Origin of the sequence: Aquabacterium soli, from assembly GCF_003933735.1 — a bacterium.
In the GTDB taxonomy this organism is placed as follows: domain Bacteria; phylum Pseudomonadota; class Gammaproteobacteria; order Burkholderiales; family Burkholderiaceae_C; genus Aquabacterium; species Aquabacterium soli.
The window spans coordinates 1-56,796 of sequence record NZ_RSED01000025.1 but is presented as its reverse complement, the minus strand read 5'-3'; the positions used below and the strand labels follow the sequence as shown (position 1 = coordinate 56,796).

Sequence of the window (56,796 nt, the reverse complement as noted above, 5' to 3'; positions counted from 1 at the left end):
ATTGAAAAGACGGGCCTTGCCGGATGATCGGATCCAAGGTGAGACCCCGTCTCCGTCCTCGCCCAGAACCTCCAAAGCCAGTTCACCATGTTCGTCGCCATCGGTTACATCGTCTGCCTCGGATGCATCTTCGGGGCGTACGCCATTCACGGCGGGAATATGGCGGTGATCATCCACGCCATTCCCACTGAAATGATGGCCATCGGCGGGGGCGCCATCGGCGCCTTCCTGGTCAACAACCAGCCCAAGACGGTCAAGGCCGTGCTGAAATCGTTTGGCCCGCTGTTCAAGGGCTCCAAGTACTCGAAAGAGCGCTACATGGAGCTGATGGCCATGCTCTACGAGGTGCTGCAGAAGATCCGCAAGGAAGGCCTGATGGCCATCGAAAAGGACGTCGAGGATCCGCACAACTCCGCCCTCTTCAGCAAGTACGCCACCGTGGGTCACGACCACCATGTGATCGAGTTCGTGACCGACTACCTGCGCATGATGGTCTCGGGCAACCTCAACGCCCACGAGATCGAATCCCTGATGGACAACGAGATCGACACCCATCACCACGAGGGCCACGGCGCCGTGGCGGCGGTGGCCCGGCTGGCCGGCGCCCTGCCCGCCTTCGGCATCGTGGCGGCTGTGCTGGGTGTGGTCAACACCATGGGCTCGGTGGGCCAGCCCCCGGCCGTGCTGGGCGGCATGATCGGCTCGGCCCTGGTGGGTACCTTTCTCGGCATTCTGCTGGCCTACGGCGTGGTGGAGCCCCTGGGCGGCCTGATGGAGCAAAAGCTCGACGAGAACACCAAGGAATTCCAGGTGATCAAGACCACGCTGCTGGCCAGCATGCAGGGCTATGCGCCGCAGGTGGCCGTCGAGTTCGGACGCAAGGTGCTGTACTCGACAGAGCGCCCCACCTTCGCCGAGCTGGAAAGCCACGTCAAGGGCAAGAAGTAAGCGAAGGGCTGAGCCATGGCCGGCGATTCCAAAAAAGTCCAGCCCATCATCATCAAGCGCATCAAGAAGGGCGGCCATGCCGCCCATGGTGGCGCCTGGAAGATCGCCTACGCCGACTTCGTGACGGCCATGATGGCCTTCTTCCTGCTGATGTGGCTGCTGGGCTCGACCACCGAGGGTGACAAAAAAGGCATTGCCGACTACTTCAACTCGCCGCTGAAGGTGGCGATGTTCGGCGGCAGCGGCTCGGGCGATTCGTCCAGTGTGATCAAGGGCGGCGGCACCGACCTGAGCAACACCTCAGGACAGGTCAAGCGCGGCCAGGTCGAGGCACCCAAGCGCACCTTCAACCTGCAGGCATTGAAAGCCATGCGCGAGCAACAGGCCCAGGCCGAAGCGGCACGCCTGAAGGTGCTCAAGGAGAAGGTGGAAGAGGTCATCGCCAACGACAGCCGCCTGGCACAGTACAAATCGCAGATCAGGCTGGACCTGACGGCCGAGGGCCTGCGCATCCAGATCGTGGACAACCAGAACCGTCCCATGTTCGACAGCGGCAACGCCGATGTCAAAGGCTACATCCAGGACATCCTCAGGGCCATCGGCGGCGTGTTGCGCGAAGTGCCCAACAAGCTCACCATTGAAGGCCATACCGATTCGAAACCCTTCAGCAGCGGCGACCGGGGCTACAGCAACTGGGAGCTGTCGGCCGACCGTGCCAACGCCTCGCGGCGCGAGTTGATCGCCGGCGGCCTGCCCGGCGACAAGGTGCTGCGCGTGCAGGGCCTGGCCGCCAGCATGCTGTACGAGAAGGACGCCCCCGAAAGCCCCCTGAACCGGCGCATCAGCATCATCGTGATGAACCGGGAGGCCGAAGACCGTGTCTTCAAGGCCGCCGAGGCCGAAGCCACCGCTTCTGCGCCAGAGGACGCAGAGAACATCCCGGCGATGGCGCCGCAGTAGCCCTTTATGGCCTCCCTCGTGTCATAAAACACTCAAGACAGGGCAGCGCAGGCCGATAAGGGATCGAACAGGTTTTGCAAGGGCCCTCAGTGCCCATGATGTGTCAAGCAAGGAAGCGCCATGACCACCCCGAACGTCGATATGAAATTCCTCATCGTGGATGACTTTTCCACCATGCGCCGCATTGTGCGGGGCCTGTTGAAGGAAATCGGCTATGCCAATGCCGAAGAAGCCGAAGACGGCGCCGTGGCCCTGAACATGCTGCAGGCCGGCTCGTATGACTTCGTCGTCAGCGACATCAACATGCCGAACATGAACGGCTTCGACCTGCTCAAGGCCATCAAGGCCGATGACAAGCTCAAGCACCTGCCGGTGCTGATGGTCACCGCAGAAGCCCGCAAGGAAGACATCGTGCTCGCCGCCCAGACAGGCGCCGCTGGCTACATCGTCAAGCCCTTCACCAAGGCCACCTTGGAAGAGAAGGTCCAGAAGATCATGCAAAAAGTGACGGCTGCAGCCTGAGCCAGGGGAAAGCGAGATGAAAATGGACGAGCTCCCACCCATGACGATGCCTGCGGCGTCACCCGAGATCTTCCAGCAGCTGGGCACCCTGACCCGGCAGCTGCACGACACACTCAACATGCTGGGCGTGCTGCCCAAGCTGAAGGATTCGGTCGACAACCTGCCGGATGCGCGGAGCCGTCTGAGCTACATCGCCACCAAGACGGAACAGGCTGCCGAGAAGGTGCTGAACCTGGTGGACGAGGCCAAGGCCGACCAGGACCACATCGCCAGCGAAACGCGCAAGCTGGCCAAGCTGATCGTGGCCGACCCGGTGAAAGCCGTGGCCAGTGGCGCCGTGATGAACTTCGTCGAAGACGTCGAGAAGGTCACCGGCCGCGTCGACAAGCACCTGACCGACATCATGATGGCGCAGGATTTCCACGACCTGACCGGCCAGGTGGTGGCCAAGGTGGTGACCCTGGCCAACGACCTGGAAAACCAGCTGGTCAAGCTGCTGGTGCAGGCTGCCCCGCCCGAGCAGGCCCAGAAGGTGGAAGCGGCCCTGACCGCACACCACCACGAAACGGCGAACCTCAACGGCCCGGTGGTGAACCCCGAAGGCCGCACCGATGTGGTGAGCAACCAGGGCGAGGTCGACGACCTGCTGGCATCGCTGGGCTTCTGAGCCGTTCAGCGCATCAAGCCATCAAGGCGGCCCTTCGGGGCCGCCTTTGCTTTTCAGCGCCTTGATGCCTCGAGCAAGGCCTCTTTGACGCCAGGCACCTGGCGGCGTGAGACCGCCAGCCACTCTCCCCCACCCGCGCTGGCAGCCGGGCCGACCTGCACGGCCCAGCCCTCGGTGCCATCGGCATCGTCACGCCGCTCCAGCCTGCGCACGGCCAGACGCGCCACCAGGGCATTGCGGTGCACGCGGATCACGCTGGCGCCCAGGCGCTCTTCCAGATCGGTGAGCGAATCATCGAGCACATAGCTGTGGGTGGCAGTGCGCAAGGTCACGTACTTGAGTTCGGCCTTCAGGTAGAGGATGTCCGAGATGGGCACCTTCACGACGCGGCCACGCTCTTGCACCAGCAGCGTGGCCGGGGTGGCCTGCAGAGCCTGAGGCGCCGCCAAGACGGTTGATTGACGCTTGCGGCAACGGGCCATGGCCTGGGCCAGGCGCTCTTGCCGCACGGGCTTGGTCAGGTAATCGCTGGCCTCCAGTTCGAAGGCCTTGAGCGCGTGCTCGGTGTGCGCGGTGACGAACACCACTTGCGGCGCAGGCGTCAGCCCCCTGATCTTGTCGGCCAGACGCAGGCCATCGGGGCCGGGCATCTGGATGTCCAGCAGCACCACATCCGCCAATCCAGGCCGGGCCTCCAGCCAGGCCAAGGCAGCCCCTGCATCGCCCGCCTCGCCCACCACCTGCACCGGCTCGTCCAACCGCGACAGCAGCACGGCGAGTCGCTGGCGGGCCAGGGGCTCGTCGTCGACCACCAGGGCGCGCAAGGGATGCACCGGCTCGCTCATGGGGTGCCTCCGGCGGGGAAGGACAGGCGCACCACGAAGCAGTGCTGCCCTGCATCGGGCGACACAGGCCGCAAGGCCGTCTCGAACTCGGCCTGCACATCGTGCATCAGCAGCAGGCGCTGGCGCACGTTGCGCAGGGCGATGCCATGCCCCCGCCGGGGCGTGCCCGAAGCAGGCGCGGCCGCCGGATCCAGGGGGCTCGGCACGGAGTTGCTCACCGTCACCACCACACGGCCGCCCTTGCGGGAGGCCTCCACCCGAACCCAGCCCCCCTGGGGATCGGATTCCACCCCGTGCTTGACGGCGTTCTCCACCAGGGGCTGCAGCAGCAGCGTGGGCACCAAGGCAGCGCCCGCGGACTCATCCACATGCCAGTTCACCGACAGGCGCTCACCGAAGCGCAGTTGCTCGATGCCCAGGTAGCGCCGTGCCAGCTCCACCTCATCGGCCAGTGAGGAATGCGTTTCCGGCGAGGCCAGGGCCCGGCGGAACAGCTCGGCCAGGTCTTCCAGCACGGCCTCGGCGCGGTCCGGATCCACCTGCACCAGCGCGATGGCCGTGTTGAGCGTGTTGAACAGGAAATGCGGGCGGATGCGGGCCTGCAGCTCCACCAACCGGGCCTGCACCTGGGCCGGGTCGGTGCGCCCCTGGCGCTGGCGCAGCCAGGCCAGGCACACAGCGGCCAGGGCGGCGCCCGTGGCCATCGGCGCCACCAGGGCCCAGGGCGCCAGGGACTGTTGCCCCAGCCACCAGTCCATCAACCAGAACTGCACATGCCCGTAGGCAGCCGACAGCGCGCCCCACAGCACCACCGCCGCCCATTGAGTGGAGGCGCCGCGACGGCCCAGCCAGCGACGGGCCCCGCACACCCCCACCAGCCACAGCAGGCAGCCCGGCAAGGCCACGGCCGAGCCCTGCCCCCAGCGCATCAACCAATCCACAGGCCCGGCAGAGTCGTACAACGTCGCCAGCCACAGAACGGCCTGCACCCCCAGCAGCACACGCAGCACCACGCCTACGTGGCAGACATCGAAGGTGGCAGCCCCATCGCCCAGCATCAAGCCACGGCCTTTTGGGGCGTCGCCATCCCCAGTCACGGCCCACATCGTTGGCGCGCGCAAGGGGTCGATCGCACCATCGTGGGCGACCACACCGCTCGCAAGGGAGTCCTTGTCTTTAAAATCCATGGTTTGCACATTCTGCGTCACTCTTTGCGCCTCGCGGCGCGCGCCCCGCCATGAGCACGAATCAACTGGACAAGAAGTCCCAAGCCTGGTCCGCCCTGTTCTCCGAACCGATGAGCGACCTGGTCAAGCGCTACACCGCCAGCGTGTTCTTCGACAAGCGGCTGTGGCGGGCCGACATCCAGGGCTCGCTGGCCCACGCCGACATGCTGAACGCCCAGGGGCTGATCTCGGCCGATGACCTTGCCTCCATCCAAAAGGGCATGGCGCAGATCACGCAGGAGATCGAATCCGGCCAGTTCGAATGGAAGCTCGACCTGGAAGACGTGCACCTGAACATCGAGGCGCGCCTGACCACCCTGGTGGGCGACGCCGGCAAGCGACTGCACACCGGCCGCTCGCGCAACGATCAGGTGGCCACCGACGTGCGCCTGTGGCTGCGCGGCGAAGTGGATGAACTGGGCGTGCTGCTGACCGCGCTGCAAAAAGCCCTGGTGGACGTGGCCGAGCAGAACGCCGACACCATCCTGCCCGGCTTCACGCACCTGCAGGTGGCCCAGCCCGTGGCGTTCGGCCACCACCTGCTGGCCTATGTGGAGATGTTCGCGCGCGACGCCGAGCGCCTGGTCGACCTGCGCAAGCGCATCAACCGCCTGCCGCTGGGCTCGGCCGCCCTGGCCGGCACCAGCTACCCGCTGGACCGCGAGCGCGTGGCCCGCAGCCTGGGCATGGTTGACGAGGCCGGACGGCCGGCCGTGTCGCAGAACAGCCTGGATGCCGTGAGCGACCGCGACTTCGCCATCGAATTCACCGCCGCAGCCTCGCTGGTGATGGTGCACATCTCGCGCCTGTCTGAGGAGCTGATCCTGTGGATGAGCCAGAGCTTCGGCTTCATCGACCTGGCCGACCGCTTCTGCACCGGCTCGTCGATCATGCCGCAGAAAAAGAACCCTGACGTGCCCGAGCTGGCGCGCGGCAAGACCGGCCGCGTGGTGGGCCACCTGATGGGCCTGATCACCCTGATGAAGGGCCAGCCCCTGGCCTACAACAAGGACAACCAGGAAGACAAGGAGCCGCTGTTCGACACGGTCGACACGCTCAAGGACACGCTGCGCATCTTTGCCGAGATGGCCGCCGGCATCACCGTCAAGCCCGAGGCCATGGAGCGCGCCGCCAGGAAGGGCTACGCCACTGCCACCGACCTGGCCGATTACCTGGTCAAGAAAGGCCTGCCCTTCCGCGATGCGCACGAGGTGGTCGCCCATGCCGTGAAGGATGCGATTGCCGCGGGCGTGGACCTGTCCGAACTGCCGCTGGACAAGCTGCAGACCTACAACCCAGCCATCGAGCAGGATGTGTTCGAGGTGCTGAGCCTGCGCGGCTCGCTCAACGCGCGCAACCTGCTGGGCGGCACGGCGCCTGAACAGGTGCGGGCGCAGGTGGCGAGGCATCGTACCCGCCTGGGCTGAACCCAAGCGCCCCATCCCCACCTCCCTAGTTCGCAGAGGTGTGCTCACGTCCTGATTCAAGGAGAATGAATCAGCAGGCGTGAGCCACGTCCAAGAAACGCACAGGGGTGATGGGGGATGATCACTGAAAGCCAGTTTGACGGCGTGGTCACGGGCTTCTATGCTGCGGCCACTGGCGAGCTTGCCTGGGAGGAAGCCCTGCTGCCCGTCCATACCCTGTTCCGCTCACGCACGGCCATCGTTCAATCCGTCGACCTGTCCACGGGGCACATCGTGCAGTTCTCCCACGCAGGAGACCCGATGCCCGACGCCATCCTCAGCTACCTGAGGCACTGGCACGAAATCGATCCCCGGCGAAGTCATCTGCTGTCCCACGCCCCTGAAATGCTGGGGCAGTGGTGGCACTGCCATGACCATTTCGACGAGGAGTTCGTGTCGAAGAACCGCTTCTACCGCGAGTTTCTCCCCGCCCAGCAGACACGGTACCTGGCGACCCTGCTCCAGCAGCCCGCCAGTGACACGATGACAGCGCTGTCGCTGGAGTTGCCGGCGGAGCGCGGACCACTGGACTGCGATGAACAACACCTCATCGCGCGTATCGGCCGGCATTTCTCGGATGCGTTGCGAGCCTACGAGCGCGTGCGCCGGATGGCCTCACAGGCCTTGGCCGGCCATGCACTGCTGGACACCTTTGCACACCCCATGTGGCTGATCGACACAGACCGTGTGGTGCTGCATGCCAACCAGGCGGCCCGAACGGTGGCAACCGAAGAGCGCCGCATGGGTCTGAACGGCCGGCGCATGGTCTGGAAGGTCAACGGCGTGGATCGAAAGATCGGAGAGATGCTCACATCACTGGCAAGCCAGGTGCAGCACGGCCAGCACGCGGTGGTGGACGCACGAGGCTCGAAAGGGGATACACCGAGCTGGCTGCACATGCGGGTGCTGGATCCGGCCCGCGTGCTGGGCACCGCGTTTGGCAACCGCCCCATGTTGCTGATCACCCTGTTCGATCCCCTGCAGATGCGGGAGCTCGATGCCTTCGCCTTGTCAGAGGTATTCGGCATGACGCCAGCAGAGGGCCGGGTGGCAGCCCTGCTCAGCGAAGGCCTGAGCGCGCAGGCCATTGGCCAGCGCCTGGGTTGCCGTGAAAGCACGGTGCGCACTCACTTACGCCATGTGTTGCACAAGCTTGGGGCGGCCAAGGTCACGGAGGCGGTGAGCTTGCTGCGCCAAGGACAGGTCCTGTGGGCGCGGCCGGCCGCCTGAACCGCTGCCGCTGCCCCGACATCCCTTCGCCCAGCCGCCATCAGCGCAGCCTCATCGTCCCCATCGGATGAAATCGCGCAGAAGTGTCGATCACGTCACTTGCCCAGCGTGTAGATGTACTGCGCCCACACCGACGCCACGTGCGCAGCTTGGTCCACCCGATCGGCCTGCACACCGGCGGCAAAGCCCCCATGCGCCATCTGCAGGCGCAACGCCTGAAAGCGCGGCTCCACGGCCACGCCATAGCGCCACTCGCCCGTGGCCTGCCAGCCCAGCCAAGCCTGCTGCAGCCCCCAACGGCGGTTCAGGCTCAGTTGCCACTCGCCAACATGGCTGCGCCAGGCCAGATCGGCCTGCACGCTGCCTGGAATGCGCATCTTCAAGGTGCGCCGCGTGTAGGCCCCCTGCAGCGCCGGCTGGTAATCCAGGTAGCCATCAGGGGTGCGTGAACCGACCCGGCTGGTCAGCTCGGCACGGATGGTGTTCACCCCTTTCCACCACAACCGGGACGCCACATCGCGGGCATCGACGCGCAAGGACCAATCGGGGGCTGGCGCCCATCGCCATGCCAGCGAGAGGCTGTAGCCTGCACCGCGGCTTGCCGGTGCCGCGGTGAAAGGTGCATCGGTGCGGCTGTCATCGTCGCGCAGCGCCAGCCGATGATCGTACTCACCCGCACCGTCGTAGATCAGCTCACCATCGGCCCCCACGCGCCGCAGGCGCTGCAGTGTCAGCCACTGCATGCCAGCCTGCCATTGGCCGACTCCGGCAGGCAGCCATGGCGTTCGCAAGGTTGGGCCCTGGCCTCGCCAGAGCAACACATCGGCCCGCGGCTCGAACACCACGGGCCCGGGCGGATCGCGCCTGGCCTGGTAGAACTGCACCACTTCGGCGGCGTCACCCGAGGCACGCACGAACGCCTCGGTGCGTGCCCCCCAGCCCAAGGCCCAAGGGCCCGGGGCCGATCGCCAAGGCACCGAGAGAAGCACGCCCGCCTCAGCCGACACCGCCTGGTAAGCCCGCTGGGTGCTGCCATTGCCTCGACGCCGGTAGCCGCGCTGCCAATCGCCTTCGATGTCCATCACCGGCAGACCATTGGACAAGGCTTCTGCGCACGCCTGGCCATACACCCCAGCGAACCAGGGCTGCGAGGCTTCAGCGGGCTCGGCCGCGAGCGGCGCCTTCCCACACAGGCTCAGCAACACCGCGCCAAGCACGCCCAACATTGATGGCGAAGGGCGATACCCGCCCCTTCTTGAAGGCACCGAACACCTCAGAACGATTCGAACGTGCCATCGGCATAGTCGATCCGCCCTGTGCTGCGGTTCACTGTACCCACCACCACGCCGCCACTGCCTGTGATCTGCGAGCTCGCATTGAGCTTTGACAGCGCCACGCTCACACCACCAGGGCCGGTCAGGCTCAATGTCCACAGCCCGCTCGGCTGCTGAGTGCTGGACTGGATGTTGATGGTCCGATCACCCTGCTGGTAGCTGCCTGAGCCTGTCACCGTGCCGAACGTGGCGTTGTTGAGGTTGATGTTGATGAGCAGCGGCGGCACATCCTGCAGGTACAGGGTGCCCTGGAAGGCGACCTGCTTGGGCAGGAAGTTGTCTGCTCGTTCCTCACCATTGAACTGGTCAGGGTTGAACACACCCAGGTTGCTGGCGATCAAGGTCAAGGTACCGGAGAAGAGCGCCGTGTCGGGGTTCTCCTTGATCTGGCCAGCAAACACCACCTTCGTGGGCCACTCATCCCCGCCGGCGGCAACACCGTAGTCGCTCACATCCAGGGTACCGGTGACCTGGCTGCCGCCAGCCACCGAGGCCTGCAACACAAAGTGGCCCCGGTTGGCGCTGTAGTCGACCACTTCGCTGTTCAGTTGCCCGGGCACCGCCAGGCGTGCGATGACATGGCTGCCATTGGCCAGGCCCACCGTGACCAGTTCCTCGTCCGTGACAGCGGACACCGTCGAGATCAACCCCGTGATGGACAGCTTGCTCAGCCCGCCGCCTTGGGCTGCCACCGACAGCGCCACATCCACCGTCAGCGATTCGGCGCCAATGCTGCCGCCTTCAGACACAGTGGGGGGCAGATCACCCTGCAAGGTCAGCGCCGTCAGATCCGTGCCGGTGCCGGTGGCGGTGACCAGCACGTCCTCGGCGTCCGACAAGGCCTGCGCGTCCCCGATCCAGTTCACAGGATCACTGGGCCACGCAGCGTTCAGCGCGGTCTCCTGCTTCGCCAGGGACGAAGTCACCGTGTAGCCGCGACCACCTGCCACGGTGCGGGGAGACACCGTGAACCGGTGCTGGTACAGGAAGCGGCGACCACCTGTGGTCTCGTCCGCATAGGTGATGCTGCAGGCCACATAGTCTGCATTCTGGTAGGTGGTGGCTTCCACACTGAAGCCTGCATCCGAGTAGAGCGTGCAGCCCGCGCCGCTGGATCCCCGCGGGCTGGGCACGATCAGTTCGCTCGCCGGGGCGGGCAAGGCGCCGCTGTAGCCCCCTCGGGCGTACTTGTCGAGTTGCTCCGTCGTCAGGACCAGGGTCTGGATGATCGCCACGCGGCCCGTCGAAAGTGGCTGCAGCGCATCTGCCAAGGATGTCTGCACACCACCCAGCCGGTGCCCCAGGTCTTCCAGCGCGCGGGCATTGTCACGCACGCTGTCGATCAGCAGCTTGGCGTTCTCGATGGCGGTGCGCTGGGCCACGGGAATCAGCGTTTCAGGCTGCTGCTGGACATCCGCCGGAATCACGTCGCCCTGGTAGTCTCCGCGGGCCACCGCATCCTGCTTGGCCTCATTCAAGGCAGCACCGACAGCGGGGTCGAACGTACCGCCCGTTGCAAGTGCATTGATGACACATTGCAGGCGGGCGATCTGGTCGCTTCCGGCGCAGCCCAGGCTGGGCGAAGCCACCAACTCCGACACCGCGGCCAGCATCAGCGCCGGCGCGTTCTTGGGTGCGGTGCCGGCGGCTGCGAACTCGGGGGCCTGGACCAGCGGATCGAAGTGCAGGTAGCTTCTGATGTCCTCGTTCGCGTCCACGACCTTGGCCTGCGTGAGCAGGCCAGATCCTGACACGAGCGCCTTGGCAACGGCCATCTCAGAGAAGGGCGTCACATGCACGCTGGTGGTGCCGCTGCTTCCCACCACGGAGGCAGCACGCAGCGTGAAATTGCTGGTCGACAGGTCGATCTCGGTGTCGGTGGCCTCGTCCGCCATCGTCGTGCCCGCGATGGCCGAGATCTTCACCAGCACCAAGGCCCCCACCGGCAGCCCGGACAGGCTGTACTTGCCTTCTGCGTCCGTCGTGGTGCGCCCCACTTCGATCTCATTGCCATTCTCGATGCGGTAGGCGATCACCCGCGCATTGCGCAACAGGCCTTTGGAAGCGATGCCCGACACCGATGCGGTGGCCGGACCGGCGGGCGGCTCGTCGTCATCGCTGCCCCCTCCTCCACCACAGGCCCCCAGGGCCAACAACACGGCCAAGGCCAACGGGGTGATGGCACGGCGGGGCAGGAAACGCGGTTGGGCGAGCATGAAGAACTCCTTGAAAATCTCGTGATGCAGGTTTTGGATCAACGCATCCTGCCCAATGCCCTGTCACGGGTCTTCATCAAAACTGATGACACCGCCCCCCTAACTCGCGGCCCTTGACACCCCGACCGCCGAAACAATGAAACGAGAACCCTTGATGACCGAGGCCTACTTCCAGGAGGCCATCGACCACATCCAGTCGACCGTGGCGGAGCGTGCGGCCAAGTTGAAGAACAACACCGGGCAGATCAAGAAGCCGCAGGTGTTCGCTCACGCCAACTTCCGCGACCAGTGCGAGCTGCTGGTCGCGCGCTATTCGGCGGGTGAACCGGTCGACACGCTCGCCAATGGCCTGGACGCCCTTGTCTCGGCCTGGGAGACCGTCCTGTCCACGCCAGGCTCCTCAGCCAACGACCTGGCCTACCTTGACGACTACGTGCGATCGCTGTGGATCGTCAGCCTGGCCCTGATCTTCGATGCCAGCGATGCGCTGTGGCAGAGGATCCTCACATGCGCGGGCAACGAGGGCAAAGACCGCTTGTTCGAGCGCCTCGTCAGCGTCCGCACGCCGGGGCGCCGTGCTGCAAATGCGCTGCTCCACACCAGGGCATACGCATGCCTTGACGCGGCTGCAGAGAAAAAATCCGCTGACGAGATGACTCGCTTCCTGAAGGCCTGGTACCCGGCCTTGCACGAGGTTGGCTGGCACGCAAGCCACAAGGGGCCGGATGGCGGCGGCTTCTTCGGCTACTGGGCGATAGAGGCCGCGGGGGTGGTAACTGCCTTCGGCATTGACGACAGCGCTTTCAGGGATCTGCCCTATTACCCCAAGGATCTGGCCGACCATGGCCGCGCCGCCTGAGGCCGCAGCTTGCTGGCAAGCCCCTTGAGCGGCACTCCTTGACGACGCGCAACAACGACTGGCCGGCGCTGGGCTACTGTCCAGCATCAACGCCGCCGATGCGCCCTGGTTTCGTCAAGGAGCTCTCATGCCCACCCTCGTCTGGTCCGACGCCCTGTCCCTGTCCATGCCCGTGATGGACCACACCCACGAGGAGTTCGTGGACCTGCTGGCCCTGGTCGAACAGGCCGATGACAGCACCTTGCTGGCCCGTTGGCAGACGCTGATCGAGCACACCGAGGATCACTTCGGGCGTGAAGATGACTGGATGCGTGCCACGGGCTTTGCCCCAGGCAACTGCCACACCACGCAGCACACCGTGGTGCTGGAGGTGATGCGCGACAGCGCCCGGCGCGGTTCGCAAGGCGAGCTGGATTGGGTGCGGCGCATCGCGGCCGAGCTGGCCGACTGGTTTCCGAACCATGCGCAGACCATGGATGCGGGCCTGGCCCTGCACCTCAAGAGCGTGGGCTACGACCCGGTCACCGGCGAGCTTGAAGCGCCCTCCGCCTTGCCGGCGCAGGCGATCACAGGGTGCGGCTCGAGCAGTTGCCACGACAAGACTGCGGCCAACGACACGCAGGCGCCTCAGCGCACGGAAGCCGCCAACGAGCCCTTGCCCGAAGGCGAGAGCCTGGTCTGATCAGCCCCGCAGGACTTTGACATTGGCGGCTGTGCCGCCTGTGCTGGCCGATGCCAGGAAGCCGCCGAAGCGCGCCCGCACCTGGCGCTCGATGCCCGCGGCATCCAGGCCCTGCAGCGCCAGCAGCTTGGCCGGGTCTCCATGCTCGATGAACTGATCAGACAGGCCCAGCATCAGCAGCGGCACCTGGACACCCGCCTGGGCCAACGCCTCGGCCACAGCCGATCCGGCACCACCCATCACGCAGCCCTCCTCCACGGTGACCAAGGCATCGTGCGTGCAGGCCAGCTCTGCCAACAGCTCAGTGTCCAGCGGCTTGATGAAGCGCATGTTGGCCACCGTGCCATCGAAGCCCTCGGCCGCCTGCAGCGCCGGGTAGAGCAAGGTGCCGAAAGCCAGCACCGCGATACGAGCCCCTGACGGAGCCCCCGACTGCCGGCGGACCTCGCCCTTGCCCCAGGGCAAGGTCTGCAGATCCGTGCCCACGGCCACACCGGCCCCCGTGCCACGCGGATAGCGCACGGCCACCGGGTGGTTCTGCTCGTACGCAGCAGACAGCGCCTGGCGGCATTCGTTCTCGTCGGCTGGGGCCAGCAGGCTCATGTTCGGGATGCAGCGCACGAAAGCGATGTCGAACGCGCCCATGTGCGTGGCGCCATCGGCCCCCACGATGCCCGCGCGGTCCAGCGCGAACACCACCGGCAGGTTCTGGATGGCCACGTCATGGATCAGTTGATCGTAGGCACGCTGCAGGAAGGTGGAGTAGATGGCCACCACCGGCTTGAGCCCTTCGCAGGCCAGGCCGGCCGCGAAGGTGACGGCATGCTGCTCGGCGATGCCGACATCGAAGTAGCGCCCCGGGTAGCGCTGCTCGAACTCCACCATGCCCGAGCCCTCGCGCATCGCCGGGGTGATCGCCACCAGGCGCGTGTCGTGCGCCGCCATGTCGCACAGCCACTGGCCGAACACCTGTGTGAAGCTGGGCTTGGCCGGCACGGCCGGCACCACCTTGGCCAGGCCCACGGCCGGGTCGAACTTGCCGGGGCCGTGGTAGGCGATCGGATCGGCTTCGGCCAGCTTGTAGCCATAGCCCTTTTTGGTGACCACGTGCAGGAACTGCGGGCCCCCGCGGTCTCGCAGGTTTTCCAGCGTAGGGATCAGCGAATCCAGGTCGTGTCCATCGATGGGGCCGACGTAGTTCAGGCCGAACTCTTCGAAGATCGTGGCCGGCACGACCAGGCCCTTGGCGTGCTCTTCGAGCTTCTTGGCCAGCTCGAACAGCGGCGGTGCGTTGCGCAGCACCTGCTTGGCACCCTCGCGCGCAGCGGCATAGAAGCGGCCCGACATCAGGCGCGCCAGGTAGCGGTTCAGCGCGCCCACCGGCGGCGAGATCGACATGTCGTTGTCGTTGAGCACCACCAGCACATCGGCCAGGCGGCCCTGGTGCGGCATGCCCGCGTTGTTCAGGGCCTCGAAGGCCATGCCGGCCGTCATGGCGCCATCGCCGATGATGGCCACGGCCTTGCGGGCCTCGCCGCGCAGCTGCGCGCCGATGGCCATGCCCAAGGCCGCCGAGATCGAGGTGGACGAGTGCGCCGTGCCGAAGGTGTCGTACTCGCTCTCGTCACGGCGCGGGAAGCCGCTCATGCCGCCCAGCTGGCGCAGGGTGGGCATGCGGTCGCGGCGGCCTGTCAGGATCTTGTGCGGGTAGGTCTGGTGGCCCACGTCCCACACCAGGCGGTCGTTGGGCGTGTCGAACACGTAGTGCAAGGCGATGGTGAGCTCCACCGTGCCCAGGTTGGACGACAGGTGCCCGCCCGTGCGCGCCACGCTTTGCAGCAGGTGGTCGCGCAGTTCCACGGCCAGCTGCTTGAGCTCGGCGCGCGACAACCGCTTGATGTCGGCGGGGGAATCGATCCGGGTCAGCAGGGGGTGGCTCATGGTGGGGTCCTCAGGGGTGTCGGGCACCCCATGTTCTGGTTCTGTCGTGTTCAGTGGTCGCGGTGCACGATGCGCTCGGCCAGTGCACGCAATGGGGCACAGGCCGCCGTGTCCAGTCCGCTGGCCACGAGCGCGCTCAAGGCATCGTCGAGTAGCCGCGCGGCCTCGGCGCGGGCGCCATCCAGGCCCAGCAGGCTGACATACGTAGGCTTGTTGGCGTCGGCATCCTTGCCCGCCGTCTTGCCCAGGGTGTCGGAAGGCTGGGTGGCGTCCAGAACGTCATCGACGATCTGGAAGGCCAGGCCCATGGCCTCGGCATAGTCGGTGAGCGCCTGCCAAGCCGGCGTGGCAGGCGCCAGGCTGCCACAGGCTGCCCCCATCTGCACACTCGCGCGCAGCAGGGCACCGGTCTTGAGGCTGTGCATGTGGCGCAAGGCGTGCTCGTCAAGCACCGTTCCCACGCTGGCAAGGTCGATGGCCTGGCCGCCGGCCATGCCCGCCTGCCCCGCCGCCTGGGCCAGCAAACGACACAGTCGGGCCTGCACGGCCGGCATCACGGTGGCGCCCTCACCCGCCGCGGCGACATCGGGCGTCAGCACCTCGAAAGCCAAGGCCTGCATGGCATCGCCAGCCAGCATGGCCCGGGCCTCGCCATAACGCACATGCACTGTGGGCTTGCCCCGGCGCAGCACATCGTTGTCCATGCACGGCAGGTCGTCGTGGACCAGCGAGTAGGCGTGGATCAGCTCCACGGCACAGGCACCACGCAAGGCCGCATCATGGCCTGCGGGCAAGGCCAGTGCGCCTGTGGCCTCTGCGGCAGCCATCACCAGCAGCGCCCTCAGGCGTTTGCCGCCATCGAGCACACCGTAGCGCATGGCCTCGCCCAGCTCGGCTGGCGAATCCACAGGCACCCAGGCGTCCAGCGCCTGCTCCACTTGGCTGAGCACCGAGCCCGACCACACCTGATAGGCCTCGGGTTTCATGCGTCGTTCCACGGTTTGAGTTGGCCGTCTTCCAGCACCTTCACCTGAGCCTCGATGGCGTCCAGGCGGCTGCGGCAAAAGCCCAGCAACTGCGCGCCACGCCGGTAGTTGTCCAGCAACTGCTCCAGCGGCAAAGCGCCGGACTCCATGCGGACGACCAGACCTTCCAGCTCTGCCAGCGCGTCTTCATAACGCTCGGGCAGCGGCTGCCCCGAGGTCTCATCTGCCTCGGGGTCGGATTTCTTGGAGGGGGAACGGGCCATACGGAAGGGGGAACGCGCAAACCCGCATTGTAATTTCGGTGGGGGCCCTTTGGGCGGCAGGGGCACCCATCAAGAGGTGTCGGCCAAATCGTGCGCACCCACACCACAGAACCCGGCCCCTCACCCGGGGTGAGCATTGCCCGGGTTCTCCCCCCTTCCTGCCAGCATTGGGTACAATCCCCAGTTCCCTGAATGCTTCCGCCGCCCCGCGAGTTTTTCGCCAGAGGGCTATTTTTTTCCCTGCGGAGGGGGTTTGATACATGGTTTTTGGAGATCCTGGGGATCATGTCTGACCTGAGTCATGCGCTCACGGGGCTGCAACGCAGCCATTCCCAATTGCCGGTGTCCGTCTATTTTGACCAGGCACTGCTCAACGCGGAGATCGAGCGCATCTTTCAGTCCGGTCCTCGCTACCTGGGGCATGCTGTGTCGGTGCCCGAGGTCGGCGATCACTACGCACTCCCTCAAGAAGGCGAGGGGCGCGCGCTCGTGCGTACACGTGACGGGGTCGAGTTGATCTCCAACGTGTGCCGCCACCGCCAGGCCATCATGCTCAAGGGCCGTGGCACCAGCCGCCAGGGCAACATCGTCTGCCCGCTGCACCGCTGGACCTACAACCTGCATGGCGAGCTGATCGGCGCCCCGCACTTCGACCACGACCCGTGCCTGAACCTGCGCAACTACAAGCTGCGCAACTGGAACGGGTTGCTGTTCGAGGACAACGGCCGCGACATCGCTGCCGATCTGTCGGGCCTGGAGCACCGCTTCGCGCCGGGTGGGGATCTGGATTTCTCCGGCTACGTGCTCGACAAGGTCGAACTGCACGAGTGCAACTACAACTGGAAGACCTTCATCGAGGTCTACTTGGAGGACTACCACGTCGGGCCCTTCCACCCCGGCCTGGGCAACTTCGTCACCTGCGACGATCTGCAGTGGGACATGGCCAAGGAGTACTCCATCCAGACGGTGGGCATCGCCAACGCCTTGGGCAAGCCCGGCTCCGACGTGTATCGCAAGTGGCACGAGGCTGTCCTGGGCCAGGGTGAAGGCAAGCCGCCATCGCAAGGCGCGGTGTGGATGACCTACTACCCCACGATGATGGTCGAGTGGTACCCGGGCGTGCTGGTCGTCTCGACCCTGCATCCGCAGGGCCCCCAGAAAACACTCAACGTGGTGGAGTTTTACTACCCCGAAGAGATCGCCGCCTTCGAGCGCGAGTTCGTCGAAGCCCAGCAGGCCGCCTACATGGAGACCTGCATCGAGGACGACGAGATCGCCGAGCGCATGGACGCCGGCCGCCTGGCCCTGTTCAAGCGTGGCGACAACGAGGTCGGCCCCTACCAGAGCCCGATGGAAGACGGCATGCAGCATTTCCACGAGTGGTACCGCCGCACGATGGATTTCCGCGGCTGATCACCTCGCAGGCAGTACACCCATGACATCGCCCGGCACGGTCGCCGGCCGCCTTTCGGCCACCTGGCTGATGGTGCTGGCCACTGTGCTGTTCGCGGGCATGGGGGTGTGCGTGAAGCTGGCTTCCAGCGAGGTCACCACGGCAGAGGTCGTGTTCTTTCGTGGACTGGTGGGCGCCATCATGATCGGGGCGCTGGCCTGGCGGCAGCGCCTGCCCTTGCGCACCAAGGTGCTGCGCCAGCACTTCTGGCGCAGCGTGGCGGGCGTGTCGGCCCTGAGCCTGTGGTTCTACACCATCGGCCACCTGCCACTGGCCACGGCCGTGACGCTCAACTACATGTCGTCCGTGTGGATGGGCGTGTTCCTGATCACGCTGCAGTTGTGGCGCCGCTGGAGAAAGGTGCCTCACCGTGCCATTGCGCCGGCACTGCTCGTGGCGGTGCTGGTGGGCTTCATCGGCGTGGCCCTGGTGCTGCGCCCCACCATCCAGCGCGAGCAATGGCTCGCGGGCCTGCTCGGTCTGATATCGGGCGGGCTGTCGGCCTGGGCCTACCTGCAGGTGGCCTCATTGGGCCGCAGTGGCGAGCCCGAACATCGCGTGGTGTTCTACTTCTCGGCCTTTGGCACCCTGGCAGGCCTGGCGTTGATGGGCATCGTGCACCTTGGCAATGAGCAGCCCTGGGCAAGCCCCAGCCTGGCCACCTGGGGCTGGCTGCTGGGCATCGGCGTGTTCGCCACCCTGGCCCAATTGGCCATGACCCGGGCCTATGCGCTGGGCCAGCCGCTGGCGATGGCCAGCCTGCAGTACTTGGGCATCGTGCATGCGTTCGTGCTGGGCGTGTGGCTCTTCGGTGAACCGGTGCATCTGCTGTCGATCGTCGGCACCGCGCTGATCGTACTGGCCGGGGTATGGGCCAGCCGATCGGCTTCCTCACTCAGGTGAACATCGTTCGTGGTCAACGGGACACCACGATCAGATTGCTCGTGAGCGCAGGGATGGGTACGGCGCGCCCTTGCCAGGACACGGTCAACACCTGCTGGAACCGGTACTTGTAATAGGTCGGCCATCCCATGTAGGTACGCTGCGCCATGCTCGGCACCACACGCCCCGCTGCCTCCAGCACCAATGCATCGCCCGCGCGAACGGTCAAGCCGCTGCATGTCCACTGATTGACCTGCTGGGTATTGCCGTTCTCTGTGGGTACCTGCACGGCAGCGAGCGCACAGCTCCCGGCGCCATTGACCGGGGTCAGGCTCTCGAGCGCAAAGATGCTGGTCGAGGGAAAACCGGTCGAATTGCCACTGCTGGAGACATACATGGTGCTCGTGGGGTTCGTCGACACTGCCACCCCCTTGGCATGTGTCAGCCCCGGGTTGGACACCGTGATGTGGAACTTCACATTCACGTCGCCATCGGCATTGACTGCCGTGGTGCTGGGCACCATGAACAGGTTGAGGCGTTGCAGCGGCACCCCATTTGAGCTCGTCACACCCAGGTCATTGGTGGCGGCGGTGATCTTGCCGATGACCTGGTTCCTGTCTGACGCATCCGTGGTGGCAAGCCCTTCCAGACCGTAGCAGCGATCGGAAGGCGCCGGGCAGGGTTCCCACGGCTCGCGCGTCACCACGCCGTTCTTGTACCCCCCGTCATAGGAGTACAGGCCGAACAGACGCACGCCCAGTTCCCGGGCCGTGGCCAGGGTCTCGTAGATGACTTCGCCGCGCTTGTCTCCCGACTTGTCGGAAAAACGCAGGTTGTCCATCCACATGGCGCTGACATCGTCCTGGAAACCCATCTCGGTGATGGCCAGGGGTTTGTCCAGACCCAGTTCGACCAGCGCCTTCTTCATGTCCTGGATGGACTGCACCAGGTTGAGCTGACGGCTATAGGGTGCGCCTGTGGCGTCAACACCGACACGTTGATAGGTGTGGGCGCCGACCATGTCGCAATAGTTGGTGATCGGTTCGTTCGCAGACGTCTTGCCGCTGAGCCAATACCCCATCGCCTCGGGTTTGCTCGCCTGCGGACAGATGGTCACGATCGACGCGTCCACTGCCTTGGTTGCCACGTGGATGGCCTTGCAGATGTCGGCCAGTTGGTCATTGAGCGGTGCGGTGGTCGCACCACCCGCCCCCGCAAATGCGAGGTCGGGCTCGTTCCAGCACTCCACCGCGGCAATGCGTGCCTTGTGCCGGTTCACCACCGCCGTCACCATCTGCGAATACTGGCCCAGATCCGAGGGAGATGCCCACATGCCAAGCATGTTGGGATTGTTGTAGTCGTTGGGCAGATTGGGCTGAGAGCTCAGCCACTGGGGTGATCCGAAGAACGTGAACAGAAGCTTCTTGACCGGCGCGCTATCTTGACCAGCGTGGAACTTGGCCCAGTTGTCGATGGCCCCGAACTGGATCCCATTTGATTGCCACCACCCAAGCTCGACCACGCCATCGTGGTTGAGACTGCGCACCAACTGGTAGGGCACCTGGATGGGCATGCCTTGGTTGTTGCCCGGATAACGATGGAAGTGCTGCCCCACATACATGCCGGCCTTGTTGTCGACCACCAGCGTACCGACCTCGTACGAGGGGGCCGAGGCAGGCCCATGGGTCACCACCCCCGCCCCTGCCTGTATCTGGCTCCCGGACAAGGACAGCGCATAGCGAATCGAATAACGCCCTTCAGGCAATGTGGCAGGCAACTGCTCGGACCATGTGTCAAGCACGCCGGTCCATGAGTTCGGCCCCAGGTAGGACACCGACCTCAACGGGAAGGTGTGGCGGGTCACCTCGAGCGGATCCACCAGGCTCAGACTCTTCGTCACGGGGCCGCTCAATGGGATGGGTGTCACGGGAATGCTGAGCTTGATGGGCTTGCCGGCTCCGGCCAATTGCACCCGCTTCAGCAGCGCATTGACCTCCACCCTGGTGGCCGCATCCTTCTTCACCATGGACAGATTGCGCAAGCGCATGATCAGGCGCTCGCCAGGCGCCACATCCGGTGTCACCACCTGGGCAACGATGGTGCCCTGAATAGGCTGACCACTGGCATCGGGCACCCCCGCCACGTACACATGCGAGACATCCTGGTAGGCATTGGTGCTGAATTCGTTGAAGACGGTTTCACCGCCCCCGTAGCCCTGGCCCTGAAGCGCTGCCGAGAAGCCCAGCGTACCCCGCACGAACTTGGTGTTGCCTGTGACCACCTTGAACCGCCCGGACAAGATGAATTTCGTTCCCGTGGGCTGGTTTGCCACGTTGGTATTGAAACCGCCCCCCTGCAAAGGCAGGCTCAGGAAGTAATTGGCGCGGCAGGCGGACTTGTTGTCGACATCGATCTCGAGCTCATCGCCGCCCACATTCCTCAAGACCACGGAAGCCTGCGGCGTGCTTTGCGCACAGGACGACGGCAACAGGAAACCCGCGTCGTACAACACGGGGTTGCCACCATTGGCCAGCAAATTCATGGATTGGGCGGGCGCGATCGAGGGGAGAAGCCCGCCGACCAACAAGACAGCACAACCCAGTGCGTACGCCCTCCCGGGCACGGATCCAAAGCCTTGCATGGCCTCTCCTGATTGTCGGTTCGTTGAATGCTGCGCAGTATTTCACCGCTGCCTCGACAAACCACAAAGGACAAACCCTGCCGCGTCTGCGCTGGGCTCAGTGAGCGTGCACCTGTCCTGCTTCGGCCCCGTGCTCATGGTCACCGCGCTCATGCCCATGGTCGTGCCCATGCATCGACTGCGCGATCACCCCGATGAACACCAACCCCGCCAGCAACCAGAACAACTGAGCCGCCGTCTGGCGCCAGCTCAGGCGCCGCTGCAACTGCGGGATCAGGTCGGCCACGGCCACGTAAACGAAGCTGCTGGCCGCCACCACCATCATGTACGGCAGGTAATGCTGCCAGGGCCCGATCACCACATAGCCCACCACACCGCCCACCATGGCCGCCGTGCCGGAGATGGCGTTGTAGACCAGGGCACGCGTCTTGGTGAAGCCGGCATTGATCAGCACGATGTAGTCGCCCACCTCTTGCGGGATCTCATGCGCGATGATGGCCATGGCCGTGACCAACCCGAGCTCGGGGCTGGCGATGAAGGCCCCGGCGATCAGGATGCCGTCGCAGAAGTTGTGGATGCTGTCGCCCACCAGCACGCTGAAACCGCCCCGCCCCGCCTGCTCGGCATCGAAGCCATGGTGATGGTGGTGGTGATCGTGCTCATGGTGGTGGCCATGGCGATAGAGCTCGGCCTTCTCCAGCAGGAAAAAGAACATCAGGCCGCCCAGCAAGGTCAGGAACAGCGCATCAGGCGGCGCGCCGGTCTCGAAGGCTTCAGGCAGCACGTGCAGCAGGGCCGTGCCCAGCAGCACGCCGGTGGACAGGCTCACCAGGTGGCGAACGATCAATCCGAGCAAGGGGGCCGATAAAGCTGCGGCCAGCATGACAGACACCACACCGCCCAGGAAGGTGGCCGCCAATATGTATACCAGGGTCATCCCGCGATCTTAGCAACGCTGTCAAGCGCCTGACGCACAAACCTGGCATGTTCACCTTTTGCGCCGCACAAAGCGGGGACAATCCTTACCCATGAACCAAGGTCCGACCTCGCCCGCCCGCCCCCGGCCCCAGCAACTGGCCGCCATCGACATCGGCTCCAACAGCTTCCGGCTGGAGATCGCCGAACTCAGCAAGGGCCGCTACAAGCGCGTCGATTACCTCAAGAGCACGGTGCGCCTGGGCGCCGGCCTGGACGCCGAGGGCATGCTCACCGATGAAGCCGCACAACGCGGGCTGGATTGCCTGGCCATCTTCGCCCAGCGCCTGCAGGGCTTCGGCACCCGCCAGGTGCGCGCCGTGGCCACGCAGACCCTGCGCGAGGCCCGCAACCGCAACGCCTTCCTCACGCTGGCCAACGAGGTGCTGGGCCACCCCATCGAGATCATCTCCGGCCGGGAAGAAGCCCGCCTGATCTACCAGGGCGTGGCACGCCTGCAGCCCAGCGAGCTGCCCCGACTGGTCGTGGACATAGGCGGCCGCTCCACGGAGATGATCCTCGGCCATGGCCGCACCGTGCAGAGCGCAGAATCGTTCCGCATCGGCAGCGTGAGCCTGTCGATGCAGCACTTCCCGGATGGACAGTTCACACGCCAGGCCTTCCGTGAGGCCCAGATCGCCGCTGGTGCCGAACTGGAGGAAGCGCTGCAGCTGTTCTCCCGCGCGCAATGGCGCGAGGCGCTGGGCTCGTCCGGCACCGTGGGCGCCATCTCTCACATCCTGCAGGCCAGCGGCATCACCGATGGCAGCATCACGCCGCAAGGCCTGCGCTGGTGCATCGAACAATGCCTCAAGGCCGGCAGCCTCGAGGCCCTGAACCTGCCCGGCCTCAAGGCCGACCGCAAGGCGGTGCTGGGCGGTGGGCTGTCCATCCTGTACACGCTGGCGGTGCACTTCGACATCGAGATCATGAAGCCGGCCAAGGGCGCCCTGCGCCAGGGCGTCATCTTCGACCTGGAAGAACGCCTGCTGGCCGCACGCAACCACCGCCAGCCCGACCCGCGCGAAGCCGCCGTGCGCGAACTGCAGCGGCGCTTCAATGTCGACATGGACCATGCCAAGCGCGTGCGTGAACGCGCCGCGTGGTTGTGGAACGGCCTGCAACCTGAGCGCCCTCGCCCCGCCGTGGGAGACGAGTCAGCGCTGGAACTGGGCTGGGCCAGTGCCCTGCACGAGATCGGGATGATGGTGTCCCACCATGACCACCACCGGCACAGCGCCTACCTGCTGGGCCATGTGGATGCGGCTGGTTTTTCGCAATCGCAACAACGCCGACTGGCCGATCTGGCCCTGGGCCAGCGTGGCGAGCTCAGCAAGCTGGCCGAGCGCCGTCAAGACCGCCGGCTGATGCAGCAGGTGCTCTGCCTGCGCCTGGCCGTGATCCTCCACCACGCCCGCACCGATCTCCCGCCCCGTGTGGCCCGGCTTGAGGCCGGCCGTGGGCGTGCCACCCTGCTGCTGCAGCGCCGATGGGCCGAGCAGCACCCGCGCACCCTGCACCTGTTGGAGCAGGAAGCAAGCTTGTGGTCGCGCCAGGGTGACCGCGAACTGGCGATCCAATTGCTGGGCTGAGAGGCACAGCCCAGCCCCAATGTCAGGGGTTGGGCAAGGCCTTGCGGTACACCGGGCCCCACATGGGGTGGCCGGCTTCGGCCTTGCTCAGCACAAAGGCGGGATCGGCCTGACGTGCCGCCTTGAAGGCCGAGTTGCACAGCGCCTCGCGCTTGCTGGTGCAGTAGATGAAGGCCAGGTACTTGTGCGCATTGGCACGGTCGGGCCCGACAGACAGGCCCTGGCGCAGCGACAGCTGAAGCTGCGTTTCAGCCTCGGCGTACTGCCCGCCCTTGTAGAGGTTGATGCCCTGGGCCAGCGCGGCCTCACCGGGCGCAGCCACGCGCTCTGCTGGGCGGCGATCGGCGGAGGGAGCCGACTCGGCGGGGGCTTTGGCGCCTGGCGGAACGGCACAGCCAGACACCATGGCAAGCCCGATGGCGGCTGCCACCAGCGCCAGCGACGCCGTGGCACGAGAAGAATGATTCGCTGCTGATTTCATGGCGGTTCAGAAGGCGTGTGAAATGGTGACCGACTGCCCCGCCTTGACCTCGACGGTCTGCTGATAGGCCGGGAAGTCGTCGTTGCGGATCACGATGGTGTGGCGGCCCTGAGGCAGGCTCAGTTGAGACAGCGGCGGGGTCACGCCCATCACCTTGCGCCCAACGGACACGCGGCCCCACGGCGTGATGGCCAGCTTGACCGTACCGGTGGCCACCGGGGCCTTGGGCTCCTGGGCGGCGACCGTCGTTGTGACCGGTGCAGCCGGGGGCGGCGCAGGCGTCACAGCGGGCGGCAGTGGCTCAGGTGCCACGGGTACTGCGGCCACGACGGGCGCCGATGCCGGCACCCCAGCAGGAGCTTCCGAAATGATCTCTTCGCGCTCGGCCACAGCCTGGGCCTCGGGCGCCGCACTGGGCAGGGGCACGGACGCGGGCTCGGCCACCACAGGCACCGCCAGCGCATCGCCACGGTTCAATCCCCACCAGGCTGCGGCACCCGCCAGCGCCAGCAGGCCCAGCGCAGCCACACCCACCAGCACGGCCTTGGACGTGCCGGCACCTGAGGCCTGCTCGCCTGCGGCCGCAAGCGACGATGCCGCAGCACCGGCCTTGAGCGCCTTGTCGGGCGCCGCCTTGCCGGCCTTCGCGGGCTTGCCACCCTTGCCAGAACCTTCATCGGCCTGGCCGTCCAGCCACTCGCGCAGCTCTTGCGACAGTGTGCGCGCCGAGCGCGTGCGCCGCACCAGGTCGCGCGCCATCGCCTGCATCGCGATGTCCGACAGGGCGCGGGGCACCTCGGGGTTCAGCTCATGCGGCGGGGGAACGTCGTCTTGCAGCACCGACTGCGAAATGGCGTCCAGGTCATGCCCGACGAAGGGCTTGCGTCCGGTGAGCAGCTCATAGAACACCACGCCCAGCGAATACACATCCACGCGCCGGTCCACCGGCTCGCGCTGCACCTGCTCGGGTGCCATGTAGTGAGGCGATCCGCCCACCAGTTCACCAAAGCGGCTCATGCCTTCTTCAGCGCCACCGGTCGATTCGACCTGGCGCACACGCGCAATGCCGAAATCCAGCACGCGAGGCTGCGTGCGCCCCACCATGAAGATGTTGGCCGGCTTGATGTCGCGGTGGATCACGCCCTTGTGGTGTGCGTAGGACAAGGCATCGGCCACGCGCCGAATGATCAGCGCAGCCTGTGCCGGCGTCGGCCGCCAGCCCATGGACAGCAGTTGGCGCAGATCCTTGCCGCGCAACAGCTCCATGGCCATGTACGTGCCCTGCGAGCCCGCGCCAGCGTCGTACACCGTGACGATGTGCGGGTGGCTCAGGCTGCCCGCAGCCTTGGCCTCGTTGAGGAACATGGCGTTGAACTGCTCGCGGTCCTGCTCGGGCAGATCGATCTGCATCGTCTTGATGGCGATCAGGCGCGACAGCAGCGGATCGTGCGCCGCGTACACCGTGCCCAACCCGCCTTCACCAATGCAGTATTTCAGCGCATAGCGGCCCACGTGCCCGATGGTGGGCAGCTCATCAAACGGGGTCTGCTCATGCTGGGCCGGTTCGGCCTCCGGCAGGGCGCGCGCTTGCGCCACCGTGTCCTGGTCGTCGTTCTCCAGGATCACGGGTTCTGCGGCTTCGTCATCTTCCGGCGTCGTCGTCACCACCTACCCTCCTCAAGGCATGGAACGCTGATGGGCCGCCAAGAGGCGGCTGCTCTACCCCCGGTGTGTCCGGTGGGCTTTCACTTCTTCGGGTCTGAGCAGCGGTGCGAGGTGGTCCAGCACCCCGTTGACGTACTTGTGGCCGTCGGTGCCGCCAAAGCTCTTGGCCAGCTCCACCGCTTCATTGATCGCCACTTTATACGGTACATCCAGGCAATTCACCAGTTCGTAGGCGCCGATCCACAGCACGCCGTGCTCCACAGGCGACAGCTCTTCGAGCGGACGGTCAAGGAACTTCAGCAGGCCGGCATCCAGGTCACCACGCTGCGCGATGCAGCCATGCAGCAGCGCATCGAAGTGGCCACGATCGCACTTGTTGAACTCTTCGAGCTCGCGGATGTGGGCCTCGACCGCGGCGGCATCGCCAGGGTTGAGTTGCCACTCGTACAGGCCTTGCAGGGCAAATTCACGCGCACGGCGGCGGGCCGACTTGGTGCGGTCGCGCGGGGGAGCGGGCTTGCGGGCGCCGGTCTGGTCGCCCTGGTTGGTGTCGGGGCGGTCGGTCACAGCAGTTCGTCCAGCAGGTTGGCCATTTCGACCGCCACGCGGGCGGCATCACGGCTTTTTTCTTCGACGCGGGCCAGAGCCTGCGCTTCGTTTTCGACGGTCAGGATGGCGTTGGCCACGGGGATGTGGTGGTCCAGGCTGACGCGGGTGACACCGGCGCCGCTTTCGTTGGACACCAGCTCGAAGTGGTAGGTTTCGCCACGGATGACGAGCCCCAGCGCCACCAGGGCATCGAAGCGCTCGCTGTCGGCCATGGCCTGCAGGGCCACGGGCACTTCCAGGGCGCCAGGCACGGTCACGTGCTGGATGTGCTTGCGGGCCACGCCCAGCGCCAGCAGCTCGTCGGTGCAGACCTGCGCCATCCGGCTGGTCAGCGCATCGTTGAACCGCGCCTGGACGATGCCGATGCGGAGGTCTCGCCCATCGAGGCGGGCGGTTTGGCCTTTGTCAGCGCCTTGCATGATCTTGATTCAATCCCAAAAGAACAATGGTCAAAGAACGAAAAACTCAAAAGCCGCCGGCTCAATGGCCGGGTGGCAGGGTCTGGCCATCGGCCGTCAGGAAGCCGGTGACCTCCAGGCCAAAGCCCACCATGCTGGGCATGCGGCGCTGGTTGCCCATCAGGCGCATGCGGTGCACCCCCAGGGTCTTGAGGATCTGGGCGCCCACACCGTAGGTGCGCAGGTCGGTTGCGGCCTTGGTGGTTTCTTCGGCACTGGCGCCGGTGGGCAGCAGTTGCTCGAGCAGGCGCTCGTTGTCTTCGCCCGCGTTCAGCAGCACCACAACGCCCTTGCCAGCCTTCTGCACCTGGGCCAGGGCCTTGGGCAGCGGCCAGGCATGGCTGCGGCTGTCGGCGTCCAGCCAGTCCAGCACCGAGAACGGCTCGTGCACACGCACCAGCACCTCGTCAGCTGGGTTCACACCCTGCGACAGACCCAGCGTGAGGGCCAGGTGCACGGCACCCGTGCGGTCACGGAACACGCGGGTTTCGAAAGGCCCTTCAGGCGTGACCAACGTGCGCGTGCCCAGCGATTCGATGATGGATTCGTTGCGGCTGCGGTATTCGATCAGATCGGCGATGGTGCCGATCTTCAGGTTGTGCTCGCGCGCGAAGACCTCCAGATCAGGCAGTCGGGCCATCGTGCCATCGTCGTTCATGATCTCGCAGATCACCGAGGCGCGGCTCAGGCCGGCCATGCCCGACAGATCACAGCCGGCTTCGGTATGGCCCGCGCGCATCAGCACCCCGCCATCCTGGGCCTGCAGCGGGAAGATGTGGCCCGGCTGCACCAGATCGGCCGGCTTGGCATTGCGCGCCACGGCCGCGGCCACCGTGCGCGAGCGGTCTGCGGCCGAGATGCCGGTGGTCACGCCTTCGCGCGCCTCGATCGACACCGTGAAGGCCGTGCCATGCTTGGTGCCGTTGCGAGACACCATGGGCGGCAGTTGCAACTGCTGGCAGCGCTCGCGGGTGAGCGTCAGGCAGATCAGGCCACGGCCATACTTGGCCATGAAGTTGATGGCTTCAGGGGTGACGTGGTCGGCGGCCAGCACCAGATCGCCTTCGTTTTCACGGTCTTCCTCGTCAACGAGGATGACCATGCGGCCCGCGGCCAGGTCGGCGATCAGTTCGGGAATGGGAGAAATGGGCATCCCTCCATTGTAGGCGGGCGCCCCTCATTTTGGGGAAACCACCTAGCCCTTGCCCCTGTCATCCGGGCAGCTTGCCCTCGGCCGTGAGCATTCTTTCCACGTAACGCGCGATCAGGTCCACCTCCAGGTTCACGCGCACGCCAGCGGCCAGGTCGCCCAGCGCGGTGTTCTCCACCGTGTGCGGGATCAGGTTGATGCTGAACTCGGCCTGACCATCGGGCTGGTCGGTCACGCTGTTGACCGTCAGGCTCACGCCATTGACCGTGATGGAGCCTTTGTAGGCCAGGAAACGAGCCAGGGACCGGGGCGCCGCGATGCGCAGTTCCCACGATTCGCCCACGGACTGGAAGGACACCACCTGTCCCACCCCGTCCACGTGGCCGCTGACCAAGTGGCCATCCAGGCGGGCATTGGCGCGCAGGGCTTTTTCAAGATTGACGCGGCCCAGGCCATCCAGGCCGGCGGTGCGTGCCAGGCTCTCGGCCGACACGTCGATGGTGTAGCGGCCCGTGGCGGCATCGAAATGCGTCACCGTCATGCACGCGCCGTTGTGCGCGATGCTGTCGCCCAGCCCTACATCGGCCAGGTAGTCCGCCGGAGCCTGCACGGTCAGGCGGCGACCATGCGAGGGCTCGGCGCCCAGTGGTTGCGAATCGACGATCTGGCCCACGCCAGTGATGATGCCGGTGAACATAGTCTCAAACCACTCTTCAAGGAAATCAGAACTGATCGGCGCCGGCTTGGCGTGCGATCAGGCGCAGATCATCACCCACCCTGGCCACATCCCGCCATTCGAAACGCGGCGCGGCTGTCAGGTCGGGCAGCAGGCCCAGGTCGGCGAAGGGCAAGCCAGGCCCGATCACGCTGGGGGCAAGATACACCAGAAGCTCATCCACCCAACCGCCCTCGATGAAGGCCGCATTCAGGCGCGCGCCGGCCTCCACGTGCAGCTCGTTCACGCCACGCCGGGCCAGGTAGGCCAGCGTTTCACCCAGATCGATGCGGTCCAGGCCCGGGCCGGCTGGCAGGTCGATGACGTGCACCCCCTTGGCAATCAGCGCCGCGCATCGGGCAGCGGTTTCGGCGTCATCCGTCTGAGTGCCGGTCAGACCGATCACGGTCACATCATCTGGCTTGACGCCCATCAGGGCCGCATCGGGCGGCGTGCGCCAGCGCGAATCCAGCACGACGCGCCAAGGCTGCCGGGCCACGGGCATGGCACGCACGTCCAGGCGAGGGTTGTCATCCAGCACGGTGCCGATGCCCGTGAGCACGGCCGTGGCGCGGGCGCGCCAGGCATGGCCATCGGCACGGGCCGCCTCGCCGGTGATCCACTGGCTGCGGCCATCGGGCAAGGCGGTGCGGCCATCCAGTGAGGCAGCCACCTTCAAACGCACCCAGGGGCGTTTGCGCACCATGCGCGAGAGGAATCCGATGTTGAGTTCTCGTGCGGCCTGCGCGACAGCATGGCCAGGGGGCAGCACCTCTACAGCCACCCCGCCCGACCTCAGGCGTGCAACGCCCTGCCCCGCCACCAGCGGGTTCGGATCGGCCAGGGCCACCAACACCTTGCCCAGACCAGCCGCCACCAGCGCATCCGCGCAGGGAGGGGTGCGACCGTGGTGGGCGCAGGGCTCCAGCGTCACGTAAGCCGTGGCGCCGCGCAGATCGTGGCCTTTGGATTGCGCATCGCGCAAGGCCATGACCTCGGCATGCGGGCCGCCGGCCTGCTGGGTGTGCCCCTGCCCCAGCAGCGCACCGGCCTGGGACACGATCACGCAGCCCACGCGTGGGTTGGGATCCGACAGGGCTACCGCCCGCGAGGCCAACGCCAACGCCTGATCCCAGGTTTCCCCGCCCTCACGCACGATTCCACACTCCAAAGACAAGGCCCATCACCGTTCATCGGCCCAATCAGACCGTGTATCGCCCAGCGCTTGAATCTTCGATGGCCTTCACGACAATGCGGCACATGAGCCCAGATCGCGTCATCATACNAATCAGACCGTGTATCGCCCAGCGCTTGAATCTTCGATGGCCTTCACGACAATGCGGCACATGAGCCCAGATCGCGTCATCATACCCCGCAGCCTGCCCCCCCCCCGGCACCGAGGGTTCACCATGGTCGAGCTGGTGGTGGTCATCGCCATCATCGGCATCCTGGCCGCCTTCGCGTTCCCCAGCTTGACGTCCTACATGGCCAGCCAGCGGCTCAAGGACCAGAGTTCGGCCCTTGTGCGCTCCATCAACCTGGCCCGCAGCGAAGCCATCAAACGTGGTCGCACCGTGTCCATGTGCCGCAGCGACGCCCCTGAGGCCACGCCCCCTTCCTGCAATGCAAGGGGTGGCGACTGGTCTACGGGCTGGGTCGTTTTCGTGGACAACGATGGCGACAGCACCATCGACAACAACGACACCGTCTTGCGCGTCCAGCCGGGCTGGACCAACAGCGGCACGATCACCAACGGCGGTACCGTGAACGACCTGGTCTTTCGCCCCAATGGCATCGGCAGAGCCCTGGGTCAGACCTTCACTTTCATGCCGAAGGTCGAAGGCTCCACCAAACCTGTCAGCATCATCTTGAGCAACACTGGCCGCTGGAGGCAGGAATGAGGCGCTCCCACTCCATGAAATCCGTGAAATCCGCACAAGCCGGCTCAACGCTGATCGAAGTGCTCGTCGCAGCCCTGATCCTGTCCATCGGGATCATGGCCCTCGTGGGCGTTCAGGGAACGTCATCGCAGATGGCCAAGATGGCGCAGCAGAGGGGGGATGCATCCCGTCTGGCCCAGGATTACGCTGATCGCGTGCGGGCCAATATCGATCCCAATAATCGCCAGCAGTTCATTCAGCAGGTCCTTCCGATCTACGCCACCCCCGTCGCCTACAACGGCAATGTCGCGGCCCAGAACATTCCCCAGGGCTGCATCGGTACCACGACCTGCGCGCCTCAAGACGTCGCGCGACTGGACCTTGCCGAGATGCGCGAGCAGGCCCGGCTGCTGCTGCCCAATGGTGCCTTCTACGTCACTCAGGCGGCCGCGGGCGCAGGCGCCACTGCTCCCATCGTGCTTGATGTCTGGATCATCTGGCAGACCGCCAGCACCAAATCCGACGACAACGGCACGCTGACTGGACTGGCCTGTCCCGCTGGGGCCGTTAGCGCCAACACCAAAAACGCGCAATGCCTGCTGACCAGAGTCATGCTATGAGCCTTCCACTGCCTTCCCCCATGACCACTGCCCCTCGCGCTCAGCGGGGCCGCTCCCTGATGGAACTGATGATCGCGCTCGTGATCGGCGTGATCATCCTGGGCAGCATCATGCTGATGACCACGAACACGAACACGGGTGGCCAGCAAAGCAGTACACAAGGACGGATGAGCGAGGACGCCCAACTGGTGTTGGCCATCCTGGGCCCACAGATCCGCATGGCAGGGTACAGCGGGGTCGTCAATGATCGCACCGATGGCGTGGCCTACAAGCGCTTCATGGGCCCAGCCATCAGAGGCTGCGACAACGGCTTTGCCAATCTTCAGACTGCCGCGTGGCGGGGCGATGCGGCCCAGCGGCACTCCGATCTGCTCACGTGCGCCGCTGGCGACGGCGCTGCCATCAGCATCCTGTACGAGGCCGACGCTCTCAACACGGTTCCCAATGCCGCAGGCAATCCAACGGATTGCCTGGGCCGACAAGTCAATCAGGTTCCAAGTTCGCTGCAAGCGCAGGCGCCCAGCGCGGCCGCAGCCAACGTCACCGTGGTCGAGAACCGCTTCTTCCTGCAACGACAAGGGGCCACATTCGACCTGCTGTGTGTGGGCAACGGCGTCAACGCTGGCGGCGCATTCACCAGATCCGAACCTCTGATCTCCAACATCGAGCAACTCCAGGTGCTCTATGGGGTCAGCAACGCAACCGTCCCGACGCAAAGTGCCACGGGCTTCAACCAGTACGGCAATCAGGTCGTCGGCTACCTCACCGCCGCCCAGATCGACCAACAGTTCACCGCCGCCACCGACCCGGACAACGACCGCTGGATGCGCGTGGTCAACGTGAAGCTGTGCGTCACCGTGCGCAGCGAAAAGCCTGAGGCCTCCGAGCCCATCGCCTACGTGAACTGCGCCGGCCAGGTGATCACCCCGAACGACAGGTTCCTGCGCCGCACGGCGCAGGGCACATTCGCATTGCGCAACCGCAGCGGCATCCTCTGATCATGCAAGCCATCACCGCGCCCCGCATCCGGCCAATACGCCCCGTTCAATCTGCGCGCCACCAGCACGGCATCGTGCTGATCATCGCCTTGGTCCTGCTGGTGGTGATCGGCTTCAGCTCGACCTTCATCATGCGCAACGCGCTGGTCGGCGAACTCATCACCAACAACCTCTCGTCGAACCAGGCCGCCAACCACGCGGCAGAGACCGCCTTGCGGTATTGCGAGAATGAGCTGATGAATCAACCATCGGGCGTGCCGCCCCCTGTGCTGCCCGCACCCGATGTCGGTGACCCCGTTCAATGGGAAACGGCCGCCAACTGGAGTGTTGCCGGCCAGGTCATCACGGTCCCGGACAATGTTCTGCAGGGTGCGAGCGGGATCACTTACCGTACCAAGCCCCAGTGCATGATCGAACGGATCAGCATCTTCGTTGCCAACCGCAAGGATCCGCGGCGTCAGTACGGCTTTCAGATCACCGCACGCGGGTTCAGCCCCGACTACCAGGCCCCGTCGAACGAAGGCACCGGTGGCGCCGGCTCTGAGGTGGTACTTCAATCCACCTTGAGAACGGCCACATGTGTGGGCGCCCTCAACGGCAATTGCGAATAAGGGACACAACATGTCTTCACAGAACACCCCGCTGGCCATCAGAGCCCTGTGCCTGATCCTCACCTCGGCACATGTCCTGGTGTATGCCGCCCCCGCACAGGTGCCCTTGCTCACGGCATCTGAAGGCCCCAAACCGAACGTGGTGCTCACGCTGGATGATTCCGGCTCCATGAACTGGCAGATGATGCCCGACAACATCGGCCAGATCAGCCTGTATGGGCAAGCCACTCAGTACACCAAGCTCGCAACCATTCCCAGCGGCAGCACTTACAACCGCTGCCGCACCACCACCTTCCAGAGCATGCCGGCCGTCACCACCGGCTCGCTGATCGTGGGGGGCGTCAGCTACGCCATCTGCTATTCGTCAGCAACAGTCTACGTGGAAGAGAGCAGCGGCTACCAGCTCTACCCCAAGATCCACACCGGCGACAACGACGGCAACGGTCGCAACTACTCGGGCACGGTAGACACCAATGCTGTCGGCTTCAACAACGTGCCGAACATCTATGGCGCCCGCTTCCGCTCAGCCGCCATCAACGGCAGCTACTACAACCCCAACACCGAGTACGTTCCATGGCCGGCCGGCGTTCGCAACCTGGGCACCGCTCTGGTCAACACGGATGGCACCATCAAGGACTACACCAAGGTGCCCATTGACCCCACGGTCAGCAACTCGGCCACGGTCAACCTGGCCACCAACCAGAGCAGCGTCTCCAGCAACTGGTGCGCCAGCGGCTTCACCGCCTTCAGCAGCACCCGAAACGGCTATGTCTGCCCCAGCGCCACCCGCGCTTTCCAGCCAGCCGTCTACTTCAACCTGAAGGCCGGCAGGGATGGAGACAGCTACGACGACTTCGAGCGCGTGGACATCAATTCGATCTCTGACGCCACCACCAAGGCCAAGCAACTCAAGAACTACGCCACCTGGTTCACTTACTACCGCAGCCGCATCCTCAATGCCAAGGGGGCCGTGGCCCTGGCGTTCGACCGGCAGCCGGAAAAACAGTTTCGACTCGGCTGGGGCAGCATCAACAACGGCAGTTCATCGCCCGATGGCTATACCAACAAGACCATGCGAGAGCCCGTGCGCAGCTTTGACGCCACGCGCAAGTCATCTCTCAATACGTGGTTGAGGGGCCTGGATGCCGATGGCGGCACACCACTGCGCCAAGCCATGCAGGATGTCGGCAAGTACTTCACCACCGCAGGCGTCATCAATAGCGGAGGCGTCAACACCGATCCCTACCGCACCGATCCGACCAACAAGGATCAGTCAGCACTGAGTTGCCGCCGCAACTTCCACATCCTCGTCACCGACGGCTACTGGAACACCAACGGCAACACCGAAAGCCTGACCAGTGTGGGCGACCAGGATGGGAAGGCTGGCCCCTCCATCACGGGCACCAATCCCACCAGGTCATTCACTTACAAGGCGCAATCACCTTTTGCTGCAGCGGACGCCACGAACTCTCTGGCCGACTTCGCGATGTACTACTGGGTGAACGATCTGCGCTCTGACCTGGACAACAACCTGCAGGTCAAGACCGAGGCCACCGCCAGCCCCTACGACCCGAGCCTCAACCCCGCGTTCTGGCAACACATGGTCAGCTTCACAGTGGGCATGGGCGTGGACGGCACCATCCCGACCACATCCAAGCTGGGCACCTTCAGCTGGCCTGTTCCCAAGGCCGATCAGAACACCACCATCGACGACCTGTGGCATGCCGCAGTCAACTCGCGCGGCCAATACCTCAAGGCCACCGACCCCATCGCCTTCGCCGAATCCCTGAGCGGTATCCTGTCCAACATCACGGCCACTGGAGGCACCATCTCCGGTGTGGCTGTTTCACGTGCTGCGCTCGGCAGCGAAGGACTCAAACTCGTTCCCACGTTCGAGCCCGACAAATGGTCCGGCGATCTGACGGCGCAGAGGCTCAACGCACAGGGCGTCTTGACAGGCACTGCCTGGACGGCTTCGCGCAAGGTGCCGGCCTTCGGCTCACGCAACCTGTGGATGGGCAAAGACAGCAGTGCCGTCAAGTTCACCCTGGCGAACCTCTCGGGTGATTCGCTGGCCCTTGGCCACATCAGCAGCAGCAGCTCCGTGGGCGTTGCCCCGACGCTGGACGCAGACCTGGTCAACTACCTGCGCGGCGACACCAGCCAGGAGGCCACCAAGTTCCGCCCCCGCAAGAGCAATACCTGGAGCGATGGCACGACCAGCATCAATGTGCTGGGCTCCTTCGTCAACTCGCTGCCCGTGTACATCAAGGGCGTCGACTTCCAGAACAGGTTCCTGCCCGGCACCGTCAATGGCAAGTCCTCCGGCAGCGGCAGCTATCAGAAGTACGTGAACAGCACGAAGCGCGCACGGGATGGCCTGGTGCTGATTGGCGGCAACGACGGCATGCTGCATGGCTTCCGCGAGAGCGATGGCGTTGAAGTGTTCGGCTACATCCCGAAGGCCGTCCTCAAGGGCAGCACCCATCCCTACACGACCGGTGACACCAACCTCTTCGGCCTGGCCCGACTGGCGAACCGGGGTTACGAGAGCCTGTTCTTCGTGGATGGCCAGATCGCCGAGGGTGACATCTCCGCCTGCAGCGGCAGCACCTGCGCATGGCAGAACATCGCCGTGGCCAGCGCTGGCGGGGGCGCCAAGAGTGTGTTCGCCCTGGATGTCACCACCGATTTCAAATCGGACACGGCCACAGCACCCACTCGGTTCTCCAGCAGCAATGTCAAGTGGGAGATCGGCACCAGCAACAGCAACGATTTGGGCTACGTGATGTCCACGCCCGAAATCGGCATGATGCCCTCGGGCGATTGGGTGGTCATCTTCGGCAATGGTTACGACAGCAGCAGCGGCAAGGCCGCCCTGATGATCGTGAATGCCAACACGGGCGCAATCATCAAGTCCATCCAGGCCGGCACGGCCACGGGTAATGGCCTGGGCGGTGTCGGCGTGGTGCGCGATGCCAACAACCTGATCGTTCAGGCTTATGCCGGTGACCTCAAAGGCAATGTGTGGAAATTCGATCTCTCCAGCGCCAGCAGCGGTGACTGGAAGGTCGACCTGGGCGGGCTGCCACTGTTCACGGCCACCAAGAACGGCGTGGCACAGCCCATCACCGCGGCGCCTGCCTACACCCTCCACCCCAAGAAGGGCCTTATGGTGATTGTTCCGACAGGAAAGCTGTATGACACGGCCGATGCATCCGGCGGCACGCAGCAAACCATCTACGGTCTGTGGGATCAGGCAGTGATCGGCCAATCGTCTGCCGCCAGTGCAGCGATCGTGGCTGGCCAATTGAGCTCCCAAGTGGTAGAGGTGACCAACCAATCCACCAAGTCCAGCACGCCCACCTTCAAGATCGTTGAGCAAAGCAAGGTGACCGACGGCCGAGGGTGGAAGCTCGACATGCTGTTCTCCGGCGGGGAACGCGGCATCTACCAGCCACAGTTCGTACAAGGCTTTGTGATGGTTGAATCAGTGTTGCCTGGCAAGGCCGATGGCGAAAGCTGCTCCGTCAACCAAGGCTCTGGCTACGCCTACCTGCTCAATCCGTTCACTGGCGCCCAACCCCCCAATGCCATCGTCGACCTGAATGGAGACGGCACTTTCGACTCCGCCGACTCATGGGGCGTCTTCCGCAGAACCGGCGTAGGCCAAAGCGCAATTCAGGGAGGCGCACCAAAAGGTACGATCCAGGGTGAGGACGGCCCTGGTAGGGGCCCCCTCGACACCCGGGGCGACGGTGCCCCCCCTGACCGCCAGTGGCGCCAGATCTTCAGGCCCATCAACTGACGCTGGCACCGAGTGCCCACATGCATCCCTACCTTGAGGCAGACATCAACATGCAAGCAGTCCGACCACCGCATGGCCGCACACCCCCACACTCTCTCCAACGGCGTGGGTTCACGCTGATCGAGGTGATGATCGTGGTGGCCATCATCGGGATCCTTTCCGCGATCGCGATGCCGCTGTACAGGCAGTACATCGACAACGCCCGGCGTGCAGAGGCACGTGCCTTGCTCATGGAGAACGCGCAGTACATGCAGCGCTTCTACACGGCCAACAACGGCAACTTCGCCAAGACGCTGGACAACAGGGATCCCGTGCTGCCCAACACGGCCAACAATTTCTACGATTTCAGGATCGTGCCGGCGGACCTCACCGCCACCACCTTCACGCTGGAGGCCAAGCCCAAGGGCACCATGGCCAATGACAAGTGCGGCACGCTGGGCGTCACCAACACCGGCGCCCGCAAATCCTCGAATCTGACCGCGGCCGAGTGCTGGAAATAAGTCCCGCGGTAAGCGCCCTCACCCGCGCTTACCGCTCTCCTTGATCGCTGCCACGAACTCGCTCACGTCGTCAAAGCTGCGGTAGACAGAAGCAAAGCGCACGTAGGCCACCTTGTCCAGCTTGCGCAGTTCCTTCATCACCAGTTCGCCCAACTGGGTGGACACCACTTCCTTGTCGCCCGACTGGCGCAGCTTGGCCTCGATGTGCTCAATGGCCGTCTCCAGCGCCTCGGCGCTCACGGGGCGCTTGCGCAGCGCCACCGCCATCGACCCCTTCAGCTTGGCCCGCTCATAGTCCGTTCGGCGGCCATCGCGCTTGACGATGGCCGGCAGCTCGATTTCCGCGCGTTCATACGTGGTAAAGCGCTTGTCGCAGCCACTGCAACGCCGGCGTCGGCGGATCGAATCGCCTTCTTCAGAATCACGTGTCTCGACCACCTGGGTCTCACCGTGGGAGCAAAAAGGGCAACGCATCGCTGTCTCCAACAACAAAAAACCCGGCGCAGGCTCAAGGCCAGGCCGGGTTCGAGCAGGCTCAGGCCGGCATCAACGGTAGACGGGGAACTCGCGGGTCAGGGCGGACACCTGTTCGCGCACACGGGCCAGGTTGGCCTCGTCGTGCGGGTTGTCCAGCACGTCGGCGATCAGATTGCCCACGATCACGGCCTGCGCTTCCTTGAAGCCGCGCGTGGTCATGGCCGGCGATCCCAGGCGGATGCCGCTGGTCACCATCGGCTTCTGCGGATCGTTCGGGATGCCGTTCTTGTTGCAGGTGATGTGCGCCTGGCCCAGGATGGCCTCGGCCTCTTTGCCTGTCAGGTTCTTGGGGCGCAGGTCCACCAGCATCACGTGGCTCTCTGTGCGGCCAGAAACAATGCGCAGGCCACGCTTGATCAGCGTGTCGGCCAGGGCCGCAGCGTTCTTCACCACCTGCTGCTGGTAGGCCTTGAACTCAGGGCTCAAGGCTTCCTTGAAGGCCACGGCCTTGCCAGCGATCACGTGCATCAGCGGGCCGCCCTGGATGCCAGGGAAGGTGGCGCTGTTGATCTTCTTGGCGATCTCTTCGTTGTTGGTCACCACGATGCCACCGCGCGGGCCGCGCAGGCTCTTGTGCGTGGTGCTGGTGACCACATCGGCGTGCGGCACGGGGTTCGGGTAGACGCCCGCGGCGATCAGGCCGGCGTAGTGGGCCATGTCCACCATGAAGTAGGCACCGATCTCCTTGGCGATCTTGGCGAAGCGCTCGAAGTCGATGCGCAGCGCGAAGGCCGATGCGCCAGCGATGATCAGCTTGGGCTTGTGCTCACGCGCCAGGGCTTCCATCTTGTCGTAGTCGATGTCTTCCTGGGCGTTCAGGCCGTAGGACACCACCTTGAACCACTTGCCCGACATGTTCAGCTGCATGCCATGCGTCAGGTGGCCACCTTCGGCCAGGCTCATGCCCATGATCGTGTCGCCAGGCTGCAGCAGTGCAAAGAACACCGACTGGTTGGCCTGCGAGCCGGAGTTGGCCTGCACGTTGGCGAACTGGGCGCCGAACAGCTGCTTCAGGCGGTCGATGGCGAGTTGCTCGACCACGTCGACGTTCTCGCAACCACCGTAGTAGCGCTTGCCGGGGTAGCCTTCGGCGTACTTGTTGGTCAGCTGCGAGCCCTGCGCCTCCATCACGGCAGGCGAGGTGTAGTTCTCGGAGGCGATCAGCTCGATGTGGTCTTCCTGACGCTGGTTCTCAGCCTTGATGGCAGCGAACAGCTCGGCATCGACATCGGAAAGGGCGTATTGGGCGCGGTCAAACATGACTTGGCAGTCCTCTTCAAGGTTGAAGACCCACCACAGCGCGGCACAAAGCGACGCATGCAGGAGGGCTGCCCAGGCGAACGGCTGATCCGCGAGGGCCGAACATCAGCCCATCGCGCGCCGCGCTTCCCGGTGGTTCACCACCTCAGGCCACCCATGATTGGTCAAGAAGACCAGCCGGGCGCCATGTATCGCCAGTTGCGCGGAGACCCCGATTGTACCCAAGCGGCGAGCCCACGGGAAACCCCGTGGTGGCCGCCGGGCATCAGCTGCGGGCCATGGCCACCTGTTCGGGGCGGTGCATCACCGGCAGCGGGTCGCTGGCGGCGGCCGGTGCCACCGGAGCGGCGGCAGGGATGGGCATCAGCCCATTGCCAGGTGCGGAGGCACCAGCGCCCGAGGGCAAGGCTGCGCTGTGCGGCACGGCCACGGCTGCCGCCGGGGCTTGCACCACCACCGTGCCGGCAGCCGGCAGGGGCGCATTGAAGGCCACCTTGCGGCCGGCCACCACCTCACGCAGGTAGGTCTGCTCGGCCAGCACCTTGGCGGCATAGCCCCCATCGGTCGCCAGGTTGGCTGCGCCCACGTAGTACTTCAGCCCGGCCTCAAGACTGCCCGCGCGGCGGATGCAGTCCTGCAGCACCTGCACGCCCACGCGCAGGTTGGTCACCGGGTCAAAAGCCGCGCGACGGCCGCCGAACAGCTCGTACTTGTCGTGGTGGATGCCGGTCATCACCTGCATCAGCCCCTGCGCGCCCACATGGCTCTGCGCAAACGGGTTGAAGCCCGACTCGATGGCCATCACCGCGAGGATCAAGGTGGGCTCCACGCCCGCCTTCTTGCCTACGGCCCAGGCCTCTTGAACCAGGCGGCCCACTGGCTCCTGTGCCACGCTGTAGCGGCGCGCGATCCAGCTCACCAACGCCGCCTGCTGGCGGTTCAGCTCGGCCGGGTCCAGCGCCGTGGCACGTGAAATCGCCTCGGGCTCGGCCATGGCCAGCAGCATGTCTGGCGATTCAGGCGCTGCGCTGGCGGTCGTGCGTTCAGCCGCACGCTCCATCAGCCAGCCCAGGGCACGGGTCTCCATGGAATGGCGCCATTCGGCGCGACCGGCCAGGAACACCACCAGGGTGACGGCCAGCAAGCCCAGCAGGGCCAGGGTGTTGTGACTCACGTAGCGCACGCCAGCAACCACATCGGTTGCGACAGTCCGCCACATCTTGGTACTCCGAAACGCTGTCATGACTCTCCTTTCTCGGCCATCGACGCACCCGGAGCCCCGACAGGCCTTGTGGGCCCACCGGTACCCGGCGCCCCGGCATCTGCTTCAGATGGGGGCTGCACGGCAACAGTGATAATCAGCTCGGTCACTGCGGCACCTTGAACAGGCAGCCGCAGGGTCCAGGCTGGCAGCGTGGTGCCCAATCTCGGACACCTAGGGATAACCCCCGGAAAAAGCCCGGAGGGGGAACAGGCGCGGATTCTAGGCAGGCTTCTAATAACCAGTCAAGCATAAGAGATTTACCTCTTATAACCATTGATTCATGAAATACCGTGACTTACGTGACTTTGTGTCAAGCCTAGAGCGGCTTGGCGAGCTGAAACGCGTCGCCGCGCCAGTGTCTGTGCGGCTCGAGATGACCGCCCTGTGCGATGCCGTGCTGCGCCAGGGGGGGCCGGCCCTGTGGTTCCAGACCCCGACTGGCCGCTCTAAAGATGGCGGCGCTTTCGATGTGCCGGTGCTGGCCAACCTGTTCGGCACCCCCAAACGGGTGGCCCTGGGCATGGGTGCAGATGACGTCAGCGAGCTGCGCGACATCGGCCGCATGCTGGCCAGCCTGAAAGAGCCCGAGCCCCCCAAGGGCCTGAAAGACGCCGGCAAGCTGCTGCAGATGGCCAAGGCCCTGTGGGACATGAAGCCCGCCACCGTCGGCCGCGCACCCTGCCAGGAGGTGATCCTGGAAGGCACCGACATCGACCTGGGCACCCTGCCCGTGCAGCTGTGCTGGCCGGGTGATGCCGCCCCCCTGCTCACCTGGGGCCTGGTCGTCACTCGGGGCCCGCAAGGCGTGCCCCAGCCCCGCAGCCGCCAGAACCTGGGCATCTACCGCCAGCAGCTGATCGGGCCACGCCAGGTCATCATGCGCTGGTTGGCCCACCGGGGCGGTGCGCTGGATTTCCGCGAATTCGCGCTGGCCAACCCCGGACAGCCCTTCCCCATCGCCGTGGCCTTCGGGGCTGATCCGGCCACCATCCTGGGCGCCGTCACGCCTGTGCCAGATTCATTGGGCGAGTACCAGTTCGCCGGCCTGCTGCGCGGCAGCCGCACCGAGGTGGTCGATACCGCCGTGGGCGAACGCACAGCCGATGGCCGCCAGCACCTGCTGCAGGTGCCCGCCAGCGCCGAGTTCGTGCTCGAGGGCCGCATCCCCACGGCACCAGCGGGCTTCGAAGGCACCAGCGACCACGGCGTGCCGCTCAAAGAGAAAAACGGCTACCTGCACGCGCTCGAAGGCCCCTACGGCGACCACACAGGCTATTACAACGAACAAGACTGGTTTCCGGTGTTCGAGGTCACGCGCCTGACGCACCGTAAGGACCCGGTTTACCACTCCACTTACACCGGCAAACCACCCGATGAGCCTGCCGTGCTGGGCGTGGCGCTCAATGAAGTCTTCGTTCCGATCCTGCAGAAGCAGTTTCCCGAGATCGTGGATTTCTACCTGCCGCCAGAGGGCTGCAGCTACCGCATGGCCGTCATCAGCATGAAGAAGGCCTATCCCGGCCACGCCAAACGCCTGATGTTCGGTCTGTGGAGCTTCCTGCGGCAGTTCATGTACACCAAGTTCATCGTCATCGTCGATGAAGACGTGAACACGCGCGATTGGCAGGAAGTGATCTGGGCCATCACCACCCGCATGGACCCCGTGCGCGACACCACCCTGGTCGACAACACGCCCATTGATTATCTGGACTTCGCCTCGCCCATCAGCGGCCTGGGCGGCAAGATGGGGCTGGACGCCACCAACAAGTGGCCGGGTGAAACCAGCCGGGAATGGGGCCGGCCCATCACCATGCCGGATGAGGTCACCAAGCGCGTTGAAAGCTTGCTCGCAAGCCTTCGTTGACGCTGTGCGCGCCAATGGGAGCGACATCGGTCACAATCCTGGCCATTGACCGACACAGGTCAGCCATCAGAAGGGGGAAATGATGAAACTTCACATCGGTGTTGCAGCAGCGGCATTCATCGCGTTGTCAAGCCATGCATCCACAGAGTCAGGCACAGGCACAGGTTCTGCGTCCACTTCGAGCGGCCTGGCGGGCTCACTTGCCGGAGTGCTGCAGTTCCAGGCACCCAGCGGTTTTTCGGTGATCCAATCCCCGCCTCCGCTCATCGACTACGAAGGCCACTATTCCCAGTCGCTCACGCTCAGCCTCACCCCGTCCGACAACGGTACCTATTCCTTCGACTTTTTCTACATTGCACCCACCACGTCGCATGTGGGCCTGGTGTGGCTCGATGCGTGGTTCGAACCCGCATTGACGGGTGATTCCTACGTCACGGTCACTGCGCCCTCGGCCAGCATTGCCGTGTCTCCTGCATTCACCCTTGGCGGCACCGTTCTGAACACCGCCGTCTTGCCCATTGCACCGAACATGCAAACCCCCGTGACGGTCACCTTGTCCGACTATCGGGCGGGCATCGCCGGTGCCTGCATCAGTGGCTTGTCCCATTGTTTGTACACCTCCGACCCGGGCACCTTGAAAGTCAAGATCGATCTGTCGTTGGCCCCCGTTCCAGAAGCATCCACCTATGCCTTGATGGGGCTGGGGTTGGTCGGCATCGGGCTGGCACGTCGCCGTCTTTTATCAGCGCGTTGAAACCTTGCTCGCAACTCTTCGTTGACAGTGCTGCGGGGCGGGCGTAATGTTGATTTGTCTGCCAAGCAGACAACCCAAAGTGGCGCAGTCACTGCGTCCGGGGAAGCGGCGAACCCTCCCTTCGCCCTTTCCCATGGTGGCCCCAGGCCACCTCGGCCCCCGGCCTAGCCGGGGGCCTTTTGCTTTAGGCGCACCTCCACCTGTGCATTGATGGGCCTGGCGCTTGTTCCACCCATTCAGGGGGCAGTCCATGCGCGTCAAAATGTAACAATACGACTGCATGCTTTTGTGTATTGCATGCAATCCACTATTTTCACAGGCGCTCTTCGGAGCGCCTTTTTTTTGCCCTTGCGCTCCCACCGGGCCCGACTTCACTTCTGGTTTTCCCTCGTATGCGGGTTGCGACTCGTGACAAATTACCGTTAGATACAGACGTAACAACGGGAGGAATCATGAACAGGAAGAACGTTTGGGCACTTGCCTTGGTCAGCGTCGCAGCCACACAGGCCCATGCGACGTCGGAAGCCAACTGGTTCTGGCAGTTTTCAACCGCCGGGCTGGACCGCTATCACGTGAACGAAGAGGTCCGTTGGCTAGACACCGAGGGGTATGCGCGCCAAGCCGAGTTCACCTACTTGCTTCCGCACAGAATGTCGCTGCCCGAGGTGCTGATTTCCTTGAGCCAGAGCGCCCTGGTCACAGGCGAGACCAAAGCCAGAGGCGACGCAACTCCGGGGGCCAAAGAGACCCGCGATGCCTGGATGGCGCTCTTGTCCTCCCCCATCTCATTCGACCTGTTGGGAAAGAAGGACCAAGCCGCTGGCCTGTCCACAGGCAAGGGGGAGTCCGGCTCCTCATCTGCCCCTTACAAGGGACTTGGCAGTACCCGAAGCACTGCGAGTTTCTGGGGAAGCACAGCCAGAGGCTTCACCCTATCGATTGACGTCGATGGGCCGTCTTTTGCCAGCTTGATGCCGCGCATCAGCCAGTCGAGTCCGAGCATGTCGCGCTTCCCGCAGGCCGTGCCAGAGCCACAGACGGTCGCTCTGGGTATGGCGGGCTTGGCGGCCGTAGGCCTGCTGGTGCGCCGCCGCACTTGAAAACCATGATTCCGTCATTGCAACATAATGTCCGGCATGACGATAAACGCCCCCCCAAAACTTGAAGAAGCCACCTTTGGTGGTGGCTGTTTCTGGTGCATTGAAACGGTGTTCAACCGTGTTCGCGGGGTGGCACAGGCGGAGTCGGGCTACAGCAATGGACACACCAACGCGCCCACGTACGAAGACGTCTGCACGGGTGAAACCGGCCACGCCGAGGTGGTTCGCGTCACCTACGATCCGGCGCAGGTCAGCTACGGCGAACTGCTCGATGTGCTGTTCACCGTGCACGATCCGACCACACTCAACCGCCAAGGCAATGATGTGGGCACGCAGTACCGCTCAGGCATCTACACCCACAACGCCGAGCAAGCTGAGGCCGCGCGTGAACACATCGCCGCGCTGCAGGCCCAGGGCGCCTATGGCGGCGCCCCCATCGTCACCGAGATCCTGCCGGTAGAAAACTACCACCCAGCCGAGGCCTACCACCAACGTTATTTCGAGCACAACCCCGCGGCAGGCTACTGTGCTTTCGTGGTGGCGCCCAAGGTGGCCAAGTTCAAGAAGGCCTTTGCGGCCATCGACACCAGCGCTGAAGCCTGAGCCTTGCGGCCCACGCCATCACGGCGCCAGGCGGAACAGCTCCCAGCTGTCGCCATCGGGCGCGCGGCTAAAGCACAGCCGATCATGCAGGCGCGAGCTGCGGCCCTGCCAGAACTCCCAGCGATCCGGCACCAGCCGGTAGCCGCCCCAGTTCGCAGGCCGCTCCGGGTCTGCACCCTGGCGAGCCTGCTCTTCGGCCCAGGTGGCCTCCAGCGTGGCGCGGGTCGGAATCACCTGGCTCTGAGGTGAGGCCCAGGCCCCGATGCGGGATCCCAGGGGCCGGCTGCGGTAGTACACATCGGATTCGATGTCCGTCACCTTCTCGACCTTGCCTTCCACGCGCACCACGCGCTCCAGCTCGCCCCAGAAGAACTGCAGCGCCGCATGCGGGTTGCCCTCGAGCTCGCGGCCCTTGCGGCTTTCGTAATTGGTGTACCAAACCAGCCCCCGCGTATCCAGGCCCTTGAGCAGCACCACCCGGGTGGATGGGCGCAGCTCGGGGCCCACGGTGGCCAGGGTCATGGCGTTGGGCTCCAGCACCTTGGCGTTCACCGCCTCGTTGAACCATTTCTGGAACTGAGCCAGCGGCTCGGCCGCCACATGGGTTTCGTCCAGCTCGGCCTGGCCATAGCTGCGGCGCATCTGCGCCAGTTCGTGGGATGACGTTTTTTCCATTTTTCTAGTATCGCACCGCCGAGCGCACACCCCCTATTCACAGGGGTATCTCCTTAAGGAAAGGCACTCTGGTGCATTGCAGCAACGCTCGGCAAACTGTTCAGCATGCTCACCAAGCCCACGGTCCTCATCCTTGCTGCACCCCAGCCGGAGCAGGCGCGGGCCCGTGCCGATATCGGCGGCGCCCTGGGCGCGCTCAGCGCCCTGGACACCACCTTGCGCCGCGTGCTGTCCAGCGGCATGCCGCTGCTGCTGATCGCACCAGATGACCAGGCCCATGCGGCACTCAGCCTGCTGCCCCACCACGATGTGCTCGCCGTGCCGCCCCCGAGGCCGGGGCAGGCCCACAGCGATTGGCTGGTGCGAAACATTTCTTCAGGGGTGATGCATCGCCCACAATCGCCCGGCTGGCTGCTGCTGCCGGCTGACATGCCCATGCTGCAGGCCGGCACGCTGCAGGCGCTGGCCTCCGGCCTGGGGCGGGGGCCCCTCGCCTATCCGTGCTACCGGCATCGCCGGGGGCATCCCATCGCCGTGTCAGCCGAGCTGTATTCAGAGCTGATCCGCATGGAATCCGAGCAAGACCTGCGGCGCCTGGCGGCCCGCTATCCGTCCGTGGATGTCGATGTAGACGACCCGGGTGTCCACATGGCTACTGATGCGCATGCCGATCTGAACCAGCTGCGAGCGCAGCTCACCGGCCCGCTGATGCCTGGGGTTGGCTTGCCCAGAGGCTGAGGAAGCCCCTAGGCCCGCCCCGTCACTGGCCGCCGCTCAAACGCGGCCGTCGCCCCAGCGCAGTGGCGTGGTCTCGTCGCCCTGGTAGGTGGTTTTACCGTTTTTGTCCACCACGTACAGCGGCGAGGCAATCACGTCTTCGAACACGGCGCTTTCGCTCAGACGCGTGTAATCGAACAAAACACTGCTGCGCAAGACACTGTTCTTGCGCAGGCGGCAACCATTGCCCAACCAGGCCGGGCCTTCGATGGTCACGCCGGATTCAATGCAACTGCCCGAGCCGATGTACACCGGCCCGGTGATCTTCACGGTGTCCCAATCGATGCGGGTGTTCAGGCCTACCCACACGCCGGGGCGCACCTCGGTGCCAGGCATGTCCATCTGGGCAACCTCACCGCGCAGCACGCGCAGGCAGACGGCCCAGTAATCGCTCACACGGCCGATGTCGATCCAGTTGAAATGGCGGTTCTGCGCGTAGAACGGCAGCTTCTGCTCCACCAGCAGGGGGAACAGCTGGCTGCCGATGTCGAACTCTTGCCCCGAAGGCACCAGCTCCAGGATCTCGGGTTCAAAAATGTAGATCCCGGTGCTGGCCAGCCGCGACAGGGCCTTTTCAGGGGCGGGCTTCTCTTGGAAAGACGTGATTTGTCCTTCCTTGTCAGACACCACGATCCCGTAGTTCTTGACCTGGTCCAGCGGCACCTCCAGCGTCACCACGCTGGCCATGGCCTTCTTGGATTTGTGCTCGAACAGGGCGGCCGAGATGTCCAGATCGATGATGGCGTCACCGCACAGCACGATGGTGGTTTCATCGAAAAAGCCGCTGAAATCCTGGATGCGCTTCATGCCGCCGGCCGAACCACAAGGCTTGGGCACGATCTCGCCGTGCTCGATCGCGCCTTCGTAGCTGTAGCCGATCTTCACGCCCCAGCGGTGGCCATCACCAAAGTAGTTCTCGATCTTCCAGTGGTTGAAGGCCACGTTCACCATGATCTCGGTGACGCCATAGCGCTTGAGATGCTCGATGATGTATTCCATCACCGGCTTGCCCAGGATCGGCACCATGGGCTTGGGCATGTTTTTGGTCAGTGGCCGCACGCGGGTTCCCTGCCCCGCGGCCAGAATCATTGCTTTTGCCATCGTTCAATACAGCCTGTTAAGCGTTTTTATCAAAACATGGATGCACAGCCTCATGGGCTGAATGCGTCCTGCTCCATGATCAGGGCCCATAGTGAACCACACAATCATTGTCAGATGTGTGATCAAACGCTGCGCCCCCCCAGTGCAGGGACTTCAGCCCATTCAGTTGAGGGGCTGAGGCGGCCTTGTCGAACAAGCGTCGGCATAATCTTTGCTGCCCAACAGCATCACAAGAGCTTCTTACCCATGATTCTGATCACCGGAGGCGCCGGCTTCATCGGCGGCAACTTTGTCCACCACTGGTTTGAACGCCGCGCCAAGCTGGGCCTGCCGGCTGAACCGGTGGTGGTGTTCGACAAGCTCACCTACGCGGGCAACCCGGCTACCATCCAGTCGCACATCGACTCTGGCCAGGCCACCTTGGTGCATGCCGACATCACCGACCGTGACGCTGTGCGCCAGGCCCTTCAGCAGTACCGCCCGCGCGCCGTGCTGCACTTCGCGGCTGAAAGCCATGTCGACAGGTCCATCCACGGCCCGGGTGAGTTCATCCACACCAACATGGTCGGCACCTTCACGCTGCTTGAAGAGGTTCGCGCCTACTGGGCCGGCGCCGAAAGCCCACTGGACGCCGCCGCCAAAGCCGCCTTCCGCTTCCTGCATGTGTCCACCGACGAGGTGTACGGCTCGCTGGGCGATGACGATGCAGCCTTCAGCGAAACCACGGCCTACGCCCCCAACAGCCCCTATTCGGCCAGCAAGGCCGGCAGTGACCACCTGGTGCGCGCCTACCACCACACCTACGGCCTGCCCACGCTCACCACCAACTGCAGCAACAACTACGGCCCCTATCACTTCCCTGAGAAGCTGATCCCGCTGATGATCCTGAACGCGCTGGATGGCAAGCCCCTGCCCGTCTACGGCGATGGCCTGAACATCCGCGATTGGCTGTTCGTTCGTGATCACTGCGAAGCCATCTGCCAGGTGCTCGAGAAAGGCACACTGGGCGAGGTCTACAACGTGGGCGGCATCAACGAGATCAAGAACATCGATGTGGTGACCACCATCTGCCGCAAGCTCGATGCCCTGCGCCCCCGCGCAGACGGCCAGCCGTATGAGAGCCAGATCACTTACGTGACCGACCGGCCCGGCCATGACCGCCGCTACGCCATCGACCCCACCAAGATACAGCGCGACATCGGCTGGTCGCCGGCTGAAACGTTCGAGTCCGGCATAGACAAGACCGTGCGCTGGTACCTTGAAAACACCGCCTGGATCGACACCGTGCGCTCAGGCGCCTACCGCGACTGGATCAACACCAACTACGCAGGCCGCGCCGCCTGACACCGCATGAACATTCTGCTTCTGGGCAAAGGCGGCCAGGTGGGCTGGGAGCTGCAGCGCGCACTCGCGCCGCTGGGCCACATCACCGCACATGACGTGGACACGGCCGATTTCAGCCAACCCGACCAGGTGGCTGCCATCGTTCGGGCCGTGCGTCCGCAAGTCATCGTCAATGCAGCGGCGCACACGGCCGTGGACAAGGCAGAGAGCGAGCCCGATCTGGCTCGGCTGATCAATGCCGACACCCCTGGGGCCATTGCGGCAGAGGCTGCGGACATCGGGGCACTGCTGGTGCACTACAGCACCGATTACGTATTCGACGGCAGCGGCCATGCACCACGTGATGAAAATGCGGCCACCGCGCCCCTGAGCGTGTATGGCCAAACCAAGCTGGAAGGCGAGCAGCAGATCATGGCCAGCGGCTGCCGGCACCTGATCTTTCGCACCAGCTGGGTCTATGCCGCACGCGGTGGCAACTTTGCCAAAACCATGCTGCGCCTGGCGGCCGAGCGCGATGAGTTGAAGGTGATCAACGACCAGACCGGCTCGCCCACGGGCGCAGATCTGCTGGCCGACGTGACTGCTCATGCTTTGCGTGCCGCGCAGGCCAATCCATCGCTGGCAGGCCTGTACCACCTGGTGGCCGACGGCGAAACATCATGGTACGACTACGCCCGCTACGTGATCGAGTGGGCGCGCAAGCAAGGCCACACGGTGCGTGTCCAGCCAGAAAACATCCTGGCCGTGCCCACCACCGAGTACCCCACGCCGGCGCGCCGGCCGCTCAACTCACGCCTTGCCACCGACAAACTCAAACAAGCCTTCGGCCTGACCTTGCCCCATTGGCAACAAGGGGTCGAGCGCATGCTGACCGAACACCTGGGGAAGTAACACCATCATGAGCACCACAAGTACACGCAAGGGCATCATCCTGGCCGGCGGCTCCGGCACACGCCTGCACCCCGCCACCCTGGCCATCAGCAAGCAGTTGCTGCCGGTGTACGACAAGCCCATGGTGTACTACCCGCTCAGCACCCTGATGCTGGCCGGTATCCGCGACATCCTGATCATCAGCACGCCGCAAGACACCCCCCGGTTCCAGCACCTGCTGGGTGATGGCAGCCAGTGGGGCCTGAACTTGAGCTACTGCGTGCAACCCAGCCCGGATGGGCTGGCACAGGCTTTCATCCTGGGCCGTGAGCACGTCGGCAACAATCCCAGCGCCCTGGTGCTGGGCGACAACATCTACTACGGCCACAACTTCCAGCAGTTGCTGAGCCATGCGGCTGACAGCGACGCGGGCGCCAGCGTGTTTGCGTACCACGTGACCGACCCAGAGCGTTATGGCGTGGTGGACTTCGACGGGGGCTACAAGGCTTTGAGCATCGAAGAAAAGCCCAAGCAGCCCAAGAGCAACTACGCCGTCACCGGGCTGTACTTCTACGACAAGCAGGTGTGCGACATCGCAGCCAGCATCAAGCCCAGCCCCCGCGGTGAGTTGGAGATCACCGATGTGAATGCCCGCTACCTGGAGTTGGGGCAGCTGAACGTCGAGATCATGGGCCGCGGCTATGCATGGCTGGACACTGGCACGCATGACAGCCTGCTCGAAGCCAGCCAGTTCATCGCCACGCTTGAGAAGCGCCAGGGCCTGAAGGTGGCCTGCCTTGAAGAAATCGCCTACCGATCGGGTTGGATCACGGCTGAGCAAGTGCAAAAGCTGGCAGAGCCCATGCTGAAGAACGGTTATGGCCAGTACCTGATCAAGGTGCTCAACGACAAGATTTTCTGATCATGAAATTCACGCAAACCGCGATTCCAGACGTTGTCATTATTGAGCCCGCTGTATTTGGCGATGCACGGGGCTGGTTCATGGAATCTTTCAATCTGCCCAAGTTTGTGGCCGGGTTGGCAGAGTTTGGGCTACCGGCGCCCCGACCTTTTGTTCAGGACAACCATTCTTGCAGCCAGGCCGGTGTACTGCGTGGTCTGCATTTTCAACGCACACCGCATGCTCAGGGCAAGTTGGTACGCGTAACCAAGGGCCGGGCGTTTGACGTCGCGGTAGATATCCGAAGTGGGTCACCTACCTTTGGCCGATGGGTGGGCGTGGAACTCACTGCAGCCAATAACAAGCAACTTTGGCTTCCAGAGGGCTTTGCCCATGGCTTTGTGGCACTGGAAGACGACACGCATTTCCTCTACAAGACCACGGATGTCTATGCCAAGGACTGTGAAGGCTCCATTGCTTGGAACGATCCGGACATTGGCATCCGGTGGCCACTGGATGGCCTGAAGGTGCATTTGGCAGCGAAAGATGAACAGGCGCCCTGTCTGAAACACGCAAATTTGTAAGGAAACGCTGACGAAAGTGTAGGTCAAGGCGGACCCGAATTAGGGGGTGATTGTGCACTGCAACAGTTCTACACTTTTGACACTGATTTGGTTGCAAGTTAGGCAGGGTTAGCCCTGTAGGATGTGCCGTGATTCACACACCACGTGGATAGCAATAGCGGCGGAACAGCCAGCATTCCAGGGGCGAAGGCGCACAACCGATGCGCACCTGCCTGACAGTTAAACATCACCAAAGGAACCAACCATGCACTTCAACCTTCGCCATTTGGCGGCCGCTGCGGCGCTGGCAGCAGCATCCAGCAGCGCTCTCGCCGTAGAAGCCTTCCCTACGCCGATCTCCCTCGGCACGTTGGGCACCTCTGCAGCAGCGGTGTTCGCGCAAGCTTTCTCCTTCAACGGCGCCCCCACCTACAGCTTCAGCTTTACGCTGGATTCGAGCACCGGCTTCAGTGATCTGGCCGGCGCACTGCGGTTTGCTGACCCTGTGGATCTGACCATCAACTTAGCAGGTGCCTCATTCAGCGGCACCACCACGGTCGCAGGCTCGCCCTACATTCCCAACGTTTTCAGCTTCAGTTCACTGGCTGATGGCAACTATGTGATCTCCTTCACAGGCCTGTCAACCTCGTCTGCCGGCAGCTTTGGTGGGGGTTTTGTACAAGCCACCCCGGTGCCGGAACCTGAATCCATGGCCCTGGTGTTGGCAGGCTTAGGTGTAGCCGGAACGCTGCTGCGCCGCCGCAAAACCGTCTAAAAACAAAGACTTACAAAAATCCAAGCCGGAACCGGGTACAACCCGGTTCCGGCTTTTTTTCCGCCCTGTAACAATGAGCAACTGCTACTTTGTGTGCGACTTTTTGACGCACAAGGCTTAACGGGCGCTGTCATGATTCACCCCGTTCGCCGATAACAGTGGTGTGTGAGGCGGTTTCTCAGGATAGTCCAAATGTTGCGTTTGAGTAAATTGGCCAAGCCAGTAAAAGGCTTGGTAGCTGTTAGCTGTGCCCTTGTTTTTACTTTGCTCCACGGATGTGGTGGCGGCGGCGGCGGCAGTAGCACTTCAGATAATTCCGCGGAGAAAACCTCGGAAGTTGCGCTGCAAGAAACAGAAGACAATACCCTAGGTATTTCTTATGCTCAGGCAACAGCTTCAGCAATTACTGCTACTGGACGCCCCCAAACCCGGCAAGAAGCTGCCCGCTTTTTGACTCAGGCTACTTTTGGCCCAACTCAGCCTGAAATCGACCATTTGATGGAGGTCGGGTATCAGACTTGGTTTCAAGAGCAATTCAACGCATCTACACGCACAACTTATCGCGGCTATTGGGATGCACGCAAGGCAGCTAAAAGCGCAGGCTCCTTGGAAATCACCCATGCGTTTTGGAAAAATGCATTGAGTGGCCAAGATCAACTTCGCCAGCGCATGGCCCTTGCCTTGTCTCAGATTTTTGTTGTCTCTACCATTGATGGCTGTGGCAACAACAACCCCCAAGGGGCTGCATCCTACTTTGACATGCTTGACCAGCGTGCACTAGGACGCTTTAGGGACCTGCTTGAATCTGTAACCCTGCATCCAGTCATGGGTTGCTATTTGTCTCACCTGAGAAATCAAAAGGAAGATCCTCTTACCGGCAGAGTGCCCGACGAAAACTTCGCTCGCGAAGTGATGCAGTTGTTTACGATTGGCCTCTATCAGCTCAATACCGATGGCAGCCTCAAACTGAACGGCGGAAAACCAATCGATACATATACCGCGGACGACATTGCTGGGTTGGCCAAAGTCTTCACAGGCTGGAGTCTTGACTGCCCTGACTGGCCTTCTGAGCAGTGTTTCCGCTGGGGTAGTTCCAACTCAGGAGCGATCACTGCGAATCGTTGGACCCTTCCCATGAAGCCCTATGCCAACTTCCATTCGACAAGCGAAAAGCGCTTTCTGGGTGTAACTGTTGCGGCTCAGACTACTCCTAATCCGGCAGTCAGTCTCAAAACGGCTCTGGACACCCTTGCCAAGCACTCGAACGTTGGACCGTTCATCGGAAAGCAACTGATTCAGCGTTTTGTTACCAGCAACCCTAGCCCGGCTTATGTTCAAAGAGTCGCTACAGTCTTCTCGGCCAGCGGTGGAGACCTCCAGCAAGTCATTGTTGCTGTCTTGATGGACCCAGAAGCAAGAGATGCCTCGGCATTGAAGAGCGCCACGTTTGGCAAAGTGAGAGAGCCCATCCTTAGACTGTCTGCGCTCCTGAGAGCCTATGGTGCCCAATCGGTCTCTGGATCTTTCCTGATGTGGAATACAAATGACGTTTCGACAGGATTTGGTGAAGGCCCCCTTCAAGCCCCTTCGGTCTTTAACTACTTCCGCCCTGGCTACGTGGCTCCGAATTCCGAATCCTCAAAGGCTGGTCTGACATCTCCTGAAATGCAGATCGTTCATGAAACCACGGCAGCAAGTTATGTGAATTTCATGAACCTGACGATTAACTATGGCCTAGGCACCAAGGGCTATGACGATCTGGGAACCGCCCCTGATATTCGAATGGAATACCAACGTAACCCTAGCAGCCTACTCTATCCGATTGCCGACCGCCCTGCATACCTCGTCGAGGATGTAAACCAGCGCCTGATGTATGGAAACATGTCTACAGGGCTGAAAAATGAAATAATTGCAGCCATTACTAGCATTGACTACAAGCCTGCGACCGCGGAGACCAGAAAGGGCCGTCTGTATGCAGCATTGCTTCTAGCAGTAGCATCGCCTGAATATCAGGTACAGAAGTAACCCTCTGAAATCTGCAATTTTCTGGTGCAATCATGACAAATGCTAAATCTTGCTCATCTCGTCGACTTTTTCTAAAGCAGACTGCTTCGTTCGCTTGTCTGGGTGCCGGCGCACCGCTGGCACTCAATTTGGCAGCAATGGGTTCTGTGGCTGCGCAGACCGCTGACCGTTACAAAGCTCTGGTATGCGTATTCCTGGCAGGCGGTAACGATGCCTATAACACGGTGCTCGCTACGGACCCGACGTCTTGGGGAGCCTACACATCGGTACGCAGTCAGCTGCCGTCATCATTGGCACTTGCACGTGGCAATGTCCTGGATCTCAATCCGACCAATTCTCTGGGCACCGGGCGGTCTATTGGCCTTCACCCTAAGTTGGCGGGGCTGCAAAGCCTTTTCAACAATGATCGTCGTCTGGCCATTGTTTCGAACATCGGGCCTTTGATTGAGCCCGTCACCAAGGATGAGTACACGCGCAATGCGAAGCGCCTTCCTGCAAAACTGATGTCTCACAATGATCAGCAGTCAGCTTGGCAAGCATTGGGGCCGGAAGGCAGCACTACTGGTTGGGGTGGACGCCTGGCCGATGCCGTGGCCAGTGGTAACAGCAACAGCCTCTTTACAGGCATCTCTGCAGCGGGTAACGCCGTATGGGTGTCTGGTCAGAGCGTCAAGCAATATCAGCTACAACCGAGTGGAGCGCTGCGACTCGGCGTACAAGCCGACGGAAGCGTATTTGGTTCAAAAGTCGTTGGGGCAGCGCTTCAGCGTATCGCAACGACGGCACAAGGCGGCGCCTTCGAGAAAGACCTCGCTTCCATAGCAAAGCGCAGCATTGATGCGGAGAAGGTTCTCAGCGCCCGATTGCCGAGTGAAACAGGCGCACCGTTTGGCCCTAGCAGCTTGCTGTATTACACCAAAGCGGATGGCTCAAGGGCTTTGAATCCTTTGGCACAACAGCTGCAAGTTGTAGCTCGTGCCATTGCCGCCCGAGACACTATCGGGATGAAGCGACAGGTTTTCTTTGTGAGTCTTCCTGGCTTCGACACCCATGATGATCAAATAAATCGTCATGCAGACCTGATGGCTCGTCTCAATCATGCGCTGGTGTACTTCAATAACGTGATCACCGCCATGGGTGTTCCGGACGATGTGACCACCTTCACCGCCTCGGATTTTGGGAGAACGTTCACCAGCAATGGTGATGGAACAGATCATGGCTGGGGTGGGCATCAGTTTGTAATGGGCGGTGCCGTACGGGGTGGAACAGTCATTGGTGATGTACCCGTATATGCCACTAAGAACGCTACAAATAATCGGTTTGATGGCAGCCCCGACCAATTGGCCAACGGTGCCCTGTTGCCCAAGATATCAGTTGAACAATACGGTGCTTCTCTCGGTCGCTGGTTCGGTGCAGAAAGCGTGCTCAGTAGCGTGTTCCCGAATCTTGGCAACTTTTCCAATCTGGCATTGATGACCTGATCGGGGCATACCCATGCACAAGCCCCTGCGCAGGGGCTTGTCAATGTCTCTCTCCTCTGGCAACGTCAGGGTTACCCCTCCTTCGGTAAGTTGAAGGGGGCGGACCATTCAAGCGTCTGATCAAGGCCTGTAAGTGGTGCTGCTCTCTTCCCCTAAACAGTTCAGGTCAGAAGAGCATCCATGAAAATTTCTGTTGTCGGCACAGGCTATGTAGGGCTCGTTACAGGCGCATGCCTTGCAGAAATGGGCAATGACGTGCTATGCCTAGACGTTGACCCCAGCAAGATCAAGATCCTCCGAGAGGGCGGCATACCCATTCATGAGCCAGGCTTGGACAGTGTGGTTGCTCGCAATGTCCAAGCGGGTCGTCTTGCTTTCACGACGGACATAGCCAAAGCTGTCGCCCATGGGACGATCCAGTTCATTGCTGTGGGCACGCCCCCGGACGAAGACGGCTCTGCTGACTTGCAGTATGTCCTTGCAGCAGCGCGAAACATCGGGCGACTGATGACCGATTACAAGGTTGTGGTCGACAAGAGCACTGTGCCGGTTGGTACTGCCGATAAAGTCAAGGCGGCTATTGAGGACGAGCTATCAAAGCGCGAAAGCGATGCACGCTTTGCAGTAGTTTCGAATCCAGAATTCCTCAAGGAAGGCGCAGCTGTTGAGGACTTTATGCGGCCAGATCGCATCATCGTTGGGGCGGATGACGAGCAGGCCATCCTTTTGATGCGCGCCTTGTACGCACCATTCTCACGTAATAGAGACAAGCTGTTCGTGATGGACGTACGCAGCGCAGAGCTTACCAAGTATGCCGCTAATGCAATGCTGGCAACGCGCATCAGTTTCATGAATGAACTGGCGCTCCTAGCAGAAAAAATGGGCGCTGACATTGAACAAGTAAGACAAGGCATAGGGTCGGATGCCCGCATTGGCACGCACTTCTTGTACGCAGGTTGCGGGTATGGAGGCAGTTGCTTTCCTAAAGATGTGAAGGCACTGATTCAGACCGCATCTGGAGAAGGCCAACAACTCCGCGTGCTTCAAGCTGTGGAGGCGGCCAATGAAGCACAGAAGCTCGTTCTTATCGACAAGATCACGAGCCGGTTCGGGCATGACCTTGTGGGTAAGAGATTCGCGCTTTGGGGATTGGCCTTCAAACCCAACACTGACGACATGCGTGAAGCCACCAGCAGGGTTGTGCTAGAGGAACTTTTCAAGCGGGGAGCGACAGTGACCGCCTATGACCCTGTCGCCATGGATGAAGCCAAGCGTATATTCGGAGATCACACCCAACTTGACTATGCCTCAAGCCCGAACACAGCGCTCGCAGGCGCTGACGCGTTGATCATCGTGACAGAATGGAAAGAATTTCGAAGTCCCGATTTCGAGCAAATCAAGAAAAACTTAAAAGCTTCCACCATATTCGACGGGCGCAACCTCTACGAACCCGATTTGGTGAAGGGATTTGGACTGACTTATGAGTCAATAGGTCGCCGAGCGAAGTGAAGCGCCACGGGTTTCGAGGAGGCCGGTTGGTTTAAGTCAGACGGTCGCGGCCCGACCAAGAGTTGTTGGTGGTAGTTTGCTCGAACTCAGCAGGCGGGACATTGTCCAGCGGCCCCATCAATCGATGATGTGGCTGATGCAACCCCAACCCACCAACCATCGACGCAGGATCAGTTAACCTGCAAACCCTGATCTGATCCCCTCAAACCG

51 protein-coding genes and 1 riboswitch are annotated in these 56,796 nt (G+C 63.5%); of the genes, 30 read left to right on the top strand and 21 right to left on the bottom strand.

What is annotated here, in order from left to right; translation table 11 throughout:
- Positions 1–87 precede the first annotated feature (87 nt).
- The 4 genes from motA to EIP75_RS21390 all read left to right on the top strand — a co-directional run bounded on the left by motA (position 88) and on the right by EIP75_RS21390 (position 3,097).
- Positions 88–948, top strand: a complete 861-nt coding sequence (gene motA / locus EIP75_RS21405; protein WP_125245232.1) for a flagellar motor stator protein MotA — start codon at positions 88–90, stop codon at positions 946–948.
- A 15-nt stretch (positions 949–963) separates the two neighbouring features.
- Entirely contained in the window at positions 964–1,908 is a 945-nt protein-coding gene (gene motB, locus EIP75_RS21400) for a flagellar motor protein MotB (RefSeq protein WP_125245231.1), read from the top strand.
- A 120-nt stretch (positions 1,909–2,028) separates the two neighbouring features.
- On the top strand, positions 2,029–2,430 hold the full coding sequence (cheY, locus tag EIP75_RS21395; protein ID WP_125245230.1) for a chemotaxis response regulator CheY: 402 nt from the start codon (positions 2,029–2,031) through the stop codon (positions 2,428–2,430).
- A 16-nt stretch (positions 2,431–2,446) separates the two neighbouring features.
- On the top strand, positions 2,447–3,097 hold the full coding sequence (locus EIP75_RS21390; RefSeq protein WP_125245229.1) for a protein phosphatase CheZ: 651 nt from the start codon (positions 2,447–2,449) through the stop codon (positions 3,095–3,097).
- A 53-nt stretch (positions 3,098–3,150) separates the two neighbouring features.
- Here the strand turns inward: EIP75_RS21390 and EIP75_RS21385 are convergent, their stop codons facing one another.
- Positions 3,151–3,942, bottom strand: coding sequence for a LytR/AlgR family response regulator transcription factor (locus tag EIP75_RS21385; RefSeq protein WP_199758667.1), 792 nt, complete (start codon positions 3,940–3,942; stop codon positions 3,151–3,153).
- Positions 3,939–5,129: a sensor histidine kinase gene (locus EIP75_RS21380; protein ID WP_233584981.1), complete on the bottom strand. Its 1,191-nt coding sequence runs from the start codon at positions 5,127–5,129 to the stop codon at positions 3,939–3,941. Before EIP75_RS21380 ends, EIP75_RS21385 begins: the two co-directional genes overlap by 4 nt.
- Positions 5,130–5,179: 50 nt before the next feature.
- Between EIP75_RS21380 and argH the strand changes: the two genes are divergently transcribed.
- Positions 5,180–6,595: an argininosuccinate lyase gene (gene argH, locus EIP75_RS21375; RefSeq protein WP_125245228.1), complete on the top strand. Its 1,416-nt coding sequence runs from the start codon at positions 5,180–5,182 to the stop codon at positions 6,593–6,595.
- A 117-nt stretch (positions 6,596–6,712) separates the two neighbouring features.
- Complete coding sequence (locus EIP75_RS21370) at positions 6,713–7,864, top strand: helix-turn-helix transcriptional regulator (protein ID WP_125245227.1); 1,152 nt, start codon at positions 6,713–6,715, stop codon at positions 7,862–7,864.
- A 95-nt stretch (positions 7,865–7,959) separates the two neighbouring features.
- On the opposite strand, the gene EIP75_RS21365 is transcribed toward EIP75_RS21370, so the two are convergent.
- On the bottom strand, positions 7,960–9,090 hold the full coding sequence (locus tag EIP75_RS21365) for a hypothetical protein (protein ID WP_125245226.1): 1,131 nt from the start codon (positions 9,088–9,090) through the stop codon (positions 7,960–7,962).
- A 47-nt stretch (positions 9,091–9,137) separates the two neighbouring features.
- A complete protein-coding gene (locus tag EIP75_RS21360; protein WP_125245225.1) occupies positions 9,138–11,414 on the bottom strand; it encodes a hypothetical protein in 2,277 nt (758 codons plus the stop codon).
- Between the two features lie 154 nt (positions 11,415–11,568).
- On the opposite strand from EIP75_RS21360, the gene EIP75_RS21355 reads away from it, so the two are divergent.
- Together EIP75_RS21355 and EIP75_RS21350 are read left to right on the top strand one after the other, a co-directional pair.
- Positions 11,569–12,273, top strand: a complete 705-nt coding sequence (locus EIP75_RS21355; RefSeq protein ID WP_158622943.1) for a PoNe immunity protein domain-containing protein — start codon at positions 11,569–11,571, stop codon at positions 12,271–12,273.
- Positions 12,274–12,400: 127 nt separating this feature from the next.
- Positions 12,401–12,955, top strand: coding sequence for a hemerythrin domain-containing protein (locus EIP75_RS21350; protein WP_125245223.1), 555 nt, complete (start codon positions 12,401–12,403; stop codon positions 12,953–12,955).
- On the opposite strand, the gene dxs is transcribed toward EIP75_RS21350, so the two are convergent.
- The 3 genes from dxs to EIP75_RS21335 are packed head-to-tail and all read right to left on the bottom strand — an operon-like array spanning position 12,956 to position 16,145.
- Complete coding sequence (gene dxs / locus EIP75_RS21345; protein WP_125245222.1) at positions 12,956–14,896, bottom strand: 1-deoxy-D-xylulose-5-phosphate synthase; 1,941 nt, start codon at positions 14,894–14,896, stop codon at positions 12,956–12,958. It abuts the gene before it with no gap.
- A 50-nt stretch (positions 14,897–14,946) separates the two neighbouring features.
- Positions 14,947–15,882, bottom strand: a complete 936-nt coding sequence (locus EIP75_RS21340) for a polyprenyl synthetase family protein (RefSeq protein ID WP_125245221.1) — start codon at positions 15,880–15,882, stop codon at positions 14,947–14,949.
- Positions 15,879–16,145, bottom strand: coding sequence for an exodeoxyribonuclease VII small subunit (locus EIP75_RS21335; protein ID WP_125245220.1), 267 nt, complete (start codon positions 16,143–16,145; stop codon positions 15,879–15,881). The genes EIP75_RS21340 and EIP75_RS21335 overlap by 4 nt, the downstream gene beginning before the upstream one ends.
- Before the next feature lie 285 nt (positions 16,146–16,430).
- Between EIP75_RS21335 and EIP75_RS21330 the strand changes: the two genes are divergently transcribed.
- Both EIP75_RS21330 and EIP75_RS21325 read left to right on the top strand, forming a co-directional pair.
- Positions 16,431–17,558 (top strand): aromatic ring-hydroxylating oxygenase subunit alpha, encoded by a 1,128-nt coding sequence (locus tag EIP75_RS21330; protein WP_125245219.1) that lies wholly within the window; start codon positions 16,431–16,433, stop codon positions 17,556–17,558.
- Positions 17,559–17,580: 22 nt separating this feature from the next.
- Positions 17,581–18,501, top strand: a complete 921-nt coding sequence (locus EIP75_RS21325) for a DMT family transporter (protein WP_233584980.1) — start codon at positions 17,581–17,583, stop codon at positions 18,499–18,501.
- A 13-nt stretch (positions 18,502–18,514) separates the two neighbouring features.
- On the opposite strand, the gene EIP75_RS21320 is transcribed toward EIP75_RS21325, so the two are convergent.
- Complete coding sequence (locus tag EIP75_RS21320) at positions 18,515–21,022, bottom strand: hypothetical protein (protein ID WP_125245218.1); 2,508 nt, start codon at positions 21,020–21,022, stop codon at positions 18,515–18,517.
- Between the two features lie 196 nt (positions 21,023–21,218).
- A complete protein-coding gene (locus EIP75_RS21315; RefSeq protein ID WP_125245217.1) occupies positions 21,219–22,058 on the bottom strand; it encodes a ZIP family metal transporter in 840 nt (279 codons plus the stop codon).
- A gap of 91 nt (positions 22,059–22,149) precedes the next feature.
- On the opposite strand from EIP75_RS21315, the gene ppx reads away from it, so the two are divergent.
- Positions 22,150–23,688, top strand: coding sequence for an exopolyphosphatase (ppx, locus tag EIP75_RS21310; protein ID WP_125245216.1), 1,539 nt, complete (start codon positions 22,150–22,152; stop codon positions 23,686–23,688).
- A 22-nt stretch (positions 23,689–23,710) separates the two neighbouring features.
- Here ppx and EIP75_RS21305 read toward each other — a convergent pair whose 3' ends face one another.
- The 7 genes from EIP75_RS21305 to ribD all read right to left on the bottom strand — a co-directional run bounded on the left by EIP75_RS21305 (position 23,711) and on the right by ribD (position 29,925).
- Positions 23,711–24,169 (bottom strand): TssQ family T6SS-associated lipoprotein, encoded by a 459-nt coding sequence (locus EIP75_RS21305; protein ID WP_125245215.1) that lies wholly within the window; start codon positions 24,167–24,169, stop codon positions 23,711–23,713.
- Between the two features lie 6 nt (positions 24,170–24,175).
- Positions 24,176–25,834, bottom strand: a complete 1,659-nt coding sequence (locus EIP75_RS21300; protein WP_233584979.1) for a serine/threonine-protein kinase — start codon at positions 25,832–25,834, stop codon at positions 24,176–24,178.
- Between the two features lie 54 nt (positions 25,835–25,888).
- Positions 25,889–26,401 (bottom strand): transcription antitermination factor NusB, encoded by a 513-nt coding sequence (gene nusB, locus EIP75_RS21295; RefSeq protein ID WP_125245214.1) that lies wholly within the window; start codon positions 26,399–26,401, stop codon positions 25,889–25,891.
- The gene (gene ribH, locus EIP75_RS21290) at positions 26,398–26,862 is read right to left on the bottom strand and encodes a 6,7-dimethyl-8-ribityllumazine synthase (RefSeq protein ID WP_125245213.1); all 465 of its coding nucleotides are present in this window, start codon (positions 26,860–26,862) and stop codon (positions 26,398–26,400) included. Before ribH ends, nusB begins: the two co-directional genes overlap by 4 nt.
- A gap of 61 nt (positions 26,863–26,923) precedes the next feature.
- Positions 26,924–28,054 carry a bifunctional 3,4-dihydroxy-2-butanone-4-phosphate synthase/GTP cyclohydrolase II gene (gene ribBA / locus EIP75_RS21285; protein ID WP_125245212.1) on the bottom strand — a complete coding sequence of 377 codons (1,131 nt, stop codon included), beginning with the start codon at positions 28,052–28,054 and terminating at the stop codon, positions 26,924–26,926.
- Between the two features lie 58 nt (positions 28,055–28,112).
- Positions 28,113–28,748: a riboflavin synthase gene (locus EIP75_RS21280; RefSeq protein WP_125245211.1), complete on the bottom strand. Its 636-nt coding sequence runs from the start codon at positions 28,746–28,748 to the stop codon at positions 28,113–28,115.
- 25 nt (positions 28,749–28,773) lie between these two features.
- On the bottom strand, positions 28,774–29,925 hold the full coding sequence (gene ribD, locus EIP75_RS21275) for a bifunctional diaminohydroxyphosphoribosylaminopyrimidine deaminase/5-amino-6-(5-phosphoribosylamino)uracil reductase RibD (protein ID WP_125245234.1): 1,152 nt from the start codon (positions 29,923–29,925) through the stop codon (positions 28,774–28,776).
- Positions 29,926–30,088: 163 nt separating this feature from the next.
- Between ribD and EIP75_RS21270 the strand changes: the two genes are divergently transcribed.
- Genes EIP75_RS21270 through EIP75_RS24915 form a run of 6 tightly spaced genes read left to right on the top strand, consistent with a single transcriptional unit; the run spans position 30,089 to position 37,183 of the window.
- Complete coding sequence (locus EIP75_RS21270) at positions 30,089–30,667, top strand: GspH/FimT family pseudopilin (protein ID WP_125245210.1); 579 nt, start codon at positions 30,089–30,091, stop codon at positions 30,665–30,667.
- Between the two features lie 14 nt (positions 30,668–30,681).
- The gene (pilV, locus tag EIP75_RS21265; protein WP_158622941.1) at positions 30,682–31,266 is read left to right on the top strand and encodes a type IV pilus modification protein PilV; all 585 of its coding nucleotides are present in this window, start codon (positions 30,682–30,684) and stop codon (positions 31,264–31,266) included.
- 20 nt (positions 31,267–31,286) lie between these two features.
- Entirely contained in the window at positions 31,287–32,264 is a 978-nt protein-coding gene (locus tag EIP75_RS21260) for a PilW family protein (RefSeq protein WP_158622940.1), read from the top strand.
- Positions 32,265–32,266: 2 nt separating this feature from the next.
- Positions 32,267–32,875 carry a pilus assembly PilX family protein gene (locus tag EIP75_RS21255; RefSeq protein WP_125245207.1) on the top strand — a complete coding sequence of 203 codons (609 nt, stop codon included), beginning with the start codon at positions 32,267–32,269 and terminating at the stop codon, positions 32,873–32,875.
- 10 nt (positions 32,876–32,885) lie between these two features.
- Positions 32,886–36,683: a pilus assembly protein gene (locus EIP75_RS21250; RefSeq protein ID WP_125245206.1), complete on the top strand. Its 3,798-nt coding sequence runs from the start codon at positions 32,886–32,888 to the stop codon at positions 36,681–36,683.
- 50 nt (positions 36,684–36,733) lie between these two features.
- Entirely contained in the window at positions 36,734–37,183 is a 450-nt protein-coding gene (locus EIP75_RS24915; RefSeq protein ID WP_125245205.1) for a type IV pilin protein, read from the top strand.
- Positions 37,184–37,201: 18 nt separating this feature from the next.
- Here EIP75_RS24915 and nrdR read toward each other — a convergent pair whose 3' ends face one another.
- The 3 genes from nrdR to EIP75_RS21230 form a co-directional block, all read right to left on the bottom strand.
- A complete protein-coding gene (gene nrdR / locus EIP75_RS21240) occupies positions 37,202–37,657 on the bottom strand; it encodes a transcriptional regulator NrdR (RefSeq protein WP_125245204.1) in 456 nt (151 codons plus the stop codon).
- Positions 37,658–37,729: 72 nt separating this feature from the next.
- Positions 37,730–38,980, bottom strand: coding sequence for a serine hydroxymethyltransferase (glyA, locus tag EIP75_RS21235; protein ID WP_125245203.1), 1,251 nt, complete (start codon positions 38,978–38,980; stop codon positions 37,730–37,732).
- A gap of 63 nt (positions 38,981–39,043) precedes the next feature.
- Positions 39,044–39,192, bottom strand: a riboswitch (ZMP/ZTP riboswitch).
- 53 nt (positions 39,193–39,245) lie between these two features.
- The gene (locus EIP75_RS21230; RefSeq protein WP_233584978.1) at positions 39,246–40,199 is read right to left on the bottom strand and encodes a lytic transglycosylase domain-containing protein; all 954 of its coding nucleotides are present in this window, start codon (positions 40,197–40,199) and stop codon (positions 39,246–39,248) included.
- 325 nt (positions 40,200–40,524) lie between these two features.
- Between EIP75_RS21230 and EIP75_RS21225 the strand changes: the two genes are divergently transcribed.
- From EIP75_RS21225 to msrA, 4 genes are all read left to right on the top strand, one after another.
- Complete coding sequence (locus EIP75_RS21225) at positions 40,525–42,108, top strand: UbiD family decarboxylase (RefSeq protein WP_125245201.1); 1,584 nt, start codon at positions 40,525–40,527, stop codon at positions 42,106–42,108.
- An 82-nt stretch (positions 42,109–42,190) separates the two neighbouring features.
- On the top strand, positions 42,191–42,862 hold the full coding sequence (locus tag EIP75_RS21220) for a PEP-CTERM sorting domain-containing protein (protein WP_233584977.1): 672 nt from the start codon (positions 42,191–42,193) through the stop codon (positions 42,860–42,862).
- A gap of 452 nt (positions 42,863–43,314) precedes the next feature.
- Positions 43,315–43,962, top strand: coding sequence for a PEP-CTERM sorting domain-containing protein (locus EIP75_RS21215; RefSeq protein ID WP_158622939.1), 648 nt, complete (start codon positions 43,315–43,317; stop codon positions 43,960–43,962).
- Between the two features lie 36 nt (positions 43,963–43,998).
- The gene (msrA, locus tag EIP75_RS21210; protein ID WP_125245198.1) at positions 43,999–44,565 is read left to right on the top strand and encodes a peptide-methionine (S)-S-oxide reductase MsrA; all 567 of its coding nucleotides are present in this window, start codon (positions 43,999–44,001) and stop codon (positions 44,563–44,565) included.
- 18 nt (positions 44,566–44,583) lie between these two features.
- Here the strand turns inward: msrA and pdxH are convergent, their stop codons facing one another.
- On the bottom strand, positions 44,584–45,240 hold the full coding sequence (gene pdxH, locus EIP75_RS21205) for a pyridoxamine 5'-phosphate oxidase (RefSeq protein ID WP_125245197.1): 657 nt from the start codon (positions 45,238–45,240) through the stop codon (positions 44,584–44,586).
- Between the two features lie 105 nt (positions 45,241–45,345).
- Between pdxH and EIP75_RS21200 the strand changes: the two genes are divergently transcribed.
- Positions 45,346–45,978: a nucleotidyltransferase family protein gene (locus EIP75_RS21200; protein WP_125245196.1), complete on the top strand. Its 633-nt coding sequence runs from the start codon at positions 45,346–45,348 to the stop codon at positions 45,976–45,978.
- A gap of 36 nt (positions 45,979–46,014) precedes the next feature.
- Here the strand turns inward: EIP75_RS21200 and EIP75_RS21195 are convergent, their stop codons facing one another.
- A complete protein-coding gene (locus EIP75_RS21195; RefSeq protein ID WP_199758664.1) occupies positions 46,015–47,106 on the bottom strand; it encodes a nucleotidyltransferase family protein in 1,092 nt (363 codons plus the stop codon).
- A gap of 258 nt (positions 47,107–47,364) precedes the next feature.
- Between EIP75_RS21195 and rfbB the strand changes: the two genes are divergently transcribed.
- The 8 genes from rfbB to EIP75_RS21155 all read left to right on the top strand — a co-directional run bounded on the left by rfbB (position 47,365) and on the right by EIP75_RS21155 (position 56,586).
- The gene (rfbB, locus tag EIP75_RS21190) at positions 47,365–48,462 is read left to right on the top strand and encodes a dTDP-glucose 4,6-dehydratase (protein WP_125245194.1); all 1,098 of its coding nucleotides are present in this window, start codon (positions 47,365–47,367) and stop codon (positions 48,460–48,462) included.
- A gap of 6 nt (positions 48,463–48,468) precedes the next feature.
- Entirely contained in the window at positions 48,469–49,353 is an 885-nt protein-coding gene (gene rfbD / locus EIP75_RS21185) for a dTDP-4-dehydrorhamnose reductase (protein ID WP_125245193.1), read from the top strand.
- A 7-nt stretch (positions 49,354–49,360) separates the two neighbouring features.
- Entirely contained in the window at positions 49,361–50,254 is an 894-nt protein-coding gene (gene rfbA / locus EIP75_RS21180; protein ID WP_125245192.1) for a glucose-1-phosphate thymidylyltransferase RfbA, read from the top strand.
- A 2-nt stretch (positions 50,255–50,256) separates the two neighbouring features.
- The gene (rfbC, locus tag EIP75_RS21175) at positions 50,257–50,817 is read left to right on the top strand and encodes a dTDP-4-dehydrorhamnose 3,5-epimerase (protein WP_125245191.1); all 561 of its coding nucleotides are present in this window, start codon (positions 50,257–50,259) and stop codon (positions 50,815–50,817) included.
- A 244-nt stretch (positions 50,818–51,061) separates the two neighbouring features.
- A complete protein-coding gene (locus EIP75_RS21170) occupies positions 51,062–51,571 on the top strand; it encodes an FxDxF family PEP-CTERM protein (RefSeq protein ID WP_125245190.1) in 510 nt (169 codons plus the stop codon).
- Between the two features lie 192 nt (positions 51,572–51,763).
- Entirely contained in the window at positions 51,764–53,596 is a 1,833-nt protein-coding gene (locus EIP75_RS21165; RefSeq protein WP_125245189.1) for a DUF1800 domain-containing protein, read from the top strand.
- A 32-nt stretch (positions 53,597–53,628) separates the two neighbouring features.
- On the top strand, positions 53,629–55,077 hold the full coding sequence (locus EIP75_RS21160) for a DUF1501 domain-containing protein (RefSeq protein ID WP_125245188.1): 1,449 nt from the start codon (positions 53,629–53,631) through the stop codon (positions 55,075–55,077).
- 180 nt (positions 55,078–55,257) lie between these two features.
- Complete coding sequence (locus EIP75_RS21155; protein ID WP_125245187.1) at positions 55,258–56,586, top strand: UDP-glucose dehydrogenase family protein; 1,329 nt, start codon at positions 55,258–55,260, stop codon at positions 56,584–56,586.
- The last annotated feature ends 210 nt before the right edge of the window (positions 56,587–56,796 follow it).

What these genes read in the sequence shown, in the direction of transcription:
- EIP75_RS21365 (WP_125245226.1), bottom strand. Translation starts at nt 9,090, where the DNA reads ATGTTGGGCGTGCTTGGCGCGGTGTTGCTGAGCCTGTGTGGGAAGGCG.
- EIP75_RS21165 (WP_125245189.1), top strand. Translation starts at nt 51,764, where the DNA reads ATGTTGCGTTTGAGTAAATTGGCCAAGCCAGTAAAAGGCTTGGTAGCT.
- EIP75_RS21255 (WP_125245207.1), top strand. Translation starts at nt 32,267, where the DNA reads ATGCAAGCCATCACCGCGCCCCGCATCCGGCCAATACGCCCCGTTCAA.
- rfbA (WP_125245192.1), top strand. Translation starts at nt 49,361, where the DNA reads ATGAGCACCACAAGTACACGCAAGGGCATCATCCTGGCCGGCGGCTCC.
- glyA (WP_125245203.1), bottom strand. Translation starts at nt 38,980, where the DNA reads ATGTTTGACCGCGCCCAATACGCCCTTTCCGATGTCGATGCCGAGCTG.
- pilV (WP_158622941.1), top strand. Translation starts at nt 30,682, where the DNA reads ATGAAATCCGTGAAATCCGCACAAGCCGGCTCAACGCTGATCGAAGTG.
- cheY (WP_125245230.1), top strand. Translation starts at nt 2,029, where the DNA reads ATGACCACCCCGAACGTCGATATGAAATTCCTCATCGTGGATGACTTT.
- EIP75_RS21260 (WP_158622940.1), top strand. Translation starts at nt 31,287, where the DNA reads ATGACCACTGCCCCTCGCGCTCAGCGGGGCCGCTCCCTGATGGAACTG.
- ribH (WP_125245213.1), bottom strand. Translation starts at nt 26,862, where the DNA reads ATGCAAGGCGCTGACAAAGGCCAAACCGCCCGCCTCGATGGGCGAGAC.
- EIP75_RS21390 (WP_125245229.1), top strand. Translation starts at nt 2,447, where the DNA reads ATGAAAATGGACGAGCTCCCACCCATGACGATGCCTGCGGCGTCACCC.
- rfbC (WP_125245191.1), top strand. Translation starts at nt 50,257, where the DNA reads ATGAAATTCACGCAAACCGCGATTCCAGACGTTGTCATTATTGAGCCC.
- EIP75_RS21340 (WP_125245221.1), bottom strand. Translation starts at nt 15,882, where the DNA reads ATGAAACCCGAGGCCTATCAGGTGTGGTCGGGCTCGGTGCTCAGCCAA.
- EIP75_RS21355 (WP_158622943.1), top strand. Translation starts at nt 11,569, where the DNA reads ATGACCGAGGCCTACTTCCAGGAGGCCATCGACCACATCCAGTCGACC.
- EIP75_RS21230 (WP_233584978.1), bottom strand. Translation starts at nt 40,199, where the DNA reads ATGTGGCGGACTGTCGCAACCGATGTGGTTGCTGGCGTGCGCTACGTG.
- EIP75_RS21350 (WP_125245223.1), top strand. Translation starts at nt 12,401, where the DNA reads ATGCCCACCCTCGTCTGGTCCGACGCCCTGTCCCTGTCCATGCCCGTG.
- msrA (WP_125245198.1), top strand. Translation starts at nt 43,999, where the DNA reads ATGACGATAAACGCCCCCCCAAAACTTGAAGAAGCCACCTTTGGTGGT.
- EIP75_RS21335 (WP_125245220.1), bottom strand. Translation starts at nt 16,145, where the DNA reads ATGGCCCGTTCCCCCTCCAAGAAATCCGACCCCGAGGCAGATGAGACC.
- EIP75_RS21320 (WP_125245218.1), bottom strand. Translation starts at nt 21,022, where the DNA reads ATGAATTTGCTGGCCAATGGTGGCAACCCCGTGTTGTACGACGCGGGT.
- EIP75_RS21315 (WP_125245217.1), bottom strand. Translation starts at nt 22,058, where the DNA reads ATGACCCTGGTATACATATTGGCGGCCACCTTCCTGGGCGGTGTGGTG.
- pdxH (WP_125245197.1), bottom strand. Translation starts at nt 45,240, where the DNA reads ATGGAAAAAACGTCATCCCACGAACTGGCGCAGATGCGCCGCAGCTAT.
- ribBA (WP_125245212.1), bottom strand. Translation starts at nt 28,054, where the DNA reads ATGCCCATTTCTCCCATTCCCGAACTGATCGCCGACCTGGCCGCGGGC.
- EIP75_RS21160 (WP_125245188.1), top strand. Translation starts at nt 53,629, where the DNA reads ATGACAAATGCTAAATCTTGCTCATCTCGTCGACTTTTTCTAAAGCAG.
- motA (WP_125245232.1), top strand. Translation starts at nt 88, where the DNA reads ATGTTCGTCGCCATCGGTTACATCGTCTGCCTCGGATGCATCTTCGGG.
- EIP75_RS21195 (WP_199758664.1), bottom strand. Translation starts at nt 47,106, where the DNA reads ATGATTCTGGCCGCGGGGCAGGGAACCCGCGTGCGGCCACTGACCAAA.
- EIP75_RS21330 (WP_125245219.1), top strand. Translation starts at nt 16,431, where the DNA reads ATGTCTGACCTGAGTCATGCGCTCACGGGGCTGCAACGCAGCCATTCC.
- EIP75_RS21270 (WP_125245210.1), top strand. Translation starts at nt 30,089, where the DNA reads ATGGCCTTCACGACAATGCGGCACATGAGCCCAGATCGCGTCATCATA.
- EIP75_RS21385 (WP_199758667.1), bottom strand. Translation starts at nt 3,942, where the DNA reads ATGAGCGAGCCGGTGCATCCCTTGCGCGCCCTGGTGGTCGACGACGAG.
- EIP75_RS21250 (WP_125245206.1), top strand. Translation starts at nt 32,886, where the DNA reads ATGTCTTCACAGAACACCCCGCTGGCCATCAGAGCCCTGTGCCTGATC.
- EIP75_RS24915 (WP_125245205.1), top strand. Translation starts at nt 36,734, where the DNA reads ATGCAAGCAGTCCGACCACCGCATGGCCGCACACCCCCACACTCTCTC.
- rfbD (WP_125245193.1), top strand. Translation starts at nt 48,469, where the DNA reads ATGAACATTCTGCTTCTGGGCAAAGGCGGCCAGGTGGGCTGGGAGCTG.
- EIP75_RS21280 (WP_125245211.1), bottom strand. Translation starts at nt 28,748, where the DNA reads ATGTTCACCGGCATCATCACTGGCGTGGGCCAGATCGTCGATTCGCAA.
- motB (WP_125245231.1), top strand. Translation starts at nt 964, where the DNA reads ATGGCCGGCGATTCCAAAAAAGTCCAGCCCATCATCATCAAGCGCATC.
- EIP75_RS21370 (WP_125245227.1), top strand. Translation starts at nt 6,713, where the DNA reads ATGATCACTGAAAGCCAGTTTGACGGCGTGGTCACGGGCTTCTATGCT.
- EIP75_RS21360 (WP_125245225.1), bottom strand. Translation starts at nt 11,414, where the DNA reads ATGCTCGCCCAACCGCGTTTCCTGCCCCGCCGTGCCATCACCCCGTTG.
- dxs (WP_125245222.1), bottom strand. Translation starts at nt 14,896, where the DNA reads ATGAGCCACCCCCTGCTGACCCGGATCGATTCCCCCGCCGACATCAAG.
- argH (WP_125245228.1), top strand. Translation starts at nt 5,180, where the DNA reads ATGAGCACGAATCAACTGGACAAGAAGTCCCAAGCCTGGTCCGCCCTG.
- EIP75_RS21325 (WP_233584980.1), top strand. Translation starts at nt 17,581, where the DNA reads ATGACATCGCCCGGCACGGTCGCCGGCCGCCTTTCGGCCACCTGGCTG.
- EIP75_RS21155 (WP_125245187.1), top strand. Translation starts at nt 55,258, where the DNA reads ATGAAAATTTCTGTTGTCGGCACAGGCTATGTAGGGCTCGTTACAGGC.
- rfbB (WP_125245194.1), top strand. Translation starts at nt 47,365, where the DNA reads ATGATTCTGATCACCGGAGGCGCCGGCTTCATCGGCGGCAACTTTGTC.
- EIP75_RS21225 (WP_125245201.1), top strand. Translation starts at nt 40,525, where the DNA reads ATGAAATACCGTGACTTACGTGACTTTGTGTCAAGCCTAGAGCGGCTT.
- EIP75_RS21215 (WP_158622939.1), top strand. Translation starts at nt 43,315, where the DNA reads ATGAACAGGAAGAACGTTTGGGCACTTGCCTTGGTCAGCGTCGCAGCC.
- EIP75_RS21380 (WP_233584981.1), bottom strand. Translation starts at nt 5,129, where the DNA reads ATGGATTTTAAAGACAAGGACTCCCTTGCGAGCGGTGTGGTCGCCCAC.
- nrdR (WP_125245204.1), bottom strand. Translation starts at nt 37,657, where the DNA reads ATGCGTTGCCCTTTTTGCTCCCACGGTGAGACCCAGGTGGTCGAGACA.
- EIP75_RS21200 (WP_125245196.1), top strand. Translation starts at nt 45,346, where the DNA reads ATGCTCACCAAGCCCACGGTCCTCATCCTTGCTGCACCCCAGCCGGAG.
- EIP75_RS21220 (WP_233584977.1), top strand. Translation starts at nt 42,191, where the DNA reads ATGAAACTTCACATCGGTGTTGCAGCAGCGGCATTCATCGCGTTGTCA.
- EIP75_RS21305 (WP_125245215.1), bottom strand. Translation starts at nt 24,169, where the DNA reads ATGAAATCAGCAGCGAATCATTCTTCTCGTGCCACGGCGTCGCTGGCG.
- EIP75_RS21170 (WP_125245190.1), top strand. Translation starts at nt 51,062, where the DNA reads ATGCACTTCAACCTTCGCCATTTGGCGGCCGCTGCGGCGCTGGCAGCA.
- ppx (WP_125245216.1), top strand. Translation starts at nt 22,150, where the DNA reads ATGAACCAAGGTCCGACCTCGCCCGCCCGCCCCCGGCCCCAGCAACTG.